This window comes from Paenibacillus sp. NEAU-GSW1 (genome assembly GCF_009737085.1).
In the GTDB taxonomy this organism is placed as follows: domain Bacteria; phylum Bacillota; class Bacilli; order Paenibacillales; family Paenibacillaceae; genus Pristimantibacillus.
Map to the genome: position 1 here is coordinate 115,344 of NZ_WOVL01000008.1, position 57,671 is coordinate 173,014.

Below are 57,671 nucleotides of genomic sequence, written 5' to 3' on the forward strand. Positions count from 1 at the left end.
AAAATAACGTTCATCCAATGAAGCCTCTGGAGCGGCTTATCCCATGTTCTCGAAGTCCCTTTCAGCGCGGACAGTACCGGCTGCAGCGCATGCAGCGAATGCCGGCAGCTGCGCCAGGTTTCTCCGTACTCTGCGGCCATCCAGCGTTGCCATTCTTCCGGCGCAGCGTACTCATCCAATGTATCATTACCCGATTCGATCGGTTTTTGTTGCTGATTGCGATTCATTATATTGTCCGCGGCCAGCTTAATGCCGGCTAGGGGATCGATGCCGAGCATGCGGCGGTAAGCATTCTTGGCGGCAAACCCTGTCGGATCCGCTTTATTTAAATAAGCGAAGTACACTGCTGCCATATGCTTGCAATAGCCGGAATAAGGGCATATGCATTTGCTGTACCGGAATTTCCCCGCATCGAGGATGACCGCATACATTTCGGTTCCGGACACCATGCCGTATAACGTATCTTCAGAAGAGAATTTCACGTTAATGACGTGCCCATTGCGATAATATTCCCATCCTCGCTTAATAAGCGTATCGGAAAGATGCTCTGTTAAGCCTCGTTCAATTGCATCAAGCTGTTTTTCATCGTACCTTTCCAATCCTCTCACCCGCTTCCTTCCGCCAACATTCCATCTCCCTATTATATCACAAGCGGAAAGACTGCAAAGGTTCCGTTCGGCAAAGTGAAAGCCGTCCGAAAAAAAAACCGCCGCTAGCGGCAGTTTTTGGTTAATGCGGGATTCGGATTACGAACTTTATTTGATCCTGCTGTGAAGCGAAGACGCGGACCGTGCCTTTATATTGGTCAACGATCGTTTTCACAACGAACAAGCCGAGCCCTTGATGCTCGCCCTTCTTGGTCGAGTAGCCGGCTTCGAACAATTGGCAAGAAGCAACCGCATGGGCTTCATCACACGTATTGCTGATCGTAAACTCCAAATAGCCGTTCTCCTGCTTGCCCGTCAATTCAATCAAGCGGCGGTTTTCGTCATAACGAAGCACTTCATCAAATGCATTATCAATCAAATTGCCGAGCACTCGATTAAGATCGAGCGTCTTCACACCCATCTCCAACCGGCTTAAACCGCTGAACGAGCAATTAAGACAAATCCGGTAGCTCTCCGCTTGGGAAAGCTTTGAACGAACAAGCGCAGCGATCGCCGGATTGCCGATATTAATAATATCGTTCATCAACCGGATTTCTCCTGTCAGTTCCTTCGTATAAGCGACAAGCTCCTTCGATTTGTTCAACTCGGCGAGCGAATGGATCGTTTGGACATGATTCAGAAAATCATGCCGCTGCGCCCGGATCGATTGAAACATCGAATTGATCTCATCGGCGTAGGTTTGTTGCGTGACCTGCACTGCTTTGTCCCGTGATTTCCGGATATAGTTCATCGAGATCGCGGCAATAAAAAGACTTAATCCCGTAATTACAATAATAATGAGAGCGATATTAATAAATTGATTGTCCAGTTCATCCTGAATAATTTGATAGTCGGAGACGAGCGACAACACATAACTGTTGATCGGGTTCCCGTTCTCATCAACAATATTAACGCCCCGATCCTCCGAATAAACAGGGATAAACATTTTCAGCACATGCTTGCCGTCTATCTCACCGTCCACCATAACTTCTTGACCGGTCTTGTACGCTTTCGCCACGTAATCGGCATCCTTGCTTAGCGCATAGCGATACGTGCCGTACATAATAGGCTGTTGGAGCAAATGCTCCTGAACCTCCCCATCAGGATGAAGCGTATCGAACGGACCTTTATCAAAGGTTGTCGGATTAATGACGGAGACCTCAAGCAATGTTTTATTGCTCGAAAGCGATTTTTCGATCATTGAATTAACGCCGGTCAAGCTTTCGTAGTCCGCCAACATCTCGTAGCTGACATATGGATCAATAATGTAATTCGTTGTGCCGTCATGGTAGTATCCCCATTTGTAAATGCTGCTAGGATCCGTGGATGCTACCTCGTACGGCCCGCTCCAAAAGTTTTTGAGCGTCTGTCCAAGCCAATTAATCGAGACTTTCTTGTCGTCAAACAATTGATTGAACGCGATGTACCACGGATCCCAAGTTTTCGTGCCTTTGCCAAGCTGTTCGTTCATATCGGATGATTTGTACATAATAATATTGTCCGAGGTCCGCTTAAGCAGCGTTATATGATTGACATCCAGCTTTTGACTTAATTCAACAAGCTGTTCATTCGTTACTTTTTCCACATCCGGGTCAAGCGCATATTGCGCTGCAATCGAGACGGCTCTCAACTCGCGGCCAATTTGATCTTGAAATTTCTCCGCCCCAAGCCGGGACTGCTCCACTGACAGCTCAATCTGTCTGGCGACAGCTTGCATTTCATGATTCAAAGCCTTTTCAAGGGAACGCTTGGTCAAAAAGTAGTACGCCGTACTGTTTACTAAAATGATAATTACGATCACACTTATCGCCATTAGCCATATGTTGCGCTGCATGAGATGCTCCCCTGTCGATTAATATGAGTCCGTCGTATCGCCGAAATTGATTACCCCGCCATGCGCTTCAGCAGCAGCTTGATTGCCCAGCTCCGCTCCAGACGCTTCTTATATCGAGGCAAGGTGCGATATACGCGCAGTCCTTCCTCAATAGCGTCCTTCATTTCCTGTTTTCGGCCCATCTGCTTGTAAATTTCCGCAAGACGCTCATACGCTTCGCAGGAAGAAGAGTGGATTTCCTGGAAGCTGGCGATAGACTCAAGCGCTTTCTCCGCATCCAGCCGGGAATAATAAGCGGCAAGACGCAAATAGGGAGCTCCATACTTGACTCGCGGATTGATGGACAATGCTTTATAGATCGCCGCTTCCCCTCGCTCCGGCTGTCCAAGCTGCATCAAGCAGAGCCCGAGATCATCCCAATATTCTGCCGAGTCGTCCAGCGTCCGTTCCATCGGCTCAAGAAGCTTCAGCGCTTCCGCATACTTTTTCTTTTCAATTAGAATGCGCGACACTTCCTGTTTGGACGAAGTATCGTTAGGCGCTTCCGCGATATGCCGCTTCAGCTTCCGCAATCTGTTTGATCTTCTCAGCGGTTTAATAAAGCTTGGCGTCAAACCGACAAACCGCCGATCCAGCGCATATAGAATAACGAGCAGAACAAGAATGGCAATAAACGGATTTCCCGTCAGCCAAGTCAGAAATACAAAAAGCAGTATTTTGGACATTGAACCATTATCCTCCCCGCGAACAACAATGACTTTTGAGCTGTATATGTACATCCTCTACTAATCCTATTATCATAGCATAACGCCCCTCATGTGAGAACTAAATAATGTGTAATAAACGGGGTCAACAAGTGGAATATTAACCCTGTTTACGACCGCTTATATTAATGAGGAGGTACTGTCCGACATGACAACTAAGGATCAAGACGAACGATCAGAGCAGACGCTGACCAATCGTCAAGGCCATCCAATCGCAGACAATCAGAATATGAGAACCGTCGGCAACCGAGGCCCGGCGACACTTGAAAATTACCATTTTATCGAGAAAATAACACATTTCGACCGGGAACGCGTGCCTGAACGCGTTGTGCATGCCCGCGGCGCTGGCGCGCACGGTTATTTCGAAGCTTACGGCACTTTCGGAGACGAGCCGATCAGCGTTTATACGCGAGCCAAACTGTTCCAGGAAAAAGGCAAACGAACGCCTGTGTTCGTGCGCTTTTCCAGCGTAATTCACGGCGGCCATTCGCCAGAGACGCTGCGCGATCCGCGCGGTTTTGCCACCAAATTTTATACCGAGGACGGCAACTGGGATTTGGTCGGCAACAACCTGAAAATTTTCTTTATTCGCGACGCGATGAAATTTCCCGATATGGTTCATGCCTTTAAACCGGACCCAGTAACGAACATTCAGGATATGGAGCGGTTTTTCGATTTCGTCTCGAACACTCCAGAAGCGACACACATGATTACGTTCCTGTTCTCGCCGTGGGGCATCCCCGCCAATTACAGGCAAATGCAAGGCTCGGGCGTCAATACATACAAATGGGTCAATGCCGAAGGCAAGGCCGTTCTTGTCAAATACCATTGGGAGCCGCTGCAAGGCATCAAAAATTTAACGCAAGAAGAGGCGGAGCAAATCCAAGGCAAAAACTTTAACCATGCGACGCAAGATTTGTACGAAGCCATTGAATCCGGCAACTACCCGGAATGGGAGCTGTGCGTTCAGATGATGGAAGACGGCGAGCATCCGGAGCTGGACTTCGATCCGCTTGACGATACGAAGCTATGGGATGCTGAACAGTTTCCAATGGTTCCGGTAGGCAAAATGGTGCTGGATCAAAATCCGGTCAATTATTTCGCCGAAGTCGAGCAAGCGGCTTTCGGAACCGGCGTACTCGTCGACGGGCTCGATTTCTCTGATGACAAAATGCTGCAAGGCCGGACGCTTTCCTACTCCGATACGCAGCGCTATCGCGTTGGCAGCAATTACTTGCAGCTTCCGATCAATGCGCCGAAGAAAACGGTGGCGACGAATCAGCGCGACGGTCAAATGGCATTTTTCGTCGATATCGCGCCGGGACAAAACCCGCATATCAACTATGAACCGTCCTCGCTTAACGGTCTGCATGAAGCCGAGAAATCGGGTGAGCCGCATCAGCCGTCCTATAACGCTAGTCTTAAGCGGGAGAAGATCGACCGGACAAACGATTATAGACAAGCGGGCGACACTTTCCGCAAATTCGAGCCTTGGGAGCGCGAGGAGCTTATTCGCAATTTGGGCAACGAGCTTGCCGGCTGCAATCCAGTCATTCAAAAAGCGATGATCCACCATTTCACGCAAGCCGATGCCGATTACGGCAGGCTCGTCGCCGAGGCAATCGAACGCCGGCAAGCGGAACGCAAGCACAACGGGACGAACGCCGCCCAAGAAGGTATGGAAATATCCGGGGAGCTCGGGCATAAAACGGACGGCTACTAAAAGCCTTCGCGAATCAACAGAGCCAAAATCATGAAGCCGCCAGTGGTTGGTTGCATGGTCTTGGCCCCTTGCACTAACTCCACGCGCCATATCAAGACTGACTTCCCCGCTATATCCACCGGATTATAGCTCGTCATACTCAAGTTGCCCCTCGTAAGGCGTCTCTACCTTCCTCCATTAATAGCGAACCTGCTTCTCCGTTTAGCGAATGCAATTTCGCTATTCCGGTACTCCGCCTGCCGCTTTCGATGTATGGCGAAGCTAATTTCGCTGCTCGCGAATCTGCCTTCGCCATTAGCGAAAGCAACTTCGCAAATCGCACAAAAACCCGGCGAAACAACCTGAAAAGTCATTTTTAGCGAACTTGCCTTCGTAATATTGCGAATCAGGTTCGCTATAGCGCCTCTGAAATAGGTATGGGCACTTTATTTGTGTAAAACTAAAGCCCCAGTCCAATTGAACGGGGGCTTGTACAATATTATTTAGATTTTTCTGTCACTTCAATACCAACCGCATTTTTAGCCTGTAATAGCTTAGTTGCAGCACTAAGCACAAATGTTTCCGACATCTGAATACTATCCTTGAAGTCTTGCATAGTACTTGGTTTCTGTTCATCAAGATACTTCATTACTGATTTCATTGCCTTTTCTTTTTCGAAATATGCCGTACTTAGATCGCCACGTGCCTCTTCTAGCAACTTCTTTACATCTTTAGGTAAATTTTTATCGATCGGTATCTTGCGCATTTTTGTCATCGTGTGACTTGCTGCTTCCTTTGCAGTTTTAGCAGACGAATACACATCATTTACATTTGCTTGTCCATTACCTAGAGCTTCCATCCATTCCATATATGCATCGAAATATTGCTTGGTCTCCTCTTCATTGGCATACATCGTTTTTTCAAATTCTAGGACAGCATTTTTATGTTTCTCAGCATCCTCAACGTTAGTCTCTTTTGCATTTACCGCAGCTTTAGAATCACTATCCTTTTCGGTATCACCTGCAACAACATTAGTCTCCGCCACTGATGCTGGCTGTTCCGTACCACCACCTAATATACCAAAGACTAAAAAGAAACCTGCAAATAATGCCCAAACAACTCCAAAAGCCTTTCCTGCACCTCTTAATTTCTTCCAAGAAACAAAAATCATGACATAAGGAACAAAAATCCAACCTAATACTTTTAAAAACGCCATTACACGACTCTCCCATTCTTATTTTTTTATTCCAATATTACTATATATTTCATCATTTGCCCATAGGTTTATAAAATACATAATAATATGTCGAAATATACCTGATGTTCCTTTTTCCGACTCTCATCACAAAAATGAAATAGAAAAAGCCAATAAATGATCCACCACAATCAGGTATCATTTATTGGCTTTATTAGTAATAAGCGTCACCATCCTATTGCGAAAAAAGTGGGCTGTCTCGAGGTCTGATCAGACCTCATGACAGCCCTAGGACCCGCATCGCTGCGGGTCTGTCCTAGATATGGTATCAACTGTGGGGTTGATGCTTTAATTCTAATGGCCAAACCTTAATGGAACCTGAAAGTTGTATGTCCAATCCATGTCGGAACGATGGACAAACGGTGAAGCGAAGGAAAACGGCGAAAAACGGAATATGCGCCCATTTTACCTGCACACAGCACCATTGCAGACGCCCCTTCATACTATAATTTGACTGTATCCCTTAACCTTGTTAAACCATAAAAACCCGAGCAAGGAGGGGTGACAAACTTTGAAGGGTAGCGACCATAAGAGCAAGTTTTTATTGACTCATCGTGAACGCGAGGTATTCGAGCTACTGGTGCAAGACAAGACAACTAGAGATATAGCGCAGCAATTGTTCATCAGCGAGAAAACCGTTCGTAACCATATTTCGAATGTGATGCAAAAGTTGAACGTAAAAGGTCGTTCGCAAGCGGTTGTCGAGCTAATCAAGCTTGGGGAGTTACAAATCTAACATAAAATCAGCTCTCCAATCTTGTTTCTCCGGGAGCGTGGATATTTGGCTGCACCTGAGTAAAACGCGAAAGAGACAGCATTTCCTCATGCTGACTCTTTCGCGTTATTGTTTATATTCGACTTAGATTTGCTATATGGCCTTCTTGAGCATTCTACATCTTCGCGTGGATAATGAGTCTGTGCGTAGGCTTGTTAATTGGAGTGCACGTAATGAGCGTCAGCATCTTATCTTTGTTGTTATAATTTAGCACAGATACATCCGTCGGTTTAACAATCGAAATGTTGTAAACGGTGTATGTAAACTGCTTGCCCTTTTGTGTGATCGTAATTTTATCGCCAACCTTTACTTCTCCCAAGCGGTTAAACAGCCGCCCCTTCGTTTTGGCCCGATGCGCAGCGATCGCCGCATTGCCAATTTCGCCGAATTTGCCCGTTTCACTCATATGAGCCGCGCCGTATTTCATATTTTTTTGCGTCGCTCCCTCCAATATCGGGAGCTTCACTTTGATCGAAGGAATGGAAATCGTGCCGATCGTATCCAGCTTCGGCGCTTCCTCTTGTTTATTCTCGCTGTCAGCTTGTCCGTTATCTGCCTGGGACGTTGCAGCCGCTGCAACCGGCAAAGTATCAACAGCAGTATCATCTGCCGTCTCGTTGAACAAATCGGTCAAGTCCTCAAATTGCTGCAAAGCGGCATCTTCAGCGGTCTCATTGTAGTCTTGCTCCCACTCTTGCATAAGCTTATTCTGCTGCCAATTTGCGTACCATTCGTTTCCTTTCGGATACGCAATGACAAGTACTCCAACTATAATTAAAAAATAGGCCAGCTTACGCAATCCAGCCACCGCCTTCTCCCATTCATTTACTATATTCACTTTATAGGAATCAGCCGATAAGGTCAATTCGCCATACAAAAACCGGCTTCAGAAGAAGCCGGTCTAACTCATGCATTATCGGTTGCTGTCGTAAATCGTACGGTTATCGTTTTTAGCCGCATTAGCCGGGAAAAGACGCTCCGCCATGGCGTTGAATTCAGCGATAAAGCCTTGAATCGGGTGCCCAAGTTTAACGTCATTCATATAGCTGTTCATTCTAGTTACGAAATCCGGATTTGCCGAAACGTATACATTGTTTACGCTCGGGTTCATTCGTTTAACCTCTCTTGCAATGTCTTCCTTCACCTGTGCAGTAAGCGCCTGATCCCCGGTCGACATCGTGCTGAATTTTTTATGTGTTGCATTGTTCATATTCGTTCTGCTGTTCAACCGGCCATTTGCGCCATTGAAATGGTCAGCAAATGAAACAGCTACATATGCGTTATTATCCGTCAGCAATACATAAGCGGATTTAATATTGTTCTTATTCGCAAGACGATTGGCGATATCTTGACTCATTTCCATTTTATAATTTTTATGACTGCCCACAATATTGTTGTTGTTCAAGCGCATACCGTCTACTCGGTTCATTTCATTCAATTGATCGTTTGCAAATCTTTTGGCTGTATAATTGTTGCCCGTGTAATTATTGTAGGTGCCTACGCCTGTGCCGGGAATAATATTGCCGTTGGCATCGTATCTTGCGCTGTTAGGACGAATGTTGCGATTGCCTAAATCCCCTTGATTGCTCGCACAGCCCGACAACATTGTTGTTACCGCAATACATGCCGCAGCACCCAATAACATTTTACGCATAAATTCGCATTCCTCCATCCAAAATGTAGTTTAGCTCAAGCTTTCGGTGTTCACGATCGTTCGCGATCCCCTCATGCCCGTTTAATAGCGTTAGCCGAAGCGGATGATGCTATTCGTTTCTGCCCTTGACAACAAATTTGAAGAGGAGTATTTTAATATCAGGTATTAGTACTTGGTACTAAAAATTGATTGTAAAGGAGCATTTATTGTTATGACCTTGCCTATTTCCAACGCCGTTATTACCGCTATCGGTTCTTATGTTCCGGAAAAAGTGCTTACAAACGCCGATCTTGAGGCTATTGTCGACACATCCGACGAATGGATCGTTCAGCGCACAGGAATTCGGGAGAGACGAATTGCTGCCGAATCGCAGTATTCAAGCGATTTATCCATTTTGGCGGTTCGCGATATGGCAAGACGATACAACGTGCAGCTTACAGACATCGATTATATTATCGTCGCCACCTCGACGCCAGATACATTCGTGCCAAGCGTCGCTTCTCGCGTGCAAGCCGAATTCGGCATGCAAGGCTGCGGCACAGCCGATCTGCAAGCGGCATGCGCCGGATTTACGGCCGCCCTTCAAATGGCTAACGGATTGCTGTTATCGGGCATATACAAGAAGGTTCTGGTCATCGGCACCGAAACATTATCGAAAGCGACCGATTACACCGATCGTACGACATGCATACTATTTGGAGACGGCGCAGGCGCTTTCTTGCTCGAAGCGGCAAGCGGCTCGAAGTCCGATATTATCGCCGCAAGCTCCAATACAGACGGCAGCGGAGGCCATTTGCTGTATCGCAGCAGCCTGTCTCCTTCAATCGGCGGCTACGATATTATTGCCACCAGCAATATTGTGCAGAATGGACGCGAAGTTTACCGTTGGGCGATTAGCGAAGTGTCAAAAGGAATTAATGAGTTAATGAAAAAAAGCGGCACATCGGCCGCTCAAATCAATTGGTTTGCTCCCCATAACGCGAATCAGCGCATTATAGACGCATTATGCGATAAAACCGGATTCCATTTGGAGCAAGCACTTTCGAGCATCGCCAAATACGGCAACACTTCCGCAGCATCCATTCCGCTCGCCATCGATGACGCTGTTCGCGACGGAAGAATTGCAGCAGGAGACACGATCTTGCTTTACGGTTTCGGCGGCGGACTTACGCAATCGGGCATCCTACTGCGCTGGTCCATTTAAATAGGAATTAAAGGTTGGGGGAACAATATAGACAGCATGGTTTGCAAGCGATTTGTATACGTGTGGTCGCGTAGCGTGCGCCACATGCCGCGCAGCGCGATCTCGCGCCGCTCCTGTTCGTGATGCAAATAATAATCCAGTTTCTCGATCATCTCATGCGCCGTCGAATAGGTGACAATTTCAAGCCCTGGCGTATAGAAAGAAGCAAGATCGTCACGAATATCGCAAAGCTGCAGCACAGCGCAAGCTGCGATTTCGAACGTTCGGGGATTTGGCGAAGCGGCGGTTACCGCCAGTTTGTTGAGATTAAAGTCAGGATCGTCATGCGCGCGGTGCATATTGATTACAATTTTGGACGCATTGTACGCAAGCGCGGTATCATTCGGATCCATCCAATTGCCGAGCATGATTTTATCCTTTAGCTGATCAAACCGATCCAGACGATCCCACCAGATCCCGGAAATTAACGTATCCCGCGAAGCTAAGTAACTCGTTGCGGCGTTAAAGAAGCGAACACGATTCATATACGCAGAGCCGATAAAGCTGATCTCTTTGCGCTTTGACCGTTCCGGATTAAGCGGGTAATACTGCTCGGGAGAGGCGCAGAACGGCAAGTAATAAACCGCTTTGCAGCCGATTCTTTGATATAGTTCCACACAATTGCGCTCCAGCGTAAAAATTACGTCGTAGTGCGGGACCAGCGTAACGCTCATATCGGTATAATAAGGGTCATCGGTCGTCCATAAGGCAGTTCGAATGCCGGCTTCTCGCATCGCAATGACATGCTTGACATCGAATTGCAAGCCGTCCAGAACGATCACGATATCAGGCCTAAGAGAAGCTGCGATTTCCGCTACAGGCTGATTGCTCCCGTTTACCACCGTCAATCTGGCAACCAGACGCGTTAACGCCGAACCTACCGCCTGATCCAACGGCGAATAGGGGAACCCTTTTCCGGTTTCAACGAACATGACATGCACCGGCCAGACCGTTACAGCCGGGTTAATGCTGCTGCGAACCGCTTCGCATTGCCCGAACCAATACCCGTGATCGAAACCGGTTCGAAAGCCATCGGCACTCCCCATCTCAAATGACTCATTCCAAGGCCTTCTTTTTCGGGAAGGCGACGATTTTGCCATAGTCGACACTCCTTCATAGTCGGCAGTAGCCGCAAGTTCGGATCAAAAATTAAAATCATGTTCCAGTTGCTTCTGCGCTCCTATAAATATATGCCTTCCATGTTATTCGCACATCGTCACTTGTCCCCTATGCGCAAAAATTGGCGTTTGACCCGAATGCCAATAAAAAGAGCTCAGCCTATTATCCGAGAGCAACCCTAAAGGCTGCGTTTTCTGATAACAGGGACTGAGCTCTATTTTTTTTAAGGAGATTGCTCGTAGGCTAACTGATGACCGTCCTCAAACCCTTTGGCAAAGCCCGCATGGTAACCGTCGTTATACGTTTGATTGAAGCCTTCCATATATGTGCCGGTAGGAACGATCCGTCTCCTCGCTTGTGCTCTCCGTCGCGATAGCACGCTTTTGGGGGTCCGTTTTCCCGCACGGCTTCGCTTGCGCCGCGTCACGCTTTTTCTTTTCGTCCTGCGCGAGGCGCGTTTAATACTTCTTCTGCGGCCGATTTTCTTTTTCATAGAGGTCGCCTCCCTTCGCTTTCAAATCTCGCTTTCGAGGCTGATGCCGACGCATTTCCAATCCTTTTATTTCGCTCGAAAGCGAAGACGCGGATTAAGCCACGGTACCGCAGGCTTGCCGTTGCGTATACGGCTGCGCCGGATCGGAGCCCCGGCTACAGCCTCCGCCATCGCTTCCTGCATGCGAGTGAGCAGCACTACGTTCTCGCCGATCCGCCTCGCAGTGTCAGGCGACCAATCCGCCACATCAGCCACCGAATCCAAAATACGCGAAAGAGCATGCTGGCTTTTGGCGATCGACGCAATCAGATCCAATTTTACTTCCGTTTCCAATACGCCGAGCCGCCTCAATCGGAATCACCATAATCCGAATTATCCTCCTCGGATTCCCGCGGCAGCACCGCACGAAGCACCGAAACGATCCCTTGACTCATCTTGTTGACGCCGTCAAGCACCTCTATAATTTGATCATGCATTTGAATCGATTGCTTCAGTTGCAGATGATCGCCGTTAAAGCTCGCCGCTGTAATGTGATTGCAAATCCAATTGCGCGCTTTTTCTGCTTCCTCGGCCTTCGCCTCCAGCATAACTGCCATATTCCATTGCATATTGGCGGTTGCGCCAAGCATCCGCAAATAAGCTTGCTCTCGGTCCACTGCATCCCGCCTCCTTAAAGTTTTGCGAAGCAAAACTCACTTCGTAAGCATTCAAAAACCGCATTTATTCCTCATCTTCGCCGCCAAGCTCGCGAAGCATAAAAGTAAGCTGCATAGCCATCGTTTCTTCCAAATCAGCAATACTGTTCAAATACGACACGACGCTTCCCAGCACCGCTTGCGAATTCGAGATCAGCCCTTCCGTGCCGCCAAAGTTCGGATGATTATCAGGGATCGCTTTGACAACCTCGGCCATGCGAACCGCGACATCGCGCTTTGACTCGATTATTCTTGCCATTTGGCTATGCGAATGCGATAAATGCGCCATTATTTCTGTAACAAGCTGTTGCACAGCTTTCCCTCCGTTTCGCCTCGCCATACCCCGTTCGTAACAGCATATGCTTGAGGAATTAAGCTGATACTACCGCATTACAAACGTTGCCGAAGCTTTATTGGCGGAATGAGCGGAAGACCTTCCGGCAACTCGGCCAACTGTCCGAACGTAAGCGATGCTTGCAGCCTTGCATTTAACCCCCATGCCATAGCGGCTGCTTCCGTAATAATGCGCCTTTTAGCGCCATGCTCAATATAATAGAAAAAACCGTCCATGCCGCTTGCGACTTTGCCATGAAGAGGAGCAAGTATGCTGCTGTCTTGAATATACTGCCATATGGCATGTGCATCTACTGAGCTAATAGCCTCGCCAATCGCCCAGCGGCGAAGGGTGACTTGCGGCAATCGAACGACGGGACCGGCCCAGTCTCCAGCAATCGGCCTGCGTAAACCGTTCTCGATCCAAAAGATCGTTTCACCGGTTCCTTGAACGGCAACTCCCTCCGGATAAAAGGCCGCCTCGCCCCGGGCAGGGTGCAGCGTTCCGCCTTGAAACACGCCGTTTTTCAAATGATGAATCCATTCATAAGGGTTGCCCCACTTATTCATATAGTAAACCATGTTACGGTTGTTCACTTCTTCGAATTGATCGCCTAGCGCCTTCATGCTGACGCTTCCGAAGTGATGAATGAAGCTGTCTCGCGCAATAACTAGAGAGTAGCCTTGCAGCCTTACTCTGACGTTGAAATCGTCGTCCTCGAAATTTCCGATTTCAAACCCTTCATCCAAATAGCCGACTTTCTCCCAAAGCTCTCTTCGAAAAAGTAAGCAGAAACCGGGAAGCCGATCGGTAGGATGCCATTTTTTCGGATCGGATATGTTGTTCAATCGCGCAAATTCAGGCATGTCAGCAACATCCTGATAAGGAACGGAAATTTGCTGATCGCCACTAATATAATTGGTGACAGGGCCGACCATGCCAATATCCTCACTGCTTTGCAGGCATGTCATTAAGTTTTCAAGCCAGTTATCCGTAACAAGCGTATCATTGTTCAAAATGAGCATCGTTGTCCCTTTGGCCATCATCATTCCCATATTGACCGCGCCGGCGAAGCCATAGTTTTCCTGCAGTACGCGAAACCGGACCTGCCCGCCTAGTCCTCGCAAATAAGCGCCCGTTCCATCGGTTGAAGCGTTGTCTACAACGATAATCTCGTAGGGAAGTTCCGTGTTTTCCGAAATACTGTCAATGCAGGATTTCAAGTAACCGACTTGATTATAGCTTGGTATAATGATGCTAGTTCCTTCAAAAAGCGAGTCGTAGCAGCTGAAACCGGTTTTTAAACCTTCGTTGTAACCGGCTTCTAATCCGGCATTATAGGTTGAACCGGTTTTACCCTTAGCCTTGCTTGTCGAACGAACCACTCGGGATTTGAGACGGCGGACTCGCCGCAGTTTGCGTCCCATTGTACAGATCTCTCCTGTCTAGTCAGATTCCCTCCCGCAACAGGGAGGCCGCTTCCTGCAAAGATTCGAAAGTTCCTGCATCCGTCCACCAGCCCGTCAGCTTACGGAATGATAGTAAACCGGCAGCCGCATACACATTGTTCAAATCCGTAATTTCCAATTCACCCCGGCTGGACGGCTCGATTTGATCAATAAACTCAAAAACATGCGAGTCGTACATATAAATGCCTGTCACGCACAAATCAGACTGCGGATTGGCCGGCTTCTCTTCAATGCGTTCGATGGTACCCGAAGCATGAAAAACCGGAATGCCATACCGATGAGGATCACTAACCTGCTTGAGCAGCACCATCGCCCCTTCGGCTTGGCGTTCATAGCTTTCGGTGAATGGCTTTATATCCTCCTCAAACAAATTGTCGCCAAGCAGCACAATGAACTTTTCACCGTCGGTGATGAAAGAACGGGCAAGCTGAAGCGCCTCCGCAATACCGCCTGCTTCTTCTTGAATGCGATACGTGATGAAGACGCCATGCGCAGCCCCGCTGCCTAAATATTGGGCGAACATACCTAGCGCATTTTTGCTTGTAACGAGTAAAATGTCATGAATGCCCGCTTTCCTCAGACTGTTAATGCCATAATAGATCATGGGATGCTTGCCTACTGGAAGCATATGTTTGTTCATAAACGAAGTGAGCGGCAACAGCCGTGTTCCCGTTCCCCCCGCCAAAATAACTGCTTTCACCGTTTGCCCTCCGTTTCACGATCAACCCGAGATAAAAGGTAATTGGGCGGAGAAGCCGCTAGTGTGCCATTTCGCGATTGCGCGATAGATCCTTGTAGCCGCCGCGCTCATCCGTTTGCGAAATTAACCAGTGCATCGCTTCCAGATGATCACCGACAATGAGGCGCTCAAGCGGATTTTCACGCTCTCTCCGTCGTCTTGGTTTATTCATTTTGCCTACGTTGACCGAAAAGACAGCTTCTACCTTGAGCCCATGCTTGACCGCTTTTGCTTGCGCCAGAGGCGGAACGGACAAAGCCTCCGCACCGATCTCTTGCAAGCATCGTCTGCTAATCGCATGGGGAACAGCGGTAAAGGATACCCCTTTCAAATCAGTTCTTTGAAGAACGGCGTTTAGAGCATGCTTAGCCAATACGACGCTATGGACAACTGTCTTGCGGACAGGTCCGGAATAATCGTTTAACGCAGCATCGACACCGCCCATAACAGCCCTCACAAAGGGACGCAGCTTGGCAGCAGGAATAACCATATCGCCGTCGATAAAAAGCAAAACATCCCCTCTGGCCGCCGCCGCGCCAACGCTCCTGCCTACATCATGTCCAAGCGGTATAGCATAGCGCAGCACTCTTGCTCCCATCCGTGCGGCGATCGCAGCTGAACCGTCTGTGGACCCATTCGCGACAACGATAATTTCCGTGTTCGGATGAACAAGGGCCGCTTCCCGAATGACGCGCTTAATCGTCGAGCGTTCGTTCATGACCGGAATGATAACCGACACAAGAGGCGGTCCATCCGATGCGAAAGCCGTTTTGCTAGACTTCAGGCGCATGGCCCGTTTCATGAGATCACCTCAAAAATACCCTTAAACGGGTGGATCGATAAATAATTACAACACATTGTATGTGCCGCATTTACCCGTGCAACGGCATATGTACAACTTCCATGTCAGTTGCCCAAGCAGTCGTTCAATCATGCCGGACAGCCGCCATACAATGACAAAAGCGGTGCAGAAGAAGCTTCTGCACCGCTTTGTTTTTCCTATTAACACTATTAGTTTCCGATAGCAATCCAGTTAATCGAGCCGTGCGGATCATCGCTAAGACGGGTGCGGATCAATCCAACTACAGCGTTGCTTGCTGTTTTTGACCGAATGACTGCATAACAGGCCGGATGATCGCTTGTCGCCGTTATCGCGTAAAATTCATTCTCGAAAGGCTCCTCGAACGTAATAAGAATATCCAGCTGCTCGCGCAGTGCGGGAAACTCATACGGACTTAAACCGAATTGCTGCTTCACCACGCCTCTGCCTGTTGTCGTAACAACTGGATTAAACGTCAACGTCGAAAGGCCGACATCCTGTTCCTTGATCATCCTATTTTGGAAAATGTCTGGCGACAGCTTCTCCAGCGTGATCGTGCCATCTGCAATATGGTCGGCCGTTACACTCGACTTCGCGATCTTCGATCCAGTTACGCTCGCTTTTGCCAGCTTCGACTCCGTCACACTGCCATCGTAAAGCTTGGATTCCGTGACGCTCCATTCCGCAAGCTTATCTTCTGTCACGCTGAACTCTGCCAGCTTCGACTCCGTCACGCTCGCTTCCGCCAGCTTCGCTTCCGTCACGCTCGCTTCCGCCAGCTTCGACTCCGTCACGCTGCCCTCGCTCAGCTTCGATTCCGTCACGCTCGCTTCCGCCAGCTTCGACTCCGTCACGCTCGCTTCCGCCAGCTTCGCTCCCGTCACGCTCGCTTCCGCCAGCTTCGACTCCGTCACGCTGCCCTCGCTCAGCTTCGCTCCCGTCACGCTCGCTTCCGCCAGCTTCGACTCCGTCACGCTGCCCTCGCTCAGCTTCGCTCCCGTCACGCTCGCTTCCGCCAGCTTCGACTCCGTCACGCTGCCTTCGCTCAGCTTCGACTCCGTCACGCTGCCCTCGCTCAGCTTCGACTCCGTCACGCTGCCCTCGCTCAGCTTCGCTCCCGTCACGCTCGCTTCCGCCAGCTTCGACTCCGTCACGCTGCTTTCGCTCAGCTTCGACTCCGTCACGCTCGCTTCCGCCAGCTTCGACTCCGTCACGCTGCCTTCGCTCAGCTTCGATTCCGTCACGCTCGCTTCCGCCAGCTTCGACTCCGTCACGCTGCCCTCGCTCAGCTTCGCTTCTGTCACGCTCGCTTCCGCCAGCTTCGACTCCGTCACGCTCGCTTCCGCCAGCTTCGACTCCGTCACGCTCGCTTCCGCCAGCTTCGCTTCCGTCACGCTGCCTTCGCTCAGCTTCGACTCCGTCACGCTGCCTTCGCTCAGCTTCGACTCCGTCACGCTCGCTTCCGCCAGCTTCGACTCCGTCACGCTGCCTTCGCTCAGCTTCGACTCCGTCACGCTGCCATCGCTCAGCTTCGCTCCCGTCACGCTCGCTTCCGCCAGCTTCGACTCCGTCACGCTGCCCTCGCTCAGCTTCGCTTCCGTCACGCTCGCTTCCGCCAGCTTCGACTCCGTCACGCTGCCTTCGCTCAGCTTCGCTCCCGTCACGCTCGCTTCCGCCAGCTTCGATTCCGTAACGCTGCCTACGCTCAGCTTCGACTCCGTCACGCTCGCTTTCGCCAGCCTCGACTCTGTCACGCTCGCTTCCGCCAGCTTCGACTCCGTCACGCTGCCTTCGCCCAGCTTCGACTCCGTCACGCTGCCTTCGCTCAGCTTCGACTGCGTCACACTCGCTTTCGCCAGCCTCGACTCCGTCACGCTCGCTTCCGCCAGCTTCGACTCCGTCACGCTCGCTTCCGCCAGTTTCGCTCTCGTAACGCTCCACTTCGCCAGCTTCGATTCCGTGACGCAGCTGTCGTAAAGCTTCGATTCCGTAACGCTCCATTCCGCGAGCTTATCTTCCGTCACGCTGAACTCTGCCAGCTTCGACTCCGTTACACTGCCTTCGCCGAGCTTCGTTTCCGTTACACTGCCGTCGAATAGCTTTGACTCCGTTACGCTGCCGTCATTAAGCTTCGACTCCGTTACACTCCACTCCGCCAGCTTATCTTCCGTCACGCTGAACTCTGCCAGCTTCGACTCCGTCACGCTGCCTGCGCCCAGCTTCGCTTCCGTCACGCTTCCATCCGCCAGCTTCGACTCTGTTACGCTGCCTGCGACAAGCTTCGCTTCCGTCACGTTCGCATCCGCCAGCTTCGACTCTGTCACACTGCCATCGCTCAGCTTCGACTCCGTCACGCTGCCTGCGTTCAGCTTCGATTCCGTCACGCTCGCTTCCGCCAGCTTCGACTCCGTCACGCTCGCTTTCGCCAGCCTCGACTCCGTCACGCTCGCTTCCGCCAGCTTCAACTCCGTCACACTCGCATCCGCCAGCTTCGACTCCGTCACGCTCGCTTCCGCCAGCTTCGACTCCGTCACGCTGCCTGCACCAAGCTTCGGTTCCGTTACACTCGCATCCACCAGCTTCGCTTCCGTTACGCTGCCAGCTCTTAACTTCGTTACCGTTACGCTTGCATCCGCCAGCTTCGACTCCGTCACGCTGCCTTCATTCAGCTTCGATTCCGTTACGCTCGCATCCACCAGCTTCGCTTCCGTCACGCTGCCTGCGCCCAGCTTCGTTACCGTCACGCTTGCATCCGCCAGCTTCGACTCCGTCACACTGCCTTCGCCGAGCTTCGTTTCCGTTACGCTCGCTTCCGCCAGCTTCGCTTCCGTCACGCTGCCTGCACCCAGCTTCGTTGCCGTTACGCTTGCATCCGCCAGCTTCGACTCCGTCACGCTTGCAACTACCAGCTTCGCTTCTGTCACACTTGCATCCGCCAGCTTCGACTCTGTCACACTGCTTGCGAAAAGCTTCGCTTCCGTCACACTGGCGTCCGCCAGCTTCGGCTCCGTCACGCTGCCTTTGCCCAGCTTCGCCGTCGTCACGCTTGCATCCGCCAGCTTCGGCTCCGTCACGCTGCCTGCGCCCAGCTTCGCCCCGGTCACGCTTCCTTCCGCCAACTTATGCTCCGTCACGCTGCTTTTACCCAGCTTCGCTTCCGTTACACTCGCATCCGACAGCGTATATTCCGTCACGCTGCCCTTAGCCAGCTTCGCTTCCGTTACACTTGCATCCGCCAGCTTTGACTCCGTCACGCTGCCTTCGCCAAGCTTCGCCCCGGTCACGCTGCCTTCCGCCAGCTTCGACTCCATCACACTGCCGTCGCACAGCTTCGCTTCCGTCACGCTCGCATTCGCCAGCTTCGACTCTGTCACGCTTCCCTCGCCAAGCTTCTCTTCCGTCACGCTGAACGCTGCCAGCTTTGACTCCGTTACACTGCCTGTGCCGAGCTTCTCTTCCGTCACGCTTCCCTCGCCAAGCTTCACTTCAGTCACGCTTGCATTCGCCAGCTTCGCCTCCGTCACACTGGCGTCGTCCAGCTTCGCTTCCGTCACGCTCGCATTCGCCAGCTTCGACTCTGTCACGCTTCCATCAGTGAGCTTCGCCCCGGTAACACTCGCGTTCGCCAGCTTCGACTCAGTCACGCTTCCCTTGCTTAGCTTCGCGCTTGTTACGCTTCCCTCGCTCAATTTCTCTTCGGTCACGGACGCATCCGCCAACTTCGACTCCGTTACGCTGCCGTCGCTTAATTGCTGCTCATTCACCGTGTACGACTTAAGCTTGCTGCCATCGATGCTTTCATCCGCGATTTTATCGAAAGCTAACGCATCGCTGCTCAAATGCGCGAATGTAATCGAGCCTTTCCGGATGTGATAGCCTTGCACCGTCTCCGCTTTCAAGTGTTTGCCGGCGATCGTCTCCAGCTGAACTTGCTCGCCGGATACCGAACCGAACGCCAGCTTAGCAGCCGTAACCGCCTCGTCTTGAATATGGTCTGCCGAAACGCTGCCCAATGCCAGATGTTCCTCGTTTACCGATTGAAGCTGCAATTGCTTCGAACCGACCGATAACGTCGAGAGCTTCTGTTCCGTCACCGACCCGTCGACAATATGCGGCGTCCCGATCACGCCTTTTTGCAGCGCCGATGCCCCTACGGACCCTTCCCGTAAATGCGAGCTTCCGACGCTTTCAGTTGCGAGCTTCGCTGCGTTAATTGCGCCGTCCGCAATGTGGCCGTCACGTACGCTGCTCTCGCCAATATGAATGCCAAGCACCGAGCCAGTCAACAAATGCCGGCTTTGAATGACCTCATTGCCAATGTGCTTTGCTTGGACCGCGCCCGGCGTCAGCTTTGCGGAATCAACCGAACCGTCAAGCATACGGTCTCCGCCGATCGAACCGATTCGCAAATGTCCGCCGCCGACCGATCCTTCCTTCAAATGCTCCGCTCCAATAATATTCGGCTGCAGATGAACGCTGCCAACCGCGCCCGGAGCGATTGCCGAAGCATCAACCGCCTCATCCCCGAGCTTCGAACGCGAAACGCTGCCGTCGGCAAGCTTAGATGCCGTTACGCTGGCATCGGCCATCTTATCTGTTGAGACCGCTTCGGGCGAAAGCTTCAACGAATTGACAACATAATCAGCAAGATGATGCGAGAAAACAACGCCTGGAGCAATATATTTCTCGGTTACTGCGCCATATGCCAGCTTGCCGCCCGTTATTGAGCCGTCCTGCAAAGCATCGTTGCCAACCGCTTGGCGGGCAATATGCTTCTGATTAATAATCGCTTGCTGCAAATGCGCGCTGCTGACCGCTTCCGGCGCGATCGCCTCTTCCGAAACCGCGCCAGGCGCAAAATGATACGCGCGAAGCGCTTCAGGCGCTATTTTATGAAACGTTACAAGTTCATCCTGCAAATGGTTTGTGCCAATTACGTTGTTGGCAATTTTCACGCCGCTGACGGCGCCATTCGCCAGCTTGCTTTCAACCACCGATTGATCAATGAGCTGACTCGTTCCGACAGAATCCTCGCTCAAGTGCTTCAATCGAACCGCATTATCTAACAGCTTTTCTTCTGTAACTGAACCGTTCTGCAGCTTCTCCGTTGACACCGAATCCGGCTGTAATTGCGTCTCCGATACGGAAAACTCCGCAATATGACGATGCTGAATTTGAGCGTCTGCTATTTTATCCGAAGTAATCGCAGAACGGCTCAAATGCCGAGTATGAACCGCATCATCCGCAAGCTTAACTGCGGTAACACTTTGCTCAGCAAGCTTAGAGACTGTCACGGCATGATCGACCAGCTTGATCGTCGACACCGATTGATCGAACAGCTTGGCGGCCGTGATCGATTGATCAGCGAGATGTCCGTTTTCGATTTCTTTTGTGCCTATATGGATGCCAAGGACGGCTGACGGCTGCAGATGCGACGCGTCTACTGCGTTCTGGGCGAGCTGCGCGGACGATACCGCTCCGTCTTGCAGCTCCCTTGTTCCGACCGCCCCTTCTGCCAAATGCTCTGCGGCGATTTCGCCCGGGGCCAAATGCTTTCCCTGAACAATTCCTACCGCGACGTGTTCGGCTAAGAGCAGACCCGGCTTCAGGTGAATGGAGTCGACTGCTTCAGCCGCTATTTTATCGCTGCCAACTGCGCCGTCGCGCAACTTCGCACGCGTAACAGAGCCGTCTGCCAACTTTGAGCTGTTAATGGAATCGTTGGCGATATTTTCAGGACGGACGGCTCCGCTTTTTATTTTTTCCGAGGTGACCGATTGATTGTCCAGAAGCTTTTCTGTAATGATCATTTGCTTAAGATGCTTCGCTTCAATCGATCCTTCGGCGATTTTATGCGAACTGATCGTCCGGTCTGCCAGCTTCTCGGAAGTAATGCTATTGTCCGCAAGCTTGCTGCCGATGATGGACTGGTCCAGCAATTTTTCGCCAGAAACCGAATTGTTCGTCAAATGTACAGAATGAATCGAGTCCGGTTTAATTTTTGCGCTGTTTACTGCCCCATTAGCAATGTGTATGCTGTCCACCGCAAAGTCGGCAATTGCCGAAGAGTCTACGCTGCCTGCGCGCAGCTTGCTGCTTTCAATTGCGCCGGAGGCAATTTTGTCACCGGTAACCGCGCCGTCAATGAGATCGTCCGTATAAATAAACGGCATCGGTTCAAAAGAAGAATTTTGTTTTTCCACAAGCTTTTCGATCTTCTGATCGTAACTTGGCTCCGGCGCTTTAACTTCATTGTCTATGGCGATGGTGTTGTTGGTGTTGTTGGTGTTGTTGGTGTTGTTGGTGTTGTTGGTGTTGTTGGTGTTGTTGCTGTTGTTGCTGTCATTTTCATTTTCATTTTCATTTTCTTTTTCGCTGTCTTCGATATCCTCGATGTCCTCGATATTCTCGAGCTCGTCAAAATCGTCGATGTCCTCGAAGTCGTGGTCGAAATCGATATCGAAGTCGAAATCGGACTCCTGCTTTTTCCGCTGCGCTCGTTGAATCGATTGTTCTTGAACTACCGGCGCAGGCATTATAGATTGAGAAGCCGGATCTTGCGCGGCCAATTCAGTTAGCCGGTCGATAAACGCCTGCGACTTGGGCGTCTCCGGCGCCTGCAATGCATTAATGTTGACGCTCTTTGCATCCACATCCGCACCCGCCAGCGGAACTGTACCAGGCTTTGCAGCGTTTGCGGCTTTTCTCCGGTTCAAATCATCCAGCCACTTTAATTCGGAAGCATTCGGATTGTCGACATAAAAGAGCGGCTTGCGCCCTTTGGCGCTTCTCGATTTTCGGTTTTTAGCCATTGTCCTCTCCTTCTTCCACCTGAAATGTCATACGTAATATATGCACATACCTATAGGCTCGTTACAGAAGCCCAATTAATGCTGTTTTTGGCCAAAAAAAAAGCTGCCCATAGATAATCTAGGGAACAGCTTCTCGATATGCCGATGCTATTACTTCTCTCGACTGGGACAGCAAATACAAAAAATATGGAGCGCGGTTAACCGTCCTTGAACAAGCTCAGCCAACGATCGGCCGTATGCTGCCAAGTAAAATTTTGCTCTATTCGGCTTCTGCTAGCTTGCCCCATCGTATCTCTAAGCTCGTTGTTTTGCAGCAGCAGCAGCAGCTTGTTGAACAGCTCGCTTTGAACCCGGTTAGGATCAATTAAAAAGCCGGTCTCGCCGTCGACAATAATTTCCTTCATTCCGCCCGATCTTGTCGCGACGACCGGCAGCCCGCATGCCATTGCTTCAACGTTGACGAGGCCAAACGCCTCCCGTGCGCCTGAAGGCACGACCGCAATATCAGCTGCAATAAACCAATTAGGCACTTCGGAATAGGGAACATAGGGTACGAAACGCACATTGGCAGGACAACTCCGGCCTAGTGCCTGCAAGCGGCGAGAATATGCAGTCGTTCGATGGGAGCCGTAAAACGGGCTGCCGACAATAATGATTAGCAGTTCGGGTTGAAGCTTTGCCAGCCTGGGCGCGACGCGCAGCAGATGATGCACGCCTTTGAGCGGAATTAGCCTGCCTATAAAAATAACTACTTTTTTGCCGCTTAGCCCTTTTCTCTCTCTTAACATAGAACGCAGCGACATGCCTTCGTCCGAGAAGCGCGAAGGAAAACGGTCAGGCTCAACGCCTGGATATACGACGCTTAGCTTAGACCTGGTCTCAGGCGCTTTCCTCGCTACTACCTGCATCAAAAACTCGCTGTTCACAATAATTTTATCCGCGGCCCGAAAACATTTTCGCAGCGTTGCTTGCGAAATATATTTTCCGCCGATAAACGTCGAGGAATGCAGACTGAGCCATATCCGTTTGTGTGGAAAAAGCCTGCGCAGAGTTAGCACATATAACGGCCTGTTATCCACTTGAATACAGGACGGCGAGAACGTGGCTACGCGGCGGCTAATCGCAGCGACATAGTTTTTCTTATTGCTTGCGTTGAACCGCTCGCAGCGGACGCCCTTGACGATGCCAAACCGCGCCAATCCTCTCGTGCTTCTCCCGTAAATGCGCGGCTCCGCATGCGGCTGCAGAAGCGGCACAAATTTTTCGATCACTCGTTCGACGGAACTGCTTTTTCCCGATGGAATCGGAAATGAACCCGGTGTAACGAAAGCTACCTTCGGCGCCATAGCTGAAGCCCCCCGCTGCTTAGTATGATGAACTAGCATACGCTTGCTCTCCGCTGGTTGCCATAGGCATGTGTTGCGCTGCTTCCGCATTAGTTTTTGTTGATTTGTGATCGAGGTTGTGTCACACTGTCGGAAGGCAATGCACGAATACAATGTAGCAGGAGAGGACGTGACGGTACGAACATGTTAGATTCATTTTTTCGTGCCATGACGGAATTAAGCTCGCGAAAATGGATATCTGCGCTGACCGGACGATTCGCGCAGTCGACTGCGAGCCGCATATTTATTAAGAAGTTCGCAAACATGTATGGCATCAAGATTGAAGAGGCGGAGAAACCGCTGCATGAATATAGAACGCTGAACGAATTTTTTACGCGTCGGCTAAAGCCTGGAGCCCGAACAATCGACTCCGGTTCCGATTCTCTCGCAAGTCCGGTTGACGCGCTTGTTACGGGCGCAGGACCGGTTGATGCAGGCACCATTTTAAACATTAAAGGTCAGGATTATACGGTCGACCAGCTTCTCAACCAGTCGCCCCGCAAAGAAAACTATATGAACGGGTATTGCATGGTGCTCTACTTAAGTCCGACCGACTATCATCGCATCCATTCGCCGGTTAAAGGCCTAATTGTCGAGCGGGAGCATGTCCCTGGCAAAGTTTATCCGGTTAACGATTTCGGCCTGACCCGAATGCGTCATGTGCTAAGCCGGAATGAACGACTTATTACTTACATCCAGCATGAGAAAGGAGAGGCCGCTGTCGTCAAGGTCGGGGCTATGAACGTCAGCAGCATCCGTTACATTGACCCTGCTCAACAATCCGCCGATAGAGGCGGCGAGCTCGCTTGCTTCGCATTCGGATCGACTGTTGTCCTGCTGCTTGAAGACGGCACATTCGAGCCGCGCGCCGATCTTAAGGTCGGATTGAAAGTGCGAATGGGAGAGCGCTTAGGCAAGCTCATCTAACTTGCGGTTAACGTTTCTCCGCCAGCATCTCCTCCCAACAAGCAGCGATCTGTTTCAATCCGTCCGTAATTTGCTCCTCGCTTAGATGGGCAAAGCCAAATATAGCCGAAAGGCAGCCTACCTTCGACGGCTCGCGCCAATAGCGCGAGCCGTCGGTCCATTTAACGCCGGCTTGAATACATCGCGCTTTCAATGTCTCATATTCATCCGCCTGACCAAGCCATTCCGCGTATTGATGCAGACCCGCGTCGGAAGGCGCAAATCGGAACATTCCGCCGAGCGATTGCTTAGCCTGCTCGCGGAAACGCTGCAGCCGGCGCCCATAGACGCGGCGCTGCCTTCGCAAATGCCGCAAATATTGGCCGCTGGCCATAAAGCCTGCTAAAGCGCGTTGCTCGGCGATGCTGCTCGGATGCGGCTCCAGCAAATATTTCGCCAGCCGCATCGGCTCACGCAGCGCTTCCGGAACAACCGCAAAGCCGAGGCGCAGCTCCGTGTACATCGTTTTCGAGAACGTGCCGATAAATACGACTCTGCCTTCGCGGTCCAACGCCTTAAGCGGCTCTGCAGGACGTCCGCCCCAGCGAAACTCGCTGTCGTAATCATCCTCTACAATAACTGCACGCCGTTTAGATGCCCACTCCAGCAACAGCTTCCTGCGCTCGGCCGTTAATGTTACTCCGGTCGGAAACTGTCGGCTTGGCGTTACAAAAAGCAGCTTCGCACCCTCCCATTGCTCAGGAATAATGCCGCTATCGTCCACATTTCCATAGATCAGGCTGCCGCCCGCCACTTCGACCGCTCTTCTTATGCCGCTATAACCCGGATTTTCGACGACGACGTTATCGCCATAATTAATGAGCAGCATACAGAGCAGCGCAATCGCATGCATCGAACCGTTCGTAATGAAAATATGCTCTGCCGAGGCAATAATGCCCCTTTCCCTGCGCAGCTCGTGCGCTATCGCTTCCCGCAGCGGATAATAGCCTTCCGTTCCCGGCCTTTCCTTCTTCGGTTGATCCAGCGAGCAGCGAATTTCCTCGAACATGGCGGACTTCCACTCCTCATATGGGAAAAACGGCCTTTCGATCACGTCGAAACTGAAATCGATGCCAACCGCCGACACTTCGTCTGCCGCAATCACAATGGCTGCTTCGGACGGTCTGTGAGACTGAGCCTGCTGCAGCCGCTTCGCCCACGACGATAACGGGATGTCCGCACCTTCTGCCTCCCGTCTGCCCAAGCCGTAATCCGGCTGTTGATATGCAATGTAAGTGCCGCTCCCTCGCCCAGTCCTTACAAAACCCTCCGCCAACAGCATGTCGTAAGCCTGGTTGACTGAACCTCGAGAAATTTCCAGCAATTCTGCCAGCTTGCGGCTCGAAGGGAGACGCTCTCCATTTAGCAGCGTCCCTTCCACGATTAACTCTCTTAACGATTGAAACAACGCTTCCGTTTTTTTCCCCGACGCTATCGAATGATTGTCAAAGCCGATTTTAATAAGCTGCTCCAAATGCTCACCGCTCTTTCCTCGCCGAAATTGGTCTAATAAAAATAATCTAAATTGGATCTTCTTAGTTGTCAATTATTTCGCTACGATGAGACTATAAACTGTGGTGCACAATAGAGAAACGGGGAGAAGCGCATGCGAAGAAATGAATTCGAAATGACCGACAAACAAGAGCTTGATCAATTTTTGAATGAAATGAGCTTCGGTTTTTTAGGAACGAGCTCGGATGACGATTATCCGTCGATTACGCCGCTCAATTTCGTTTATTGCAACGACTCGATTTATTTTCACGGAAGCCGTGTCGGAGAGAAAATGACCAACCTTGCTGCTCGCCCGAAGGTCACCTTTAATGTCGCGAAGGAATATGCGGTTATTCCTTCCTACTTTACCGATCCGGTGTTTGCTTGCCCTGCGACCAGCTTTTTCAAATCGGTCATCATTTATGGACAAGCGGTCATTGTAGAGGACCTGAAGGAGAAAGCACTCGTGCTGCAGGCGCTTATGACAAAGCTGCAGCCGGAAGGCGGCCATAAGCCGATTACCGGCGACGATCCGGAATATCGCGGACGGCTCAAAGGCGTATCCATCGTTCGCATTGATGCTGAGCGCATTGTCGGCAAGTTTAAATTCGGCCAAAACAAGAAAGAAGAAGAGCTGGCGTCCGTTGTAGACGGACTGCTTAATCGGGACGGTGAATACGATGCCGAGACGATCGAGCTCATGCGCAAATATTGTCCGCACTTTAAGAGTAGTGATAACTAGGGTAACCTGCTGCTGTTAGAGCCAAATTCTCACTTTGAGCTCTAATATGAAAGGTGTGTTTAACGTTGATAAGGGACGACATTAAACTTGAAGGAAAACGAGTGTTGTTATTACCTGCGTCACATGAACATTTGGATGGGTTGTTCAAGGCAAGCAATCACAGCGAAATATGGATGTATAGTCCGTCAACCATAAATAAGCTTGAAGATTTGGCAACCACAATGAACCATTGGATGAGGTCAAAAGAACAGGGATTAAGGTATCCATTCGTCATTTTTGACAAAAGTACAAATGAGATTGTTGGCAGTACCAGTTACTTAGATCTCTCACCGCAAAACAGAAAACTCGAAATTGGGGGGACTTGGCTGGACCCTAGATCTTGGAGAACCAGTGTCAATACGGAGTGTAAGTATCTATTGCTGAAATATGGCTTTGAACAATTGAGCCTCGTTCGAGTGCAATTCCGCACGGATACAAGAAACGAAAGATCCAATCGTGCAATTCAAAGAATCGGAGCACAGTTCGAAGGAACGTTGCGGCAAGAGATGATCATGCAAGACGGGTATATTCGAGATTCAAACTTATACAGCATTCTGGATAAAGAATGGGAAGGCGTAAAAGCCAAATTGATTGGGTATTTAAGAGAAGTATGATTTAGAAGAAACGTGTATTGAATCGGCAAAAATAACGAACCCCGCTTCGCTATCTTGCGAGAGGGGTTCGCTTTTCTTATTGACTGCTGGCGGAAGGAATCGAGCGCTACCTGATTTCCGAAGGACTTCTGCCGGTGTACTGCTTGAATTGCCGGCTAAAGAAAAAGATATCGCGGTAGCCGAGCGCATCAGCGACCTCAGTCACATTCATTCCTTCGTGCATAAGCAAATGCTGGGCGCGCTCAATACGGGTACGAATCATATACGATTGCACAGACATGCCGATTAGCTCTTTAAATTTCATTGAAAAATAGCGCGGCGACAGCTGCGCCCGGTGCGCTAAATCTTCGACCCGGTGCGGAACGCCCGGATTTTGCCGTACGAAGTTGGCGATTTCGTGAATCGCTTCGGTCAGCTGATTGCTCGCCTTTTTCTCGACGGGCTCCTGCTGGTCTTCCCGCAGCAAGTGAATAATGAGCTGCTTCAGCACAAGCTGCGCTTCTTCCTCTGCGGCAAACGTCTTCACGAGGAAGAGCCGCACATAACGCGACAGCAAATGTTCAAGCTCAACCGTCTCGGTAAATTGCCTGTACCGGTTCGGAACCTCCATGACCTTTTCTTTCGTATCGAAATGGATATAGGTCAAGACTAGCGGCTTTTGCGGATTATGCGTTGCGCTCGTGAAGTCTCCCGGGCGGAATAGAAAGCAGCTCCCTTTTCCAACCGGATAGCTTGTCCCATTAACTTCTACTTCCCCTTCGCCGTTCCAAACATAGAATAAATCAAAATTCGGCATCGGTTTTTCCCGAGGCGCCCATCTCCAGCCGGGCTCACAAACAATTTTGGCAAGGGGCGGCAGCAAAATAAGCGATTCCGGGGATAAGTGCAGCATTACAGCCATCCTCCCAAAGCAACTAATTCGTTCATTTATGTATCTTTCGTCATCATACATCAGCGCCAAAGTTTTACGCAAGCGCCGATGCTCGATTTGCACTATTCGACATACGTTCGCTCTTTTGTTAAAAATATTTAAATTCCAATGGTTTGCGGCCTTGAAAAAATGTTATAATAGCACCCGATAAGCAAAATAGTGCAAACTTTTAGCTATTTCATAATGAAATGAATGATCGGAAGGATGGAATGAGGTCAATGAACCCACTAGCTCAGCAGTTGAATGAAACGCTGCAGACGGAAAGCCCAAACGTCTACGAAATGTTATCCGCATTAGGAAAAGCGATTTATTTCCCGAAGGAAGGCATTTTGAGCCAATCCGCAGAGGCCAAGGCAAAGGCCAACAAATATAACGCAACAATTGGCATTGCACTCGAGAACGGACAACCGATGCATTTGAAGGTCATTCAGGATACGCTGACTGCATACGATCCGAAAGATATATATGAATATGCGCCGCCAGCAGGCAAACCGGAGCTCCGTTCTGCATGGCGCGTTAAGATGGTGAAGGAGAACCCTTCCATCGAGGGCAAAAAAGTGAGCAATCCGGTCGCAACGAACGCCCTGACGCATGGCCTCAGCATCGTTTCCGATCTGTTCGCGGACGTTGGCGACGCTGTAATTATCCCGAACAAAAACTGGGAAAACTACGAGCTGACGTTCGGCATTCGCCGCGGCGCCGAGATTGTTGAGTATCCGCTTTACAATGAAAACGCCCGCTTCAACTCTGAAGGACTGCGCGAGGCGCTGCTTGCCCAGAAAGATAAAGGCAAAGCGATCGTCGTGCTCAACTTCCCGAACAACCCGACAGGCTACACGCCCGGCCCGCAAGAAGGCGACGAGATCGTTGCAGTCATCCGCGAGGCGGCAGAAGCCGGCATCAACGTAGTTGCTGTAACGGACGATGCGTATTTCGGACTATTCTTCGAAGATTCTGTGCATGAGTCGTTGTTCGGCAAACTGGCCGGCCTTCATCCGCGCGTTCTTGCCATTAAGGTTGATGGAGCGACAAAGGAAGAATACGTATGGGGCTTCCGCGTAGGCTTTATTACTTTCGCTGCCGAATCCGACAAAACGCTGGCTGCTCTTGAACAAAAAACGATGGGGATTATTCGCGCCACCATTTCCAGCGGTCCGCATCCATCGCAAACTTTTGTTCTTCGCGCGCTTCAATCGCCTGATTTCGAAGAGCAGAAAGCAGAAAAATACGATGTGATGAAAAAACGCGCCAACCGCGTTAAATCGCTGCTCGACAGCGGTCGTTACGGCAACGTTTGGGATTACTATCCGTTCAACTCCGGCTACTTTATGTGCTTGAAGCTGAAAGATGTATCCGCTGAATCGGTTCGCGTCAAATTGTTGAACGATTACGGCATCGGCACGATTGCGCTTGGCGAAACTGATTTGCGCGTAGCCTTCTCTTGCATCGAAGAGCCGAACTTGGAAGAGCTGTTCGATACCATTTACAAAGCGGTTAACGAGCTCCGCTAAAAATAAGCGCCGCAGGAATCCATCCTGCGGCGCCTTTTCTTTTCTCATTATTTGAAGTTGTGATCGAATATAAAAAACGGAGCGGAGCGGCCGAATGATTCCGAAGAAGCGCAAGCTGATGCTTACGAAGTAGCTTTCTTGCAGAAAGCTTTTAAGCGTTCGCTTTTGTTCTCGGACTCCCACTTTACATGTTTCAATCAGGAAGTCCGAGAACAATGGCGATCGCAGGAACATTCGGCTGCGCAGCGGACTGTTTTTTTAATCCTCATCGATCCCATCTTCAAACTTCCGCTTCATACGGCCCGGGTTCACAAACGAAGCATAAGCAATCGCTGCGGCTGGCGCAACAACAGACTGCAGCGGCATCTGATGCATCGCTATGAGCGTCACGCCTGCCGGCAGCCAAATAAGCAGCGCAGCGATTGCGAGCGTCCGGCTGGCTACACGCACGATGCTGTCCGTGCGAAGCCCGTCCGGCAACGGATAGACATGACGCCATACGGTGTAGCTATGCACACGGCGCAGTCCTTCAATCTGGACGCCTAAGACAAACAGAAAAACAGTATAAACCGCAGCGGCCCCCCATCCGGAAAGCCAGGCGGATTCAGCAAACCAATATACCACCAGCGCGCTCAGGAGCGACAGCCGCACTACGATCCCGCCAAGCTCGGTCCGGATGAGAGATGCCGCATACAAGTATACGAACGTATTGGCGTGACGGTAAGAAATTCGCTTAAGCAGCCACGATAAATAAGATCTTGCTGCCGATTTCGACGGCATCACCGGCACGTCGATAAACAGTCCGAAGAATAGGTAGATCGCTTTGCGCGACCTTTCCTCCTCCTCGATCAGCCTTTCCCACGGAAACGCGTGCCTAGCCGGTAAACGGTACAGCAGCACAAGCAGCAAGCCGATTAATAGCGCGAATAATGCAGCCATCCACGGCTCGCGCGAAAGCAACGCAGCCCAAGCTGCGGCGGTAGCTGTCCAGCGCTGCAATCGCATCAGCCTGCGCATCCCCGGCCACGCCAGCCTTCGTTCCTGCCAAGCGCCCCAACTATTCGCAAAGCGTAATACAGCAGCTAGTACAATGAGCATCCAAAATGCAGCCTCACCGTCTCCTTGTCTATAGATCGGCCAATACAGCAGCAGAACGAGACCGGCAAGGATCACAGTCATAATCAAGCTTCTGCGGAACGAATGATACAAATAATGCCCCATTCTCGCTTCCAGCTGCAAATGGAACACAATATCGGCTTTAACAAGCCATGTTCTTAGCGGTGCCCAGCACAATAGCGGAACAACCGCTATTACCCCGACTAGCGTGAACGGAAAGTTAGACGGTATGTCGCGGATAAGCTTAAAATAGCCAAGAGCGGATGAAATAAATAGTAAAGAGATAACGAGCGGAAATCCGCTTTGCCCCATATAGCCGAGGTAGGGCATTACCTCCTTGCGAAATGCGCGCGCGCGCTGCAGCCAAAGGTCCTCTAATGCTTGTACAGGCGACTTCATGATTTCGCTCCCGTTACGAGCTTGTAGAACGCTTCCTCCAGCGACCCGCCGCGAGTTTCAATCCCTGCCGCTGCGCATACCTCTTCCAGGTTGCCGATCGCGGCGATTCGTCCGTGATGCATAACGATGTAACGATCGCAATACGCTTCCACTGTCGCTAAAATATGAGAGCTCATCAAGATAGCCGAACCGTTGCGTTTCACTTCAACGAGACGCTCCAGCAGCGAGCGAATGCCGAGCGGATCAAGGCCCAAAAACGGCTCGTCAATAATGTAGAGCGGAGGCTGCGACAGAAGCGCGTTCATAATCATCACCTTCTGCTTCATCCCTTTAGAGAGATGGGAAGCAAAAGCGGTTCTTTTGTTCTCCATCTGAAACTCGCTCAGCAGCTGCGATTTCCGCTCATCGAACTGATCGATGCTGTACGCCATGCCGGTCAGCCTTAAATGCTCCTCTACGGTTAGCTCATCGAACAGTACCGGCGTTTCCGGCACGTAAGCGAAAGCCGAACGGTATCTGTCCTGATTTTCCGCCAGCGTAACGCCATTTACATGAATTTCGCCTTCATGCTGTTTCATAAGGCCAAGAATATGTTTGATCGTCGTACTTTTGCCAGCCCCGTTGAGACCGATCAAGCCGACCATTTCGCCTGCCTGAATATCAAACGACAGGTTATGCAGCACTGGCCGGCGCGGACTGTATCCGCCGGTTAATCCTTCTACTTTTAATATCGATTCATTCATCGCGCTCACCTTCAAATCCGATATGCAATCCTTATCAGCATACCGAATTTTTCCTCTAAATTCAAAAGAAGCCGATATCCGCCCCGTTTTCGGGATGAATATCGGCTTCTTTTTGCATGCTTACTTGATTGTAATCGTTGTAACCGTGCCGTTTTCGCCTTTCAATTCAACGAGCTGGTCTTTCACGAGCAACGACGCATTGCCAACGATTTTTACTTTTGGATCAACATTGTAGATCGTTGTTAACGTTTGATCGTTAACCACTTTCGTCACCGAAATCGTCGACAATTTGCCTTCTGCATTTACAGTAACCGTATTAACAAGGCCAACCTCTGTAAACGCAGTCGACACTTCTTCTTCAGCTACTTTCGTTACTTCGATGAATACGACTTTATTCTGGTATGTGCGGACAAGCACCGTGTCGCCAGCTTCGAGAGCGGATAATGCCGCTTTTTTATCTTCGCGGAAAATAAATACGTTAGGATCGATGTCAAGCGTTACTTCCGTCTTGTCAGCTTTTACGATCGTAATTTTTTTGTTAGTCACAGCTGCTTTCAGCGTGCCTGTAATCGCTTGAGCATCTTGATCCTCATCCGGCATTTCCGAATCCGTACGGTCCAGCAGCGCGGCAAGCTCAGCGCGAGTTACCGGTTGGTTTGGACGGAACGTGTTGTCGTTATAGCCGGTAATAATGCCTTTCTCGATCGCAAGCGCAACGTAGCCTACGGAGCCTGCAGGGATGTTTTTCGCGTCCTTGAAGTCCAGCTTCGTGTTGTTCAGAGCTTTCGCTTCTTCTTCCAGTTTGAGCGCTTTGATCAGAATAGTCGTCGCCCACAGACGAGTCGCGTTTAACTCCGGCTTCACTTCCGTCTCTGTCTCGGAGAACAGATCGTTTTCAAGCGCTACCGCAACGTAGCCGACAGCCCAAGGATATTTTTTCTCCAGCTTGTCTGCGTCTTTGAAGTTCAACTCGGTGTTCATTTCTTCTTCCGACTCAGCCTGTTCGCGAAGCCCCATCAAACGAACTGCGGCAACAAGCGTCTCGATTCGCGAAATTTTTTGGTTCGGCTTAAACGTACCGTCTTCATAACCTGTAAATACACCTTTTGCAGACAGACGCATAATGTATTCAAGCGCCCATGCCAAGTCCTCTTCGTCTTCAAACTTCCAAGTTACTTTAACCTCTTTATCTTTCTTGTCATCGTCTTTATCGTCATCATCATCGTCGCTGTCGTCATCATCACGATCGTCGTCGTCCGATTGGCCTTGGTGCTGGTCTCCGCCTTTACGGTAATCATCTGCGCTTTTTCCGCCGTTCGCGAATGCGGCAGTGCCTCCTCCTGCGAGCAACATCAACGTCATCGAAGAAATAATCATTTTTTTCCAAACCGGAGTATTCATAGAAAAAGCCACTCTCCCTTTGTGCGATTTTTACGGATAAGTTCCGTTTGTACCTTCACGAATATGTTTCGTCAAAGGTCGACCGCTTTAAGAGGGTGGCTAGCTCATTTTAATAAAAATAGGAAAATTGTACTACTCTTTCTTGTCGTTTCCTTCCCTTTTGGCCTTCAGCCATTTCGGAGCGCCTTTATCCTTCTTGTCGCGCTGCCGCTCCTGCTTTTGCTTGGCTATGGAAGGCTGCTTAGCTGCTTTCGCCGTGCTGGACGGTTTGCGGCCCTGTGTCTCCGCCTCCGCCTCGAATACGCCGATTTTGACCTTTGCATCGTTGCTGCCGAGGTTTTGGCTGCGGTTTAAGCCGGTGTTGCCCCGCTCTGTGCTTGGCGCCGATAGCGATCTGGCGTCGCTTGAACGGACTGGTTTGGCAAAACCGCCGTTTGGCTTTTCGTTCCGCGCCGAAACTGTCGCTTTCCGCGCTTCCTCCGGGGTAGTCAGCTTTCCGCGATACATTGCTTTCTCCGGAAGCTCAATCCCCAGCTGCTTACGGAACTTGTCCATAATGAAAATCTCCTGAGGCGTGACGATGGACACGACTGTGCCTGTTCGTCCCATACGGCCCGTGCGGCCAGCGCGGTGCACATAATGATCGGCGTCTGCTGCCGGATCCAGCTGTATAACAAGCGGAAGCCCTTCAATATCGAGACCGCGAGCCGCGACATCCGTAGCGAGCAGCAACTGGCAGCGCCCTTCCCGGAAGCGCGCAAGCGTCGCCGCACGCCGCTGCTTGTCAGCATCGCCGTAGAGCGTCTCAACGGTAAAGCCTTCATAGCTTAGTTTCGCTTCCCAGTTGGCGATATTGTCCGTCGTATTCAAAAACAACAGCGCCGACTTCGGGTTCAGCAGCCTTACGAGCCTGCGGGCGGTATCGGTTTTATCCCGCTTGTCGCTTACGATAAAGTAATTGTCGATTGTCTCCGATACCCGGTGCTGCGGCGCGATTTGAATGCGCACCGGCTCCTTCATCCAGCGCCCCTCGAATCGGGCCATTTGGTCCGGATAGGTCGCGGAGAAAAAGGCAAGCTGCCGTTCTTTTCCCGTTGCGTACAGTATCGTTTCTACCTCGCGTGTCGAGCCGAGCTCGAACACTTGATCCGCCTCGTCTATAACGACGCTGCGGACATCGTGAAGCTTAAGCTTGCGCAGCTTAAGCAGCTCATGGATACGGCCAGGCGTTCCAATTACGAGCTGCGGATGCAGCTTAAGTTTCTCGACCTGCCGTTTTAACGCGGCCCCGCCGATCAATTGCTGCACGCGAATGCCGAGCGGTTCGCCATAGCTTTCCGCTACGCGAACAATTTGCATCGCAAGCTCTTGCGTCGGCGCAAGAATGACCGCTTGCACCGCTTTCGATGCCGGATTCATCCGCTGCAGCAGCGGCAGCAAGAAAGCCAGCGTTTTGCCAGACCCGGTCTGCGATCTCGCCGATACGTCCTTACCGTCCAGCAGCAACGGCAGCGCTTCCGCTTGGATAACCGTCGGCTCTTTAATGCCGTTTGTCTCCAGCTTGTCTGCCAGCGGCTTTACTAAACCTAATTCATTCCAACTTTTGTTGCTCATCATTCATTCCTCACTTATACAAAGCTATTTTCGATTAAAAAGCCCGCCGAACAATCGATCGACAATACGCGGAAAAAGCTGGTACAGCTTGATGCCCGCGGCTGCCGGCAATGGCAAGTCCACCTCTGCCTTCCGGCGTTCCATCACGCGAATAATCGATTTAGCAACTTTTTCAGGCTTCATCATAAACCAGCTTATATTTTTCACATATACGCCCTCAGGATCGGCCAGCTCGAAGAAAGAAGTCTCGATTGGCCCCGGATTAACGGCGGATACAGCGATGCCTTCACCTCGCAGTTCCATCCGCAAGGAATTGGTAAATCCAAGCACCGCGTGTTTGGTTGCCGAATAGCCGGTCGATTTCGAGGAGCCGATCTTGCCCGCCATCGAGGCGATATTGACGATATGTCCATTCCCTTGCTTCAGCATATAGGGCAGCACCGCTTTTGAGCAGCGTACAGTCCCCATATAGTTCGTATCCATCATCGCTTCAAAGCTGCCGATCGGCGCTTCCGCGAACGATTCAAATTTACCAAAGCCTGCATTGTTAAGTAAAATATCGATTTTTCCATATTCGGCTATAACGGAATCGACGGTTCGCTGCACTTGCTCCATGTCCGTTACGTCCATTTGATAAATCGAATAGCGACCTTTGATTACTGCCGCGCATTGTTGCAGCCTCGCCAAATTTCGCCCGGTTAAAACCGGTATTCCGCCACGCTCCGCAACCATTTTTGCCGTGACGGCTCCGATCCCGCTGGAAGCCCCGGATATAAAAACGACCTTCTCCTTCAACACCCAACATCACCCAGTCTAGTGTACTTGATTAGCGTGTTAGAAGCAAAAAAAAAGCTCCCTAAGGAGCTCATTCTATGCTACGATGCGACTAACACTTGAATATCCAGTTCGCCGATTCCATCCATGATGAGCGGAATCGTAAGCGCCTGCACAGCCGAGAATCCGGCCGCTTGGGCGGAATGAATAACTTTGGGCGGCGTAATATCGACTCGCACTCCTTGATTATAAAGCATCGTGCTTGCATTGCCGCTTATCATGTTGCCAAGCTCGGAGATTGCGCTGCGACCAATTTCATCAATTTCCGAAATGACGAATCCGCCCATCATGGCCGATACCATCTTCAGAGCGACCTGCTCGCTCAGCCCGAATACAATGTCTCCGTTCATTTGTCCGTTCAAACCAATTTGAATCCAAATGTAGTTTTCTACAAATTTAATATCCTTTAAGCCAAGCTGACCCGTCGACGGACGAATTTGGATCACTTGTTCGATCACGATTTTTGCGGATTCAAGAAACGGATTAATATATTCTGCCTTCATAAAGAGGAAACGCTCCTTTTCGACAAAATTCGCGCACATTCAGCTATATTTATCATTATACTTAAATTCATAGGACAAGTATACTATTTATGCCAATATTGAAACTTTAGTCCTATGAAATAGGTCTCGCATCTTTTGAAGACATCGTCAGATAATCGTGCAAGCGTTCCACTCGAACATGCTGACCGCTTACACGAGAGGAGGAAAATGTTTTGCCCAATGCTTGGACACATATTATTTTTGGCCAGCTGGTGCTATCAAAGCTCGGCGAGAACAGGATGATCGCAGCCGCCGAACAAAAAATAATTTTCAATATGGGCAGCCAGGGACCCGATTTTCTATTATTTAATCGCTTTTACCCCTGGCAAAAAAACTCTGCTTTAAAAGAGCTGGGCAACGTCATGCACAACAAAAATTGCGGGCTTGCTATTATGGAAATGCTAGACGGAGTGAAAGGACGCTCTGCGGATCCTGACACTGCTGATCAATCTCTTCTGTATGCTGTCGCTTTCGTCATCCATCATGTGCTTGACCGCCATATGCATCCGTTCGTCTATAGCCGATCCGGATTTCTCAAATGGGATCATCAGCGTTATGAAATTATGATGGATACGATACTCGCCCGGAAATTGGCCAATTTCGAAACGATCAGCACGCCTGTCTGGCGCGAAATCACAGGCGAGCTTCCGGAACCTATCATCGCGATCTATGAGCGGATCGCTCGCAACTACTATGAAGAGTTAGCGTTAAACATTCAACGTAAGGACTGGATTTTGTCATTCCGTTACATGCTGCGCGCCCATAAGCTGTTTCACGATCCAACCGGCTTAAAGCGCCTATTTACGTTTGGATTGCTAGAGCCTTTTCTTTATCACAGAAAAGTGAATTATGATGTGTGGAATGAATGCATGCTTCCATGGATCGATCCGACTGACAATCAAATCGTCCATCATGAAAGCGGCTGGATGCTGTGGGAGCGTGCGCTTGGCGATGCTGTCACCATTACGAGAACGGTGCTTCAATGGCTTCGGTGCCCCGATGAAGAAGAGCTGCCCGAGCTGCGCAATGCAGCGTTATCGTTGATCGGCAATTATTCGTATGAATCGGGCTTGCCTTGCGACTCCGGCTTGCCAATCCGCTATTCCGAGCCCATATGGCTCCAATGACAGCAAGAGCAAGGAGCTGTCCGGTAAATGTAACGCAGCGCGACAGCGTTAACGACACAGACGATGGAACCCGCAAGCAATGGAGATCGGAAGAACCTTCGAATTCGGAGATTGCTGTTTTACCTAAATAAGAGAAGGGGCCGTCTCATGGTCAATTTAATGACTTTTGAGATTACCCCTTAAAAAGCGACGCAACAGTCAACTACGATATCGCTTTGCCGTTTTCTCTTTCTTTGCGATAGCTAAGCCTTACAAGTCGAAGCCTCTCGTACAGGACGTCCACTTGCTTATCCTTAACTCCCTCTGCGCCATATACCTGCTGAAGCACCGGCTTCAAATAGCGGTCTCCCGTTTGCTGAAAAGCTTGCCATATCCCGTTCCGCTCATCCTCCGGCATATCAGACAGCTCTCTGACGATCAACGGATCAAAATCGTAGCCTTCCGCATCAAGCTGTTCAATCCGATCCATAATTTCTCTCCGCGGCATCTCCAGCTCGGTTTGCAGCTGCTCTATTGTGCCGCCTTCGCGCACAAAGCTCAAAATCCGCTTCTTCTGCTCATTTTTAATCATATCGTTCTTATATTTCAATTCCTTTTGTTTGTATAGCCACTGCGTAAATGCTGCAGGATTCAGCTCGCTCGCCACCCAATTCAAAGGAAACCCTTTCGTGCGAGCCGCTTTTTTCGTCACCTCCAGCACTTCAGCGCCGAACGCATTATGCTTGCTTTCCCCCCAGCCCGGAATTTGCAGCAGTTCTTCAGGCGTATACGGCACGAAAGCGCTAATCATCCATAACATTCGGTTTGTCGCGATCAAATAGGCGGACTTTTTCTCGACGCTTGCTCGCGTGCGGCGCCATTCGCGAAGCGCTTCGAACAGCTCGATGTTCGCATGCAGCTCGCCGTAGCATTGAAGCATGGAAATAAAACTGCCCGCGCCTCCGCGCTTCTCCTCCAGCATGCTGTCAATGACAGGAGAATAGCATTCCCCCATCTTTACGGCAACGCCATGCCGAAATGCGACAAGCATCTCCTCCCAAGAGGTTCCTTCAAACCAGCAATTCGGCTCCGATTGCCCTTCCATCCATAATACAGACCATACGCCGTCCTTCTCGCAAATCGACAGCTGAGCGCTAACGATCCCGCCCTCTTCATTCGGCTTGTCAAACGTGTTCAGAAAAACAACATGCATGCTTATTCTCCTCCATAATCCATATTGGACGAATGGCCGAACGCAAAAAAAAAGCACCCCTCCTGCCATATTGGCAAGAGAGGTGCTTCCTCTACGTTCATTCATTCGATTAGTTTTAATCTAGCATAACCGTCTCTTTTATACAAGCGTTTTGTTGGTGTATAATGGTCGAAATAATAAGAGGAGGCGCTATCGCAATGCAACTGCCAGATTATGATTTCATGTCCGACACAACCGAAGAAACGTCTACCCGATTCGTAACCTTTATCGCGCCTAGCCTGAAACGGTTTGATCTCGCCATTACAAATACAAACCGCTTTTACGGCAAGAAGCTCATTACCGATCTGCAATCTGGAAAAACCGCCATTATCGGCCCTGACGATTTGGAGGAAGAGGGCTATTTAGAGCATACGTTCAAGCTTGAAGAGGATGAGGCAAATGAGCTCGCCCAATTTTTGTATTTTGTGGTTGGAACGGTGAATTTTACTGACTAAACAGGGCAAACTGAAGAAGTAAGCCAAATGCTGGCTACTTTATTCAGGAGGCGATAAGCATTGAGTCGTTTTTTTGACGAAGACAGCGAAGAGCACTCGGAGCTGTCGACGGTGGAATCACAGCGTAATGATCTGGCTACGGAGGAATTTCCAGAGGGTCCTCTCGGATCCGCATCCCAGTCAGAATCGCTTGGAAAAAGCACCCCTTGGCGCAACGGTCAACGGCAAAAAAGCGCGTTTTCCTATGAGAATCGTTCGTTGCATAACGGGATCGGAAGAGACTATCCTGGCGATGACGATGATACTGCGCTGCCTGACGCGATGGACGAGCCTTAATCGAAATCGTCAATCCATGCATACAAAATACCCTTGTCCACGCTTGATAAAGCATGCGGACAAGGGTATTTTTTGTTACCATTTCGGATTATTGCTGAACAAGAGCGTGTTGCTGATAAGCCGTCCCGGCGTCGTAATCATTTTGCCGGAAGCATAAAGACCGGAAGAGGCCCCTCCGTCCAAATTCATCGCCTGATTAGCGCCTAGACCAAGCATAATATAGCCCCATTGTTTGATGGTGGCTCCAGGTACTGTCGCCAATATGACCGTACCATCCTTTTTAATTGCAATGCCGCTGCGCGCCCCGCTGTCCGTCAATATTTTCGGGCTGCTAAAGCCTTCCTTAGCCGGATCGACGGCAAGCTGGCCATCCTTCACCAGACGCGGACCAGCTCCAATCGCCGTATGCACGCCGCTCCAGTCGATCGCTTGCCCTGCCGCATTGTTGAAGGTCACTTTGTAGTCGACAAACGTCCCTACTTTAAATCGTGAGGCAAGCTTCTCCTCAGAGCCGGTAAATACGAGCACATACCCGTCCTTCGGAATATCAGCATTCGCATTGCTGCCCGTTTTCGTTACGACACCCTTGCGTACCGTGACTGCCTTGCCATAACTGAACCCGACATTGGCGCCCCGTTTCGGCGTGAACATCACGGCTGAGGCTGCCCCTTTCGTCGGCGTCCGATTGACGAAATAAACGTACCAGTTATTCGGCGAATTGTAGGAGCCGTTCGTTGCGCCTCTCACTTTAATACGCAGCGTATCCATCACTGCGCTGCCGTCCCATTTGAAACCGACGCTCGTTCCGGTGTTGCCGATATGCTCGACGACCCCATCGCTAATGACTGTGCCATATGGATCCGGCACGCCGCCGTAAGCCTCAAAGTAAGTGCCATTGATTGCCGCTACCGCGCGATATGATTTGCCGATGTCAGCCAGCTGCTGAACAGCTCCGACTCTTCTTCCCGCCAAGCCTGCCGTTACAGGCATTCCCTTTGGTATCGTTACCGTTTGGACACTGAATGTTTTTCCGCTGACCTTCACTTTTTTCACGGCAGTCGTCACCTTGTATGCTGCGGAAGACGCTTTAACCGTCAAGGGCAGCTTCAAGCTGCCGGTGTAATCTGCCGATGCAACATGAACCCAAATGTTCGTCGTGCCTGCTGCGACCGGTATAACAACGCCGTTGCTGTTAACGCGCGCAACCGCGCTGTTGCCCGATTCATAACGCAGCGCAACATCTGCGGAAAGCTTTAGCTTGCTCGCCAGCGGCAGCCGTTTGTCCAGCGTCAGCGCAGCCGTTGATGTCGGATATGTAATCGTTACTTGCTTCGCCGCTGCAGCTGCCGTATCAATCGGTGCGAAGCTGCGGCTCATCGTTCCCAGATCGGTAAGCGAGAGTGATAGAAACAGAGCTGCAGCCGTTCCCGTCAATGTAATCTTACGTATTGCATGTATCCATTTTTGCCTCATTTCCTTTTTGTCCTCCTTGGCGTTTACCTGCACTTTTGTCTTTATTTATATCGACACGCGCCGCTTCTCTATTAATAGGTTCGCATCGAGCTCATCATATGAGGGATAAACTTAAAAAAAAGAGCGATACCTGTGCGGAATCCGCATAGACATCGCTCTTCTCCGCTTACGTAAGCGCAAACGGATCCTCTTCCATTTGACGCACGTGCGCATCTACAAGTTTAAGCAGGCTGTTAAATTCCAGCTGCTCAAACTTGCTGACTGTGCTTTCCTTCTTCAAATCCCAGATACTTTCGGTCAATCCGCATGCAACAGGCGTATCCAGACGAATCGTCGCCAGTTCTCTCGACAGATGCAGCATGTCCAGATCCGCTTCAATTTTCGTCCTTACTCCTTTAGGCAGCTTTTCCAAATTTTCGAGCACGCCCTCAACTGAATCATAATCGAGAATGAGCTTAAGCGCTGTTTTCTCGCCGATCCCTTTTACGCCAGGGTAGTTGTCGCTCGTATCGCCCATAAATCCTTTAATATCAATCACTTGATGCGGCATCAGCTGCTTGTCCTCAAGCAAAAAGGCAAGATCATACACCGCATAGTTGTTTTTGCCCTTCTTCATAATTACGACTTTAACTCGTTCGGTAACGAGCTGCAGCATATCGTGATCACCGGTCAAAATATAAATTTCCGAGTCCTCGCCAGCCAATTGGCGCGACAGCGTTCCAATACAATCGTCCGCCTCGTAGCCGGTTATTCCGATGTTTGGCACGCCCATCTCGGCAACAACCTCCTTGACGAGGTCAAACTGTGGAATAAGTTCCAGCGGCGGCTCGCCGCGATTGCCTTTGTACTCCGGAAATTGTTCTGTCCGGAATGTTTTGCTTCCCATATCCCAGCAGCAAATGACATGCGTAGGCTTGAATTCAGTAATAGCATCGAAAAAATATTGAATAAAGCCGTAGACAGCATTGGTTGGAAGCCCGTCTTTCGTCTTGCGAATATAGCCTGAGTACGACGTTGCGTAAAAGGCTCTAAACAATACAGCCATTCCGTCAACGATCAGCACTTTGTTTTGCGGCATCGGTCAAACCTCCTTACATTTAAAGTCACTCTGCATCATCAAAGTCACTCCAATTACCTATCATTCTACCACGCCGCAAGCAGAAACGGCTATGCTGTCATTTGGAAACGGAGCTTCGTTTCGCATTGATGCAATCGCAATGTTTGAACGATACGCTTCTTTACTATGCTGTCAGTCAAACTCGCCGCGAATAAATTTGCCGATCCGCTTTGCCGCTTCAAGCAAATTCGCTTCCGACTCTACCAGCGCAATTCGGACATACCCTTCGCCTTCGCTGCCGAACGCTTCGCCCGGAATAACCGCTACGCCGACTTTGGCGAGCATTTCCTGGGAAATTCGCCTTGAATTCCACGGCCCGGACAGCGACCATTTCATTTCCGGCAGCGGCGCCCAAATAAACATTGTCGCCTTCGGCTTTTCCACCTTCCAGCCTTCTGCCTGCAAAGCTTCTACAAGAACATCGCGGCGGCGTTCGTATAACGCTCCTGCTTTAGGAGGCGCGTCCGCCGCCATCGCTTCCTTCATAGCAGCGATACCCGCTTCTTGTACCGCTCCAAATACGCCAAAATCAATATTGCCTTTAAGCTCGCGAAGCGCGCCGACCGCCTCGCGGTTGCCTGCCAAAAAGGCGATCCGTCCGCCGGCGAGATTAAAGCTTTTGGACAAGGAATGAAATTCGACCGCCCCATCAAGAGCGCCTTCGATTTGCAGCATGCTTGGAGGCTCATAGCCGTCGAATGCCATCTCCGAATATGCGGCGTCATGGACGACAAGCACGCCATGCTGGCGCGCTTTTTCCATTACGCGCTCAAAAAGTGCGATATCAGCAACAGCCGATACCGGATTGCTCGGATAGTTCAGCAAAATAAACTTCGCGCGCTCCCAAGCCTCATCCGCAATTGCATCCAAATCGGGGATAAAACCGTTTTCTGCCTTTAAAGGCATGAAGATCGGCTCAACACCGGCCAGCGCCAATGCAGCCGAATAGATCGGATATCCCGGATTCGGCACAAGCGCAGCGTCGCCCGGATTGCATATCGCCATCGCCAAATGCGAAAGTCCGTCCTGCGATCCCATCAGCGATACTAACTCCGTGTCGGGATCAAGCTTAACGCCGAAGCGATGCTCCATCCAATTCGCCGCTTCCTGGCGAAAAGCCGCGCTGCCGCGAGTGCCGGGATACGCATACATGTCCGGCCGCAGCGCCGCTTGACTGAGCGCAACCCTGACGGATTGTGTAGGCGGCATATCCGGACTGCCGATGCTAAGATCAATGACGGAATGGCCTTGTGCGATCGCCGCTTGCTTCCATTGCTCCACCTCGGTAAAAATCGACGATCCCAGCTGCGCCAGCCGATCAGAACGCCATCGCTTCCTGCTCATTTTCCACTCACCCATTCCACGTTTGCTCGTATTGTTCTTCCTTGTAGCCGACTGTAACACGTACGCCGTCCGTTACGATCGGACGCTTGATCAGCATGCCGTTCGAGGCAAGAAGCGCTAGCTGCTCGTCCTCGCTCATCGCTCCCAGCTTGTCTTTCAAACCAAGCGCCTTGTATACCTCTCCGGACGTATTAAAAAACTTTTTCAGCTCAAGACCGCTGTTTGCAACGATTGCTTTCAGCTCAGCGGCGGAAGGCGTGTCCTCCACGATATGGCGCAATTCCAATGTATTGCCCTTTGCCTGCAGCGATTTAACTGCCATGCGGCAAGTGCCGCATTTCGGATATTGAATTACGGTCAATTTTTTATTGCTCATCGTACGAAATGCTCCTTTATCTTATATCAAGTTATTTAACTATTGGATTGTTAAGCGTTTGTTCCAATCGGACAAGCTCAGGCGGCAAGCTTGCCGTCCACTCCATCCACTGCTTTGTTATCGGATGGGTAAGTCCAAGCGTTTCAGCATGCAGCGCTTGACGTCCCGCAGCTGCCTCCCACTCCGGCTTGCCGCCATTGTCCGGCCCATACATGCCGTCGCCGATAAGCGGACAGCCGATATGCCGCATATGTACGCGAATTTGATGCGTCCGTCCGGTTTCCAGCTTCAGTCTGACCATCGAAGCCGCGCCGCCTGCAAATACGGCTCCCGTTTCATAATGAGTAACGGATGCATATCCCGCAGGCGTAACAATACGAATATGCGGCGATTCCGGATCACGATCGATCGGCGCATCAACAGTGCCTTTCCGTTCAACAGGCTTGCCGTACACATAAGCACGATACAGCTTTTTAATCGCGTTGGCCTGCAGCTGCTCGGACAGTTGCTGGTGAATATAGGGTGTCTTCGCGATGGCGACAAGGCCTGATGTGTCCTCGTCTAGCCGATGCACCGGCCGAAACCGGACCCGCTCGCCCTTCTCCCGCCAATGATAAACGACGCCGTTGGCAATCGTTCCGGTATAGTGCCCGTGCGTAGGATGAACGACAAAGCCTGCCGGCTTATTGACGATTAACAAATCGTCGTCCTCAAACACAATATCCAAAGGGATCGGTTCAGGCAAAATATCGTCCGACGTTTCCTTTTCCATCCGAATCGTCAGCTCGTCTCCCTCACGCACGATAGCAGACGTATATACACGTTCTCCGTTAACCGTTATGCCGAGCTCGGTCAGTTTAATCCGCGATTGCAGCTTGCGGGAGACGCCAAGCCTGCGCTCCAATACTGTTCGAGCAGGCTTGCCGTCATCCGCTGTACTGACGATGACCGTTAAAGGCTTATAGTAATCATCAACATTCGCACTCATTTGCGGTCCCGTTTGCGGAATACTTCCGCGCTCCGCTCATATTCCGTATCCGCAATGCCCAGCCGGGCATTGGCCACGCGTGCAGCCGCAAAGAAATAGTCGGACAGCCGGTTCAAGTAAGCCTGCACTTCCGGATTGGCCGGGTGCGAGGCCGTCATCGTCACTACCCTGCGCTCCGCCCGCCTGCACACCGTCCGGCATACGTGCAGCAATGCAGCAGCCGAGCTTCCGCCAGGCAAAATAAAGCGGGTAATTTCTGGAGCCTCATCGCTATAGCTGTCGATTTGTTTCTCCAGCCGCGCCGCCGGTTCTCCATTCATTTTTAACGGAAAGCCTTCTCTCGCATAGGCCAAATCCGAACCGCAGTCAAACAGCTCCTGCTGAATCTCAAACAGCTGAGCGGCCATATCTGTAAGCTCATCATGTTTGGCCGCCTCAGCTGCCGTCTGTCCGACGAACGCATTCAATTCGTCGATCGTGCCATAGGCTTCAACCCGCAAATCGTCCTTGCGGACTCTCCCGCCGATCAGAGAGGTATCGCCTTTATCTCCAGTACGCGTATACAAGTTCATAATGTCTCCGTCTCCTAACGTTGCGTATTATTTCAGCCAGCTGACATAACAAAAAGCAGGCGAGGGACGCTGCTCCCGTACCTGCTTTCTATTATCGCTTAGTTGCCTTGCTTCACTTTGTGGACAAAATTGCCGATCCGATCCAGCGCTTCGGTCAATAAAGCAACCGAGGTCGCATAAGAGCAGCGAAGATGTCCGTCTCCGCCCAGGCCGAACACGTCGCCCGGTACAGCTGCGACCCCCGCTTCTTCAAGCAGCCGCTGAGCGAAATGCTCCGAGGACAAGCCGGTTGATTGAACCGAAGGAAAAGCGTAAAAGGCGCCTTCCGGCTCATGGCATTCAAGCCCGATATCTCTAAATCCTTTGACAACGAGCCTTCTGCGTTGGTTGTACGATTCGATCATCCGGTCCTTTTCCTCAAGTCCGTGAACGGATAACGCTTCCAGCGCGGCGTGCTGCCCCATAATCGGAGCGCACATGACGGTGTATTGATGGATTTTGAGCATAGCGGCAATTAAGTCCGTATGGCCGCAAGCATAGCCCATACGCCAGCCAGTCATTGCGAACGCTTTGGAAAAACCGCTGACGAGAATCGTCCGGTCCTTCATACCAGGCATAGCTGCGAAGCTGACATGCTTCGTTCCATAAGTAAGCTCCGCATAAATTTCGTCGGAGATGACAATCAGGTCGTTCTCTTCCACTACTTTAGCGATCGGCAGCCAATCCTCATAGGTCATAATGCCGCCGGTCGGATTGCTTGGATAACAAAGAATAAGTACTTTCGAGCGCGGCGTAATCGCAGCCTTCAACGACTCGGCCTTCAGCTTGAACTGATCTTTGGCGAATGTTTCAATACCTACCGCGACTCCGCCGCTCAATGTCGTTATCGGAGAATAGGAAATATAGCACGGCTCCGGTATTAATATTTCGTCTCCTGGCGAAATCAACGCGCGAAGCGCCAAATCAATCGCTTCGCTCCCGCCGACGGTAACCAAAATCTCATTGGCAGGGTTATATTCAACTTTGAACTGATCATTTAAATATTGCCCGATTGCGCCGCGTAATTCCGGCATGCCGGCATTCGAGGTATATTGCGTTTTTCCTGTTTCCAGCGAATAGACAGCAGCCTCGCGCACATGCCACGGCGTTGTAAAGTCAGGCTCGCCGACTCCCAGCGTGATAACATCCTTCCGTGCGCTCACCAAATCGAAAAAGCGTCGAATGCCTGAAGGTTTAATGCTTCTTGCCATGGGAGACAAATAGTCGGCCATTTGCTTGCGAGGAGTTGATGTAGTCGTGTCTTTGTCTTTTATCATTGCCATCACCCTCTTACGGCGTAATAATCAAACGATGGTCACCTTCGTGCTCCTCGAAGATAATGCCGTCTTGTTTATATTTTTTAAGAATAAAATTCGTTTTCGTCGAAAGCACCTTGTCGATCGGAGACAGCTTGTTGGATACGAAGGAAGCTACTTCTTTCAAGTTTTTCCCTTCAACCTCAACGAGCAAATCGTACGCTCCGGACATTAAATAAACCGATTTCACTTCCGGATATAAGTATATGCGCTCGGCAATGCCTTCAAATCCGCGGCCGCGCTCCGGCGTAATTTGAACTTCGATCAACGCCGTCACTTTCTCGTCGTCAACCTTGCTCCAATTCACAACCGTAGCATATTTAACGATAATATGATTATTCTCAAGCTCGGAGATCGCTTGCTTTACCTCTTCCTCGGATCGGCCGAGCATCGTAGCGATCAGCCCCGCGTCCCTTCTTGCATCTTCCTTAAGCAGTTCCAGCACCTTCAACTGTAAATCGTTCATCGTCGCTATACTCCCTTTACATCAGGATTTGCAGTCATATATTCACACATAATGATAACTATTGATGTAACAAATATTTTACAACGAATTGATACATCCTGCAAAGAAAAAAACCAAGCAGAAACGGCTGCGCCATTCTTTGACGGCGCAGCTTCCGTTTCGCGGTTGAAATATAAGTATTTTTATAAATGAAAATTTATAAAACCTATTCATTAAAACGAAAGACCCCAGAGGGGTCTTTAGCTGTAGTAGGGCTGATGCGTTTGCTGTTGATGCTGCGGTTGCTGGTATTGCGCGAAGTTGCCGAAATTCGGCGCAAAGCCGTTTTGACGCTGCTGCAGCCATTGCGACGTTTTTTGCTGCGTTTGCTGGTACTCCTTAATCTGCTTGTCAATTTCTTGACGAAGCGCCGGAGAAGCGGTGCTGTACATATTTTGCGATTGCATCACTTGGAACAAATCGCCCTGCATTTTCAGCGTGCTGTTGAGCAGGTTGGTGAACATTAGCCGAACGTTAGGGCATGTTGATTCAGTCGCAGCCGTCGCATACTCGCGCACGACCCGCTTCAAATCCGAAAGCACCGTATACGCTAAATCCTCATCTGGCAATGTTGGAGCGGATTGATACATGCTGATCGTCCTCCTCTAATAGGGATGATTTTTTTAGCAAAAAGGTTATTGCTGCGGTTGTGTCGGCGCCAGTGATTGATGCTGCTGGAACGATTGCATTAAAGTTTGATAATGCTGTTGATGCGTGTGCATCATTTGCTGGCCGATCTGTTTAAGCGCCTGGTTGCTGGCAGCCGAAGCCAGCATGGCGTTTTGCTTCATTAGCAAATCTTCATTGGATAAGGAATCCGCAATGTACTCCAGCTCTTTTGCCGTAATCGGTTGATGCATATTCCCCGCCTCCTTTATTTTTGCAGAACCAAATATATTATGAGCGCCTAGGCCGCGATTTATGTATTGCTGCCGTTAATGCACTTCAATTTCGCCGGAATGGCTCAGCGAAACATTAATGTCAATCAGCAACTCATCTGCGTTCGGCATCCATTCGCCCTGCCGCTTCAGTTCCTTCCATTTGCTGTTGTGATAGCGATATAGCTCGTGCTCAAGCGGAAACAAATCAACCCCGTAATCAAGACCGATTTTATAGGTCGATTTTATTTGCTCCTTTATTTTCGCTTCTACTGTGGAAACAATGGAAACAAAATTAAACTCGGGATTCCATTCCACGATATGGCCCATGTAATCCCCGCGCAATCGAAATACCGATTTCCGAGCGTCCCAGCGTATTTTCATTTCCCCTTTGGTAAGAACAACGCTGGCAGTATTTTTCGGCTCATCCTTCGCATTCACCGTTACAATCTGCCGCTGGAAGTTTTCACTTCTCCATCCTAAACCTTTGACTTCATTTTTAGGAAAGAAGCCTTTAAATAAGTTATTCTTAAAAGCGAACACACCGTCAATAGTGACTAAATTCATCTGTTTATCATCATTCGTCCACTCTTTTCCGTTGCTTTTCAAGTTGGGCATTAACAAAGTCATTCCCGGCTCAAAAGCCAGTCTGACGATATCTTCCATGCGGGTCGCTTTCACGAAATTGTTTTCCTCATACACGATGCTCGGATCGAACATCACGCTCGTAAGCGGAGAGGATTCGAAAAAACTGTCGATGGTAAGCACTTTATCCAGATTGTCTTTCGTTCCGAAAACATAAGTCGTATAGCGCGTAGCTCTCATCCGATTCAAGCCTTCCAAAATCGCCGTTAAGCGACTAAACGCCCGTTCATGTACAATGATCGTTTTCAAATGATCCAAGGTAAGAATATATTGCGAGCTGTTCATTAGATTAAACATCGCATGCAGCGGCGTATCGCCCTTCTGTGTACCGATCCAAATCGGATTTTTGCTTATCGATCCCTGTTCTTTTTTTGCGATCGAGCCGAAGGATACTAGCTGCGCATAGACGACATAATGATCATCCACAAAATCCACGCCCAGCGCAGAAATATAGCTGATCTTCTGCAAATTCATTTCATCCCAGCAGCCAGTAGCCGTAAAAAGCAGACTAATGGCCAATATACATTTCACGAAGGCCGGCATTTCTCTTACTCCTCCTCAGCTCTTTTCTTCCAGGGCTTGATTAAAATGGCCGGTATCAGCAATCTCCATTTGATCGGTGCAATTGGAGCCAAATAAGGCTTGCCGAATGATTCTATGGAACACATATAAATCAAGACGGCGAACACCGAAATGTAAAAGCCGAATATTCCGAATAAAGAGGATAGCATGAGAATAAAAAAACGAAGAATGCTAACGGTGCCGCTTAACGACTGATTGACAAGCGTAAATGTAGCAACTGCCGTTATCGCTGCTGCTACGAGCATCGTCGGCGAGGTTAATCCTGCGCTGATCGCTGCATCGCCCACGATGAGCCCTCCTACGACCGATACCGTCTGTCCTACAGCACGCGGCAGTCTAACTCCCGCCTCGCGGAAAAGCTCAAATATGGACAACATAATAAACATTTCCATCGTAGCCGAGACCGGCAAGCCAATTCTCGAAATGGTAATGGTTGCAAGCAAGGAAAACGGAATCTGATCGATGTTATAAGCGGATAAAGCTACCCAAAAGCCAGGCAAGCATAACGCCAAAACTAGTCCCATAAGACGGAGAAGCCGCTCCAGCGAGACGAAATAGTAAGGAAGATGCATATCTTCCGGCGATTTCGTCAGCAGCATTAAATTTGTCGGCGCAATAATGGCCGAAGGCGAGCCGTCTACCAGCAGGGCAAACTTTCCTTTGGTCAACGATTCTACGACATAATCGGGCCGGCCGATATATTCAACAAGCGGAAAAAAGGAGTAAGGGCGATCCGAAATTAAATCCTCAAGCTGTGTTGCGCTGTGCAGCGTTTTAATATGAATATTTCGCAGCCTGTTTCTCGCTTCCTCCACGATTTGCGGATCGGCAACGCCGTCCATATAGAGCAAAGCAACTTCTGTTTGCGATTCCGAGCCAAGACTCCAATATTCACAATGCAAATCAGGTGTCCGCAGTCTACGCCGGACTAGTGCGATATTCGTCACAATGTTTTCAATAAAGCCGTCTCTCGGCCCTTTCAGCGACAGCTCCATTGTCGATTCTTCAGGCTGTCTTCCCGGCTGGCTCGCTAAATCGAAATTAAATACGATACCGCTGCGATTGTGAATGACAATGACGCTGCCGGAAAATAAAGCGGCATATAAACTGTCGATGTCGTTTTTATTATCGAGCGGCATGCGGGAGCCAATAAGTCCGGCAGACCATTTGAGCGCTGAGTCTTGGTCCTCCTCGCCTTTTTGCCCGTTGTCTATCCAGTGGGCAAGCCTTTCCAAATTTGCAGGCAGCGCGATAAAAAACGTCTGCATATCGACCATGCCGCAGCAGGTGATGATTTTGAACAAATGTCCTATTTCGCCATCCGTGCGGAAATCTTGAATGACAACATCATCGGAGCGGCTCAGCCTTGAATAAATGCTATCCAGTTTGCTTCCATTCTTTGACGCATTGCCTTTCATCGCTTTCCGCCTCCATAGATCAGGATTTCACTCTTTTAGTTTTCGCCGGAATAGCCCATACAAACAGTAAAATGGCCAACTGAACAACGCCTGCATACCAAAAATAAGTTTCTTCCCATCTTTCATACGCCAGCTTATGTTTTAGCATTATCGTCGCCGCGATAATGAATAGAAACACAATAATGGACAACCCGATCCACTTCCGCTTCATCCAGCGAAGAGGACCAAATTCATGGGCGATATAAATCGGCATTGCGATCCGAATCAAAGCGCCGGACAGCCATTGGTAAACTGCGAAAAAGTCGACGTGCTCAATATAATCGCCCACTTTTACAATTCTCCATTGCGTGTATGCCGGATACCGCATAATAGAAGCTTCTACGGGACCAAAAATGGTAATTGCCCCCACTGTAGGACCAATCGTAAGCACAGCAAGTACAAAGGTAAGCAGCACTAAATGCCAGCTTTTAAATTTTTTGCTCATATGATGCTGAATCATAAGTAAGTAGGTAATTTCAAGGAACGAGCTTAAGCTTTGCAACGCTCCTTTAAGCACAGGAGCTGCGCCATTTTCCAACAGAGGCAGCAAGTAGCTGTACTCCTTAGCGGGCATATTGGCGGACATAACAAAATCGCCTAGTACTACGACGATAGGCAGCAGGATGCAGGATAAAAACGCGATCGTACGCAAGCCGGAGGCAGCTGCAACGAGGCATAATATACAGAAAAGGCAGGCGGTAACGACGGGCGGCGTTCTGGGCAAATAGGTAGAGCTTGTCCAGCTAACGACATCCACCAATGTCGCAAATGCGATCATTAGTTGAATGCAAATAAATGTAAAGATGACTAGCCAAGCGACAATTCGGGGCATGCGATCATTCAGCCAGCGATCGATCCTCTTGCCGTTGAGTTTAACCAGCGTTCGATGAAGCGGGAAGGCAACAATAGGCAGCATAATAATAAAACCTACAGGCACGCTCAGCCATGCATCCCGTTTCGCAGTGTCGAGCAGCAGCGGGATTATCGTTACATGATTGACAAGTCCTACCGACAGCAGCGTCATCATAACAACAGGCCATAAGCCGAATCGTTTTCTGGAAACCAGATCCATGAGGTCACATCCTTTCGCTCCAGCTTTCCCCATCATTTGAAAAGTCATGCATTTCGGAATACAAGCAAAAATCGCCCTTTCAGCACACCGAGCGGCTGCGATAAGGGCGACTTTCATTAAGGAACGTGTACCGTTTTGACATGATCGAAGTGAAGATAGACGGCATTGCCGCTGGCGGTTGCCAGCTCAATCATGCTTTGGTCGACATTTTTGAGCACGCCTGTCTTGTTAGGGTTTTCCCCCAAATCGAGGACGACAAACTCTCCAATTAACTTCCGCAGCTGTTGATCGAACGTTCTGGCTAACGTGATCGGCGATGGCTTCAATGGAAATTGCTCTGAAGTCAGCGTGTAGGGGGTTAAGTTCGGATTGTACGGTATCAAATATTTCAAATGGTGAAGCGATATGATAACGGTATGGTACACCGGGGAATAAAAGACAAAAAAATCGTTCATAACCGTCGTTACATATCCATGAATAGACTGATTTCCGGTTATATAAATTTCAGAGAACATCCCTTTGGCGTTCATTAATATTTTTCGATACGATATTGGATCATTAAATGGCTCAAAGGGCATCTCCGGTATTTCAAAACTCGTCGTTTCCTGCGTCGAAACTCGCAGTTGCTGTAAGTGTATTAGCGGCACATAAAGAAACTGAACTCCGTTATGAAGAACGAGAATATCCTGGCCGCATTCGATCAGCCTGCCGCGCAGCGGCGTTACTTTACCGGATATTTCAAGTTCAACCTGTCGGTCGAGCAGCGGATGTCGGTTTTTCATGCGATCAACCTCCTTTCATCCGAATACGTTCGCGAGAGTCGCGATAATAGAACCGGGCGCCGGCTATTTATGCCGGGGCCCGGACTACCGCTTACTCTATCGGAACTTATTTGCCCGATTTATTTCCTGATTTGTTGCCCGATTTGTTGCCGCCGGTGTTTGCTCCGCCTGTACGGTTGTTGCCGTTGCTTTTGTTTTTGTTTTTGTTTTCGTTTTTGTTGTCATTTTTTTTGTTGTCATTTTTGTTGTCATTTTTGTTGTTATTGTTGTTATTGCTGTTGCCGCCGGATTTATTGCCGCTCGAACCGCCCGATTTGCCTTCTTTTTTGATCGTGCGGATATGGTCGATCAATACTTGAGTCACTGTTCTGTTGTTGACGATCAAGATGGTATCTTTACATACTTCAGCCAAAAATCCTTCGATCTTCTCAGGGCCGCCCCAGTTCACTTGCACAAACTCGTGTTCAAGCGCCTTAAGAACGCCTCTAAAGTTGTTCGCCTTGATGAAATCGCGGGATCCGCCGCTTCGGTTGCAGCCTTTCACTTCCGTAATGCTTTTTACGTGAGCAGTAACCACATAGACGATGCCTTCATTTGTTCTAACGACAAGGTAGTCGGATTTAACTGCAAGAAGCTTGCCTTCAAACGATTCAGGGCCGCCTTTGTTAATTTTAACGCATTTTCCTACGAGATCTTCAAGGCAGTTTTTTTCTTTTTTGCTGCTTTTATGGCTTTTGTCGCTTTTATCGCTTTTATTCCAAGGATTGTACTGACCTGCATAAGGATAGTAACCGAAATAACTCATGTGTAAATCCCTCCGGATATAGTTTATTAATGATAGTTTTAAAACCTGACTTCACAATCTGCGTCTTATACACTCCTGCTTCATAGCTGTTTGATCTAGCAGGCATCCCTCCAGTACTTGATTCGGATCATCTATCATGGGAGACGATATGTAATATATTTATATGTATCCCCTATATACGGGGTACTAGATTAGTAACCATTTATTCGAGATTAAGTGTTTGACCCATACGATTAGTAGAGTCTGCTCATAGTTTGTAGTAAACCAAGAAGGAGGAGATTTAATGTCTCATAAGAAGTCGGATAACAATATAGTGGAAAACATGAAGAAAGGCACTGGCGGCACTAAAGGTACGAAAGGTACCGGCGGTACTGGCGGCACTAAAGGTACGAAAGGTACTGGCGGTACCGGCGGCACTAAAGGTACGAAAGGTACCGGCGGTACTGGCGGCACTAAAGGTACGAAAGGTACTGGCGGCACTGGCGGCACTAAAGGTACGAAAGGTACCGGCGGTACCGGCGGCACTAAAGGTACGAAAGGTACCGGCGGTACTGGCGGCACCAAAGGCGCGTGAGAGGCTAATCCTAATTTTCAAATATAGTGTCATTTCACCCGGATTCAGAATAGGGTAAATAAGCACAAAAGCCTATCGTTTGTCGATAGGCTTTATCTTTTGCCCAAGGGGTGGACCCATGGAACAGTTTCCAGTTCGTAAAATTACGATTGATGAAGAAGACATGATGGAGCTGCAGCAAGCGGAAAAAAGAAAGAAGTATAAAACCGTCCAATTAGAAATGGACGGAAAAACATATACGGCGCAGTTCGGGTTTCGCGGAGGACATACGCTGCATTACAGCAAGAAATCGTACGAGGTCATTATTGAAGGAGGCACCACGCTCCACTGGAACGCCGAATTTGACGATCCATCGATGATTCGCAACGCGTTATCCTTTCATTTTTTCAATATGATCGGAATACCTTCACCTTTGACCAAGCATATCTGGGTCGAAATTAACGGCAAAGCTCAAGGCGTGTATTTAGAAATCGAAGCGGTTAATACGTATTTCTTCAAAAAAAGAAAGCTTGGCATTAATTCAATCGTATACGCCACTAATGACAGCGCAGATTTCAGTTTAGTCGATCCCGATTCGAAGGAACCGAAAAATTCACTATTTGAAGGCTATGAAATTCAGTACGGCACAACTACGGTTACAAAGCCGCGGCTCATCCGCTTTATTAAAGGCGTCAATCGGTTGTCCGGTAAAAAATTGTCGGCCTATACGGCGAAAAAATTGGACGTCAACCAGTATTTACTCTGGCTGGCCGGAGCGGTTCTAACGGGGAACTATGACGGGTTTGATCAGAACTATGCGCTTTATGAGCATCGCAAAAGCGGCAAGTATCGGATTATTCCTTGGGATTACGAGGGTACCTGGGGGCGGAATTGCTATGGAAGGCCTTGCGGCAGTAACTTGGTAAGGCTTCAAGGCTACAATAAGCTTACCGAGAAGCTATTCGCTTATTCTTCCTGTCGAAAAGCCTATAAAGCAATTATGTATCGCGTTCTAAAAAATCATTTTACAGTCGAACGGATTGATCCGGTCATTGTCCGGATGTACCAGCAATTAACGCCAGCCATCCGGGATGACTTTACGAGAAAAAGCAGCTTTGACACTTTTTTGAATGAGCCCGCTTTTATCCTCGATTATGTTCGGGAGCGGAGAGCCGTTATCAAAACCGCATTGAAAGCTTGGAAAGCTTAATTTTAAAAAATATCCATGCTCAAGTAGCGCTCGCCCGTATCCGGGGCAATGCAAAGCACTCTTTTACCAGGGCCCAGCCTCTTCGCCACTTGCATTGCCGCCCATACGGAAGCGCCGGAGGACGGCCCAAGCAGCATTCCCTCTTTGCGCGCCAAATCACGCATCGTTGATAGCGCGTCATCATCGGCTACTTGAATAATTTCATTATATATAGACGTATTGAGAATTGGCGGTACAAATCCGGGGCTGGTTCCGACAAGCTTATGCGGTCCGGGCTGGCCTCCCGATAGTACTGGAGAACCTTTTGGCTCCACTACCGCAACATACAAATCAGGCAGCTCTTCCTTCAGCTTCTCGCCTGTTCCGGTTATCGTGCCTCCCGTTCCAGCCGTTGCCACAAACGCGTCCAGCCGTCCTTCCATTTGCTCCATAATTTCAATAGCCGTAGTAACCCGGTGAATAGCCGGGTTCGCTTCGTTCTCGAATTGGTTCGGGATAAAGCTGCCGGGATTTTGCTGCTGCAGTTCCAACGCTTTACTAATAGAGCCAGGCATCCGTTCAGCCGCAGGCGTCAATACCACTTGTGCGCCGTATGCCTGCACCAGCTTTATCCGTTCCGCAGACATGTTGTCCGGCATAACCAAAATAAGCTTATAGCCTTTCGCAGCCGCGTTCATCGCCAATCCGATTCCGGTATTTCCGCTCGTCGGTTCAATAATGAGGCTGCCGGGACCAATCAGGCCTTCGCGCTCCGCAGCTTGAATGAGCGAAGCCGCCGCGCGATCCTTTACGCTGCCGCTTGGATTAAATCGCTCCAGCTTCACATAAACCTCCGCGCTTCCTTCCTCTATAATCCGATTCAGCTTAACCGCCGGCGTATCGCCGATCAATTCAATAACTGATTTTACTATTTTTTTCATACCGCTCGCCTCTCGTTTGTCATTTACTTGCTATGAATTGCTTTATGTTGATTGAATAAAGAACGAAGAAACCACCAGCCGGCAATCGGAACTATGCCTACGGCAAACATCAGCCACACGATCGCTGTCGTAGAATGATTAAGCGGAAGTAAAATAAGATAGGCGCTCAATCCGATCAGCCTTCCGATAATGAGTCCCGCCTCCCGCAGCACAATTAACTCTTCCCTCATTGCTGCACTCTTCTCCGATTGTCCAATCAGATCGAATACTCGCGATGTAATTGGAATGATGTAGAGCGGCAAAAACAATGAAGTGCCGATACCGAAAACGAGCAAGGTTATATAGGTTACCTTCGTGAATAATGGCAAAATAACAGCTCCAAGCATTACAGTGCCAAGCAGCATCGCAGCTTTGCGATTGCTAGGCTTCAGCCTTTTCCCGACAAACCAAAAACTGACCAGCGCAACAAAGGATGTAATCAGCGTGTAGCTGCCCAGTCGGCTTTCATCCTGCGTTGCAATATATACGATCAAACCGACCAAAAACATAAATACGCCTTCCCGAACACCTTGGGCAACAATAGCGGCAAACATTTTGCGCCATGGATTTCCTCGCTCGGCAAGCTGCCTATAGCCGTAAGTCCACTCATACCGATTTCCGGTATTTTTACGCTTAACCAGCCAGAAGCTTAAAATAACCGTTATAGCGAAAATGACGAGCGACAACGTAAAAATAAGTTTATATCCTCTTTCACCGCTCATCGTCGTAATGAGATAGCCAGATACCCAGGGCGCAATCATACCCGCCGTTGAGCCGAGCAAACCAGCCCAGCCGTTAAACCGGTCCCGATTGTCCGGCTCTGTAATTTCGAAATATACGACATTGTATGCCAGCCAGTAGAAACCAAGCCCCATACCGCTGAGCATGCCTAACGGCAAGCTGTAAAATCTGGCCTGCTGGCCGAGCAGCAGCACCGTTAAATAAAAGCTCCCCGACAGCACGATGCCAAGACGGAGGCTGTTCATTTTGTTATGTTCTTTCACCCATTTGCCGGCAATCCAAAAGGTAAGTCCGCCAATCGCATATTGCCCGAGCGCATACCAGCCGATCAGCATGTAAGATTGGCTTGCTTTCCATAAATATACCGGCACAAAAGTGCCTGACAAGGCATGTCCGATGGCAGCCAGCCATTGCACGGCAAGCAG

General features: G+C 49.9%; 55 protein-coding genes and 1 pseudogene (2 of these 56 cut by a window edge). 14 read left to right on the plus strand and 42 right to left on the minus strand.

Annotated features, from left to right (window positions below):
- The 3 genes from GOM71_RS07905 to GOM71_RS07915 all read right to left on the minus strand — a co-directional run.
- On the minus strand, positions 1–608 hold the 5' portion of the coding sequence (locus GOM71_RS07905; RefSeq protein WP_156279572.1) for an SWIM zinc finger family protein. 1,027 nt of this gene lie to the left of the window's left edge; only the first 608 of its 1,635 coding nucleotides appear in the window; its start codon is at positions 606–608; its stop codon lies off the left edge, out of view.
- A 121-nt stretch (positions 609–729) separates the two neighbouring features.
- Positions 730–2,481, minus strand: a complete 1,752-nt coding sequence (locus GOM71_RS07910) for a sensor histidine kinase (RefSeq protein WP_156279574.1) — start codon at positions 2,479–2,481, stop codon at positions 730–732.
- Positions 2,482–2,531: 50 nt separating this feature from the next.
- Positions 2,532–3,206, minus strand: a complete 675-nt coding sequence (locus tag GOM71_RS07915; protein WP_156279576.1) for a tetratricopeptide repeat protein — start codon at positions 3,204–3,206, stop codon at positions 2,532–2,534.
- Between the two features lie 214 nt (positions 3,207–3,420).
- On the opposite strand from GOM71_RS07915, the pseudogene GOM71_RS07920 reads away from it, so the two are divergent.
- Positions 3,421–4,968, plus strand: a pseudogene (locus GOM71_RS07920) (catalase); the annotation flags it as partial.
- Between the two features lie 478 nt (positions 4,969–5,446).
- Here GOM71_RS07920 and GOM71_RS07925 read toward each other — a convergent pair.
- Positions 5,447–6,163, minus strand: coding sequence for a hypothetical protein (locus tag GOM71_RS07925; RefSeq protein ID WP_156279580.1), 717 nt, complete (start codon positions 6,161–6,163; stop codon positions 5,447–5,449).
- A gap of 550 nt (positions 6,164–6,713) precedes the next feature.
- Here GOM71_RS07925 and GOM71_RS07930 point away from each other — a divergent pair.
- On the plus strand, positions 6,714–6,938 hold the full coding sequence (locus GOM71_RS07930) for a helix-turn-helix domain-containing protein (protein ID WP_006040330.1): 225 nt from the start codon (positions 6,714–6,716) through the stop codon (positions 6,936–6,938).
- A gap of 154 nt (positions 6,939–7,092) precedes the next feature.
- Here the strand turns inward: GOM71_RS07930 and GOM71_RS07935 are convergent, their stop codons facing one another.
- Both GOM71_RS07935 and GOM71_RS07940 read right to left on the minus strand, forming a co-directional pair.
- Positions 7,093–7,815 carry a sortase gene (locus tag GOM71_RS07935; protein WP_367649510.1) on the minus strand — a complete coding sequence of 241 codons (723 nt, stop codon included), beginning with the start codon at positions 7,813–7,815 and terminating at the stop codon, positions 7,093–7,095.
- A gap of 75 nt (positions 7,816–7,890) precedes the next feature.
- Positions 7,891–8,631, minus strand: coding sequence for a YhcN/YlaJ family sporulation lipoprotein (locus GOM71_RS07940; RefSeq protein ID WP_173275374.1), 741 nt, complete (start codon positions 8,629–8,631; stop codon positions 7,891–7,893).
- Between the two features lie 211 nt (positions 8,632–8,842).
- Here GOM71_RS07940 and GOM71_RS07945 point away from each other — a divergent pair, with 211 nt between their 5' ends.
- Positions 8,843–9,835 carry a ketoacyl-ACP synthase III gene (locus tag GOM71_RS07945; protein ID WP_156279586.1) on the plus strand — a complete coding sequence of 331 codons (993 nt, stop codon included), beginning with the start codon at positions 8,843–8,845 and terminating at the stop codon, positions 9,833–9,835.
- Here GOM71_RS07945 and GOM71_RS07950 read toward each other — a convergent pair.
- The 9 genes from GOM71_RS07950 to GOM71_RS24880 form a co-directional block, all read right to left on the minus strand.
- On the minus strand, positions 9,832–10,974 hold the full coding sequence (locus GOM71_RS07950; RefSeq protein ID WP_156279588.1) for a CgeB family protein: 1,143 nt from the start codon (positions 10,972–10,974) through the stop codon (positions 9,832–9,834). The two genes, GOM71_RS07945 and GOM71_RS07950, sit on opposite strands and share 4 nt — an antisense overlap.
- Before the next feature lie 242 nt (positions 10,975–11,216).
- The gene (locus tag GOM71_RS07955; protein WP_156279590.1) at positions 11,217–11,486 is read right to left on the minus strand and encodes a hypothetical protein; all 270 of its coding nucleotides are present in this window, start codon (positions 11,484–11,486) and stop codon (positions 11,217–11,219) included.
- A 66-nt stretch (positions 11,487–11,552) separates the two neighbouring features.
- Entirely contained in the window at positions 11,553–11,819 is a 267-nt protein-coding gene (locus GOM71_RS07960; RefSeq protein WP_253944752.1) for a hypothetical protein, read from the minus strand.
- 14 nt (positions 11,820–11,833) lie between these two features.
- On the minus strand, positions 11,834–12,142 hold the full coding sequence (locus tag GOM71_RS07965) for an alpha-helical endospore appendage domain-containing protein (protein ID WP_156279594.1): 309 nt from the start codon (positions 12,140–12,142) through the stop codon (positions 11,834–11,836).
- A gap of 64 nt (positions 12,143–12,206) precedes the next feature.
- A complete protein-coding gene (locus GOM71_RS07970; protein WP_253944753.1) occupies positions 12,207–12,440 on the minus strand; it encodes a nucleoside-diphosphate sugar epimerase in 234 nt (77 codons plus the stop codon).
- A 131-nt stretch (positions 12,441–12,571) separates the two neighbouring features.
- Positions 12,572–13,942 carry a glycosyltransferase family 2 protein gene (locus GOM71_RS07975; RefSeq protein WP_156279598.1) on the minus strand — a complete coding sequence of 457 codons (1,371 nt, stop codon included), beginning with the start codon at positions 13,940–13,942 and terminating at the stop codon, positions 12,572–12,574.
- A 22-nt stretch (positions 13,943–13,964) separates the two neighbouring features.
- Positions 13,965–14,684, minus strand: a complete 720-nt coding sequence (locus tag GOM71_RS07980) for a sugar phosphate nucleotidyltransferase (RefSeq protein ID WP_367649511.1) — start codon at positions 14,682–14,684, stop codon at positions 13,965–13,967.
- A 58-nt stretch (positions 14,685–14,742) separates the two neighbouring features.
- Positions 14,743–15,525, minus strand: coding sequence for a glycosyltransferase family 2 protein (locus GOM71_RS07985; RefSeq protein WP_156279600.1), 783 nt, complete (start codon positions 15,523–15,525; stop codon positions 14,743–14,745).
- 209 nt (positions 15,526–15,734) lie between these two features.
- Entirely contained in the window at positions 15,735–16,055 is a 321-nt protein-coding gene (locus GOM71_RS24880; protein ID WP_367649517.1) for a WIAG-tail domain, read from the minus strand.
- 57 nt (positions 16,056–16,112) lie between these two features.
- Between GOM71_RS24880 and GOM71_RS25125 the strand changes: the two genes are divergently transcribed.
- The gene (locus GOM71_RS25125) at positions 16,113–17,642 is read left to right on the plus strand and encodes a pentapeptide repeat-containing protein (protein WP_483311028.1); all 1,530 of its coding nucleotides are present in this window, start codon (positions 16,113–16,115) and stop codon (positions 17,640–17,642) included.
- A gap of 231 nt (positions 17,643–17,873) precedes the next feature.
- Entirely contained in the window at positions 17,874–18,152 is a 279-nt protein-coding gene (locus GOM71_RS25130) for a pentapeptide repeat-containing protein (RefSeq protein WP_483311029.1), read from the plus strand.
- A 4,400-nt stretch (positions 18,153–22,552) separates the two neighbouring features.
- On the opposite strand, the gene GOM71_RS07995 is transcribed toward GOM71_RS25130, so the two are convergent.
- Positions 22,553–23,701 (minus strand): glycosyltransferase family 4 protein, encoded by a 1,149-nt coding sequence (locus GOM71_RS07995; protein WP_156279604.1) that lies wholly within the window; start codon positions 23,699–23,701, stop codon positions 22,553–22,555.
- Between the two features lie 183 nt (positions 23,702–23,884).
- On the opposite strand from GOM71_RS07995, the gene asd reads away from it, so the two are divergent.
- Positions 23,885–24,667: an archaetidylserine decarboxylase gene (gene asd, locus GOM71_RS08000; RefSeq protein ID WP_156279606.1), complete on the plus strand. Its 783-nt coding sequence runs from the start codon at positions 23,885–23,887 to the stop codon at positions 24,665–24,667.
- 7 nt (positions 24,668–24,674) lie between these two features.
- Here the strand turns inward: asd and pdxR are convergent, their stop codons facing one another.
- Positions 24,675–26,180 (minus strand): MocR-like pyridoxine biosynthesis transcription factor PdxR, encoded by a 1,506-nt coding sequence (gene pdxR, locus GOM71_RS08005; protein ID WP_156279608.1) that lies wholly within the window; start codon positions 26,178–26,180, stop codon positions 24,675–24,677.
- A gap of 132 nt (positions 26,181–26,312) precedes the next feature.
- On the opposite strand from pdxR, the gene GOM71_RS08010 reads away from it, so the two are divergent.
- Both GOM71_RS08010 and GOM71_RS08015 read left to right on the plus strand, forming a co-directional pair.
- Positions 26,313–26,939, plus strand: a complete 627-nt coding sequence (locus GOM71_RS08010) for a pyridoxamine 5'-phosphate oxidase family protein (RefSeq protein ID WP_156279610.1) — start codon at positions 26,313–26,315, stop codon at positions 26,937–26,939.
- Between the two features lie 65 nt (positions 26,940–27,004).
- A complete protein-coding gene (locus tag GOM71_RS08015) occupies positions 27,005–27,592 on the plus strand; it encodes a GNAT family N-acetyltransferase (RefSeq protein ID WP_156279612.1) in 588 nt (195 codons plus the stop codon).
- A 106-nt stretch (positions 27,593–27,698) separates the two neighbouring features.
- On the opposite strand, the gene GOM71_RS08020 is transcribed toward GOM71_RS08015, so the two are convergent.
- Positions 27,699–28,484 (minus strand): helix-turn-helix domain-containing protein, encoded by a 786-nt coding sequence (locus tag GOM71_RS08020; protein ID WP_156279614.1) that lies wholly within the window; start codon positions 28,482–28,484, stop codon positions 27,699–27,701.
- Between the two features lie 257 nt (positions 28,485–28,741).
- On the opposite strand from GOM71_RS08020, the gene GOM71_RS08025 reads away from it, so the two are divergent.
- A complete protein-coding gene (locus GOM71_RS08025) occupies positions 28,742–30,034 on the plus strand; it encodes an aminotransferase class I/II-fold pyridoxal phosphate-dependent enzyme (protein ID WP_156279616.1) in 1,293 nt (430 codons plus the stop codon).
- Between the two features lie 258 nt (positions 30,035–30,292).
- On the opposite strand, the gene GOM71_RS08030 is transcribed toward GOM71_RS08025, so the two are convergent.
- From GOM71_RS08030 to GOM71_RS08055, 6 genes are all read right to left on the minus strand, one after another.
- Positions 30,293–31,549, minus strand: coding sequence for an ABC transporter permease (locus tag GOM71_RS08030; protein WP_156279618.1), 1,257 nt, complete (start codon positions 31,547–31,549; stop codon positions 30,293–30,295).
- Positions 31,546–32,292, minus strand: a complete 747-nt coding sequence (locus tag GOM71_RS08035; RefSeq protein ID WP_156279622.1) for an ABC transporter ATP-binding protein — start codon at positions 32,290–32,292, stop codon at positions 31,546–31,548. The genes GOM71_RS08030 and GOM71_RS08035 overlap by 4 nt, the downstream gene beginning before the upstream one ends.
- 120 nt (positions 32,293–32,412) lie before the next feature.
- Entirely contained in the window at positions 32,413–33,693 is a 1,281-nt protein-coding gene (locus GOM71_RS08040) for an S-layer homology domain-containing protein (protein WP_156279624.1), read from the minus strand.
- A 132-nt stretch (positions 33,694–33,825) separates the two neighbouring features.
- Positions 33,826–35,307 carry a DEAD/DEAH box helicase gene (locus GOM71_RS08045; protein WP_156279626.1) on the minus strand — a complete coding sequence of 494 codons (1,482 nt, stop codon included), beginning with the start codon at positions 35,305–35,307 and terminating at the stop codon, positions 33,826–33,828.
- Between the two features lie 24 nt (positions 35,308–35,331).
- A complete protein-coding gene (locus GOM71_RS08050) occupies positions 35,332–36,105 on the minus strand; it encodes an SDR family NAD(P)-dependent oxidoreductase (protein WP_367649512.1) in 774 nt (257 codons plus the stop codon).
- Positions 36,106–36,182: 77 nt separating this feature from the next.
- Positions 36,183–36,644, minus strand: coding sequence for a chemotaxis protein CheX (locus tag GOM71_RS08055; RefSeq protein ID WP_156279628.1), 462 nt, complete (start codon positions 36,642–36,644; stop codon positions 36,183–36,185).
- Positions 36,645–36,856: 212 nt separating this feature from the next.
- Between GOM71_RS08055 and GOM71_RS08060 the strand changes: the two genes are divergently transcribed.
- Positions 36,857–37,810, plus strand: coding sequence for a hypothetical protein (locus GOM71_RS08060; protein WP_156279631.1), 954 nt, complete (start codon positions 36,857–36,859; stop codon positions 37,808–37,810).
- 202 nt (positions 37,811–38,012) lie between these two features.
- Here GOM71_RS08060 and GOM71_RS08065 read toward each other — a convergent pair whose 3' ends face one another.
- The gene (locus GOM71_RS08065) at positions 38,013–39,002 is read right to left on the minus strand and encodes an HRDC domain-containing protein (protein WP_156279633.1); all 990 of its coding nucleotides are present in this window, start codon (positions 39,000–39,002) and stop codon (positions 38,013–38,015) included.
- Between the two features lie 197 nt (positions 39,003–39,199).
- On the opposite strand from GOM71_RS08065, the gene GOM71_RS08070 reads away from it, so the two are divergent.
- Positions 39,200–39,496 carry a DUF3055 domain-containing protein gene (locus tag GOM71_RS08070; protein WP_173275376.1) on the plus strand — a complete coding sequence of 99 codons (297 nt, stop codon included), beginning with the start codon at positions 39,200–39,202 and terminating at the stop codon, positions 39,494–39,496.
- A 60-nt stretch (positions 39,497–39,556) separates the two neighbouring features.
- Positions 39,557–39,832, plus strand: coding sequence for a hypothetical protein (locus GOM71_RS08075; protein ID WP_156279635.1), 276 nt, complete (start codon positions 39,557–39,559; stop codon positions 39,830–39,832).
- Between the two features lie 75 nt (positions 39,833–39,907).
- On the opposite strand, the gene GOM71_RS08080 is transcribed toward GOM71_RS08075, so the two are convergent.
- From GOM71_RS08080 to GOM71_RS08150, 15 genes are all read right to left on the minus strand, one after another.
- Positions 39,908–41,305: a phosphodiester glycosidase family protein gene (locus GOM71_RS08080; RefSeq protein WP_156279638.1), complete on the minus strand. Its 1,398-nt coding sequence runs from the start codon at positions 41,303–41,305 to the stop codon at positions 39,908–39,910.
- A gap of 166 nt (positions 41,306–41,471) precedes the next feature.
- Positions 41,472–42,383, minus strand: coding sequence for a 5'-3' exonuclease (locus GOM71_RS08085; RefSeq protein ID WP_156279640.1), 912 nt, complete (start codon positions 42,381–42,383; stop codon positions 41,472–41,474).
- A gap of 171 nt (positions 42,384–42,554) precedes the next feature.
- Positions 42,555–43,781 carry an aminotransferase class I/II-fold pyridoxal phosphate-dependent enzyme gene (locus GOM71_RS08090; RefSeq protein WP_253944755.1) on the minus strand — a complete coding sequence of 409 codons (1,227 nt, stop codon included), beginning with the start codon at positions 43,779–43,781 and terminating at the stop codon, positions 42,555–42,557.
- On the minus strand, positions 43,774–44,142 hold the full coding sequence (locus GOM71_RS08095; RefSeq protein WP_156279644.1) for an arsenate reductase family protein: 369 nt from the start codon (positions 44,140–44,142) through the stop codon (positions 43,774–43,776). Before GOM71_RS08095 ends, GOM71_RS08090 begins: the two co-directional genes overlap by 8 nt.
- A 31-nt stretch (positions 44,143–44,173) precedes the next feature.
- A complete protein-coding gene (locus GOM71_RS08100) occupies positions 44,174–45,130 on the minus strand; it encodes an RluA family pseudouridine synthase (protein WP_156279646.1) in 957 nt (318 codons plus the stop codon).
- Complete coding sequence (locus GOM71_RS08105) at positions 45,127–45,702, minus strand: cob(I)yrinic acid a,c-diamide adenosyltransferase (RefSeq protein WP_156279648.1); 576 nt, start codon at positions 45,700–45,702, stop codon at positions 45,127–45,129. Before GOM71_RS08105 ends, GOM71_RS08100 begins: the two co-directional genes overlap by 4 nt.
- Before the next feature lie 98 nt (positions 45,703–45,800).
- A complete protein-coding gene (locus GOM71_RS08110) occupies positions 45,801–47,018 on the minus strand; it encodes an aminotransferase class I/II-fold pyridoxal phosphate-dependent enzyme (RefSeq protein ID WP_156279650.1) in 1,218 nt (405 codons plus the stop codon).
- A 13-nt stretch (positions 47,019–47,031) separates the two neighbouring features.
- Positions 47,032–47,523 (minus strand): Lrp/AsnC family transcriptional regulator, encoded by a 492-nt coding sequence (locus GOM71_RS08115; protein ID WP_156279652.1) that lies wholly within the window; start codon positions 47,521–47,523, stop codon positions 47,032–47,034.
- A 239-nt stretch (positions 47,524–47,762) separates the two neighbouring features.
- Positions 47,763–48,152, minus strand: a complete 390-nt coding sequence (locus GOM71_RS08120; protein WP_156279654.1) for a spore coat protein — start codon at positions 48,150–48,152, stop codon at positions 47,763–47,765.
- 45 nt (positions 48,153–48,197) lie between these two features.
- Positions 48,198–48,422 carry a hypothetical protein gene (locus GOM71_RS08125; protein ID WP_156279656.1) on the minus strand — a complete coding sequence of 75 codons (225 nt, stop codon included), beginning with the start codon at positions 48,420–48,422 and terminating at the stop codon, positions 48,198–48,200.
- 75 nt (positions 48,423–48,497) lie between these two features.
- Positions 48,498–49,628, minus strand: a complete 1,131-nt coding sequence (locus GOM71_RS08130; RefSeq protein ID WP_156279658.1) for a Ger(x)C family spore germination protein — start codon at positions 49,626–49,628, stop codon at positions 48,498–48,500.
- A 5-nt stretch (positions 49,629–49,633) separates the two neighbouring features.
- Positions 49,634–51,085: a spore germination protein gene (locus GOM71_RS08135; protein ID WP_156279662.1), complete on the minus strand. Its 1,452-nt coding sequence runs from the start codon at positions 51,083–51,085 to the stop codon at positions 49,634–49,636.
- 19 nt (positions 51,086–51,104) lie between these two features.
- A complete protein-coding gene (locus GOM71_RS08140) occupies positions 51,105–52,196 on the minus strand; it encodes a GerAB/ArcD/ProY family transporter (RefSeq protein ID WP_173275380.1) in 1,092 nt (363 codons plus the stop codon).
- Between the two features lie 116 nt (positions 52,197–52,312).
- Positions 52,313–52,978, minus strand: coding sequence for a DUF2642 domain-containing protein (locus GOM71_RS08145; protein ID WP_156279666.1), 666 nt, complete (start codon positions 52,976–52,978; stop codon positions 52,313–52,315).
- 106 nt (positions 52,979–53,084) lie between these two features.
- Positions 53,085–53,783, minus strand: a complete 699-nt coding sequence (locus GOM71_RS08150; protein WP_156279668.1) for a hypothetical protein — start codon at positions 53,781–53,783, stop codon at positions 53,085–53,087.
- Between the two features lie 283 nt (positions 53,784–54,066).
- Between GOM71_RS08150 and GOM71_RS08155 the strand changes: the two genes are divergently transcribed.
- Together GOM71_RS08155 and GOM71_RS08160 are read left to right on the plus strand one after the other, a co-directional pair.
- Entirely contained in the window at positions 54,067–54,357 is a 291-nt protein-coding gene (locus GOM71_RS08155) for a hypothetical protein (protein ID WP_216651724.1), read from the plus strand.
- Positions 54,358–54,475: 118 nt separating this feature from the next.
- Positions 54,476–55,546, plus strand: a complete 1,071-nt coding sequence (locus GOM71_RS08160) for a CotH kinase family protein (RefSeq protein ID WP_156279670.1) — start codon at positions 54,476–54,478, stop codon at positions 55,544–55,546.
- Between the two features lie 2 nt (positions 55,547–55,548).
- On the opposite strand, the gene cysK is transcribed toward GOM71_RS08160, so the two are convergent.
- Positions 55,549–56,466 (minus strand): cysteine synthase A, encoded by a 918-nt coding sequence (gene cysK, locus GOM71_RS08165; RefSeq protein WP_156279675.1) that lies wholly within the window; start codon positions 56,464–56,466, stop codon positions 55,549–55,551.
- A 23-nt stretch (positions 56,467–56,489) separates the two neighbouring features.
- Positions 56,490–57,671, minus strand: partial view of an MFS transporter gene (locus tag GOM71_RS08170; RefSeq protein ID WP_156279677.1) — the 3' portion only. Its footprint extends 81 nt past the window's final position; only the last 1,182 of its 1,263 coding nucleotides appear in the window; the start codon falls outside the window, past its right edge; it ends in the stop codon at positions 56,490–56,492.

Excerpts from the sequence above, each read along its gene's own strand:
- GOM71_RS07910 (WP_156279574.1), bottom strand. The coding sequence starts at position 2,481 with ATGCAGCGCAACATATGGCTAATGGCGATAAGTGTGATCGTAATTATC.
- GOM71_RS07915 (WP_156279576.1), bottom strand. The coding sequence starts at position 3,206 with ATGTCCAAAATACTGCTTTTTGTATTTCTGACTTGGCTGACGGGAAAT.
- GOM71_RS07925 (WP_156279580.1), bottom strand. The coding sequence starts at position 6,163 with ATGGCGTTTTTAAAAGTATTAGGTTGGATTTTTGTTCCTTATGTCATG.
- GOM71_RS07940 (WP_173275374.1), bottom strand. The coding sequence starts at position 8,631 with ATGCGTAAAATGTTATTGGGTGCTGCGGCATGTATTGCGGTAACAACA.
- GOM71_RS07945 (WP_156279586.1), top strand. The coding sequence starts at position 8,843 with ATGACCTTGCCTATTTCCAACGCCGTTATTACCGCTATCGGTTCTTAT.
- GOM71_RS07950 (WP_156279588.1), bottom strand. The coding sequence starts at position 10,974 with ATGGCAAAATCGTCGCCTTCCCGAAAAAGAAGGCCTTGGAATGAGTCA.
- GOM71_RS07955 (WP_156279590.1), bottom strand. The coding sequence starts at position 11,486 with ATGAAAAAGAAAATCGGCCGCAGAAGAAGTATTAAACGCGCCTCGCGC.
- GOM71_RS07970 (WP_253944753.1), bottom strand. The coding sequence starts at position 12,440 with ATGGCAAGAATAATCGAGTCAAAGCGCGATGTCGCGGTTCGCATGGCC.
- GOM71_RS07975 (WP_156279598.1), bottom strand. The coding sequence starts at position 13,942 with ATGGGACGCAAACTGCGGCGAGTCCGCCGTCTCAAATCCCGAGTGGTT.
- GOM71_RS07985 (WP_156279600.1), bottom strand. The coding sequence starts at position 15,525 with ATGAAACGGGCCATGCGCCTGAAGTCTAGCAAAACGGCTTTCGCATCG.
- GOM71_RS24880 (WP_367649517.1), bottom strand. The coding sequence starts at position 16,055 with ATGATCAAGGAACAGGATGTCGGCCTTTCGACGTTGACGTTTAATCCA.
- GOM71_RS25125 (WP_483311028.1), top strand. The coding sequence starts at position 16,113 with ATGGTCGGCCGTTACACTCGACTTCGCGATCTTCGATCCAGTTACGCT.
- GOM71_RS07995 (WP_156279604.1), bottom strand. The coding sequence starts at position 23,701 with ATGGCGCCGAAGGTAGCTTTCGTTACACCGGGTTCATTTCCGATTCCA.
- asd (WP_156279606.1), top strand. The coding sequence starts at position 23,885 with ATGTTAGATTCATTTTTTCGTGCCATGACGGAATTAAGCTCGCGAAAA.
- GOM71_RS08010 (WP_156279610.1), top strand. The coding sequence starts at position 26,313 with ATGCGAAGAAATGAATTCGAAATGACCGACAAACAAGAGCTTGATCAA.
- GOM71_RS08020 (WP_156279614.1), bottom strand. The coding sequence starts at position 28,484 with ATGCTGCACTTATCCCCGGAATCGCTTATTTTGCTGCCGCCCCTTGCC.
- GOM71_RS08025 (WP_156279616.1), top strand. The coding sequence starts at position 28,742 with ATGAACCCACTAGCTCAGCAGTTGAATGAAACGCTGCAGACGGAAAGC.
- GOM71_RS08030 (WP_156279618.1), bottom strand. The coding sequence starts at position 31,549 with ATGAAGTCGCCTGTACAAGCATTAGAGGACCTTTGGCTGCAGCGCGCG.
- GOM71_RS08035 (WP_156279622.1), bottom strand. The coding sequence starts at position 32,292 with ATGAATGAATCGATATTAAAAGTAGAAGGATTAACCGGCGGATACAGT.
- GOM71_RS08040 (WP_156279624.1), bottom strand. The coding sequence starts at position 33,693 with ATGAATACTCCGGTTTGGAAAAAAATGATTATTTCTTCGATGACGTTG.
- GOM71_RS08045 (WP_156279626.1), bottom strand. The coding sequence starts at position 35,307 with ATGAGCAACAAAAGTTGGAATGAATTAGGTTTAGTAAAGCCGCTGGCA.
- GOM71_RS08055 (WP_156279628.1), bottom strand. The coding sequence starts at position 36,644 with ATGAAGGCAGAATATATTAATCCGTTTCTTGAATCCGCAAAAATCGTG.
- GOM71_RS08065 (WP_156279633.1), bottom strand. The coding sequence starts at position 39,002 with ATGCATGTTGTTTTTCTGAACACGTTTGACAAGCCGAATGAAGAGGGC.
- GOM71_RS08070 (WP_173275376.1), top strand. The coding sequence starts at position 39,200 with ATGCAACTGCCAGATTATGATTTCATGTCCGACACAACCGAAGAAACG.
- GOM71_RS08080 (WP_156279638.1), bottom strand. The coding sequence starts at position 41,305 with ATGAGGCAAAAATGGATACATGCAATACGTAAGATTACATTGACGGGA.
- GOM71_RS08085 (WP_156279640.1), bottom strand. The coding sequence starts at position 42,383 with ATGCCGCAAAACAAAGTGCTGATCGTTGACGGAATGGCTGTATTGTTT.
- GOM71_RS08090 (WP_253944755.1), bottom strand. The coding sequence starts at position 43,781 with ATGGGTGAGTGGAAAATGAGCAGGAAGCGATGGCGTTCTGATCGGCTG.
- GOM71_RS08095 (WP_156279644.1), bottom strand. The coding sequence starts at position 44,142 with ATGAGCAATAAAAAATTGACCGTAATTCAATATCCGAAATGCGGCACT.
- GOM71_RS08100 (WP_156279646.1), bottom strand. The coding sequence starts at position 45,130 with ATGAGTGCGAATGTTGATGATTACTATAAGCCTTTAACGGTCATCGTC.
- GOM71_RS08105 (WP_156279648.1), bottom strand. The coding sequence starts at position 45,702 with ATGAACTTGTATACGCGTACTGGAGATAAAGGCGATACCTCTCTGATC.
- GOM71_RS08110 (WP_156279650.1), bottom strand. The coding sequence starts at position 47,018 with ATGATAAAAGACAAAGACACGACTACATCAACTCCTCGCAAGCAAATG.
- GOM71_RS08115 (WP_156279652.1), bottom strand. The coding sequence starts at position 47,523 with ATGAACGATTTACAGTTGAAGGTGCTGGAACTGCTTAAGGAAGATGCA.
- GOM71_RS08120 (WP_156279654.1), bottom strand. The coding sequence starts at position 48,152 with ATGTATCAATCCGCTCCAACATTGCCAGATGAGGATTTAGCGTATACG.
- GOM71_RS08125 (WP_156279656.1), bottom strand. The coding sequence starts at position 48,422 with ATGCATCAACCGATTACGGCAAAAGAGCTGGAGTACATTGCGGATTCC.
- GOM71_RS08130 (WP_156279658.1), bottom strand. The coding sequence starts at position 49,628 with ATGCCGGCCTTCGTGAAATGTATATTGGCCATTAGTCTGCTTTTTACG.
- GOM71_RS08135 (WP_156279662.1), bottom strand. The coding sequence starts at position 51,085 with ATGAAAGGCAATGCGTCAAAGAATGGAAGCAAACTGGATAGCATTTAT.
- GOM71_RS08140 (WP_173275380.1), bottom strand. The coding sequence starts at position 52,196 with ATGGATCTGGTTTCCAGAAAACGATTCGGCTTATGGCCTGTTGTTATG.
- GOM71_RS08145 (WP_156279666.1), bottom strand. The coding sequence starts at position 52,978 with ATGAAAAACCGACATCCGCTGCTCGACCGACAGGTTGAACTTGAAATA.
- GOM71_RS08150 (WP_156279668.1), bottom strand. The coding sequence starts at position 53,783 with ATGAGTTATTTCGGTTACTATCCTTATGCAGGTCAGTACAATCCTTGG.
- GOM71_RS08155 (WP_216651724.1), top strand. The coding sequence starts at position 54,067 with ATGTCTCATAAGAAGTCGGATAACAATATAGTGGAAAACATGAAGAAA.
- GOM71_RS08160 (WP_156279670.1), top strand. The coding sequence starts at position 54,476 with ATGGAACAGTTTCCAGTTCGTAAAATTACGATTGATGAAGAAGACATG.
- cysK (WP_156279675.1), bottom strand. The coding sequence starts at position 56,466 with ATGAAAAAAATAGTAAAATCAGTTATTGAATTGATCGGCGATACGCCG.